At 71.1% G+C, this 47,632-nt stretch carries 47 protein-coding genes and 1 pseudogene; 13 read left to right on the top strand and 35 right to left on the bottom strand.

Features of this window, described 5'->3' with window-relative positions:
- Both AB0J39_RS14765 and AB0J39_RS14770 read left to right on the top strand, forming a co-directional pair.
- On the top strand, nt 1-1,597 hold a 1,597-nt coding region (locus AB0J39_RS14765; protein WP_363464368.1), incomplete at its 5' end, for an acyltransferase family protein.
- A 67-nt stretch (nt 1,598-1,664) separates the two neighbouring features.
- Entirely contained in the window at nt 1,665-2,801 is a 1,137-nt protein-coding gene (locus AB0J39_RS14770; RefSeq protein ID WP_363464370.1) for a glycosyltransferase family 4 protein, read from the top strand.
- Nucleotides 2,802-2,808: 7 nt separating this feature from the next.
- Here the strand turns inward: AB0J39_RS14770 and AB0J39_RS14775 are convergent, their stop codons facing one another.
- Both AB0J39_RS14775 and AB0J39_RS14780 read right to left on the bottom strand, forming a co-directional pair.
- Entirely contained in the window at nt 2,809-4,071 is a 1,263-nt protein-coding gene (locus tag AB0J39_RS14775; RefSeq protein WP_363464371.1) for a sigma-70 family RNA polymerase sigma factor, read from the bottom strand.
- Nucleotides 4,055-4,435, bottom strand: coding sequence for a YciI family protein (locus AB0J39_RS14780; RefSeq protein WP_363464372.1), 381 nt, complete (start codon nt 4,433-4,435; stop codon nt 4,055-4,057). The genes AB0J39_RS14775 and AB0J39_RS14780 overlap by 17 nt, the downstream gene beginning before the upstream one ends.
- Before the next feature lie 149 nt (nt 4,436-4,584).
- Between AB0J39_RS14780 and AB0J39_RS14785 the strand changes: the two genes are divergently transcribed.
- Nucleotides 4,585-5,334, top strand: a complete 750-nt coding sequence (locus AB0J39_RS14785) for an acetoacetate decarboxylase family protein (RefSeq protein WP_363464373.1) — start codon at nt 4,585-4,587, stop codon at nt 5,332-5,334.
- Nucleotides 5,335-5,353: 19 nt separating this feature from the next.
- Here the strand turns inward: AB0J39_RS14785 and AB0J39_RS14790 are convergent, their stop codons facing one another.
- The 7 genes from AB0J39_RS14790 to AB0J39_RS14820 all read right to left on the bottom strand — a co-directional run bounded on the left by AB0J39_RS14790 (nt 5,354) and on the right by AB0J39_RS14820 (nt 12,408).
- Entirely contained in the window at nt 5,354-6,289 is a 936-nt protein-coding gene (locus AB0J39_RS14790; protein ID WP_363464375.1) for an ion transporter, read from the bottom strand.
- 163 nt (nt 6,290-6,452) lie between these two features.
- A complete protein-coding gene (locus AB0J39_RS14795) occupies nt 6,453-7,334 on the bottom strand; it encodes a glycosyltransferase (RefSeq protein WP_363464377.1) in 882 nt (293 codons plus the stop codon).
- Nucleotides 7,335-7,514: 180 nt separating this feature from the next.
- Nucleotides 7,515-8,273: a CDP-alcohol phosphatidyltransferase family protein gene (locus AB0J39_RS14800; RefSeq protein WP_363464379.1), complete on the bottom strand. Its 759-nt coding sequence runs from the start codon at nt 8,271-8,273 to the stop codon at nt 7,515-7,517.
- Nucleotides 8,251-9,291 carry an iron-containing alcohol dehydrogenase family protein gene (locus AB0J39_RS14805; RefSeq protein ID WP_346230086.1) on the bottom strand — a complete coding sequence of 347 codons (1,041 nt, stop codon included), beginning with the start codon at nt 9,289-9,291 and terminating at the stop codon, nt 8,251-8,253. The genes AB0J39_RS14800 and AB0J39_RS14805 overlap by 23 nt, the downstream gene beginning before the upstream one ends.
- 44 nt (nt 9,292-9,335) lie before the next feature.
- Nucleotides 9,336-10,067: a phosphocholine cytidylyltransferase family protein gene (locus tag AB0J39_RS14810; protein ID WP_363464380.1), complete on the bottom strand. Its 732-nt coding sequence runs from the start codon at nt 10,065-10,067 to the stop codon at nt 9,336-9,338.
- Nucleotides 10,068-10,160: 93 nt separating this feature from the next.
- Nucleotides 10,161-10,826: a DUF5941 domain-containing protein gene (locus AB0J39_RS14815; protein ID WP_363464382.1), complete on the bottom strand. Its 666-nt coding sequence runs from the start codon at nt 10,824-10,826 to the stop codon at nt 10,161-10,163.
- 73 nt (nt 10,827-10,899) lie between these two features.
- Nucleotides 10,900-12,408, bottom strand: a complete 1,509-nt coding sequence (locus AB0J39_RS14820) for a CDP-alcohol phosphatidyltransferase family protein (protein ID WP_363464384.1) — start codon at nt 12,406-12,408, stop codon at nt 10,900-10,902.
- 170 nt (nt 12,409-12,578) lie between these two features.
- Here AB0J39_RS14820 and AB0J39_RS14825 point away from each other — a divergent pair, with 170 nt between their 5' ends.
- The 3 genes from AB0J39_RS14825 (at nt 12,579) to AB0J39_RS14835 (ending at nt 16,540) form a co-directional block, all read left to right on the top strand.
- Complete coding sequence (locus AB0J39_RS14825; protein WP_363464385.1) at nt 12,579-13,985, top strand: bifunctional cytidylyltransferase/SDR family oxidoreductase; 1,407 nt, start codon at nt 12,579-12,581, stop codon at nt 13,983-13,985.
- 109 nt (nt 13,986-14,094) lie between these two features.
- The gene (locus AB0J39_RS14830) at nt 14,095-15,870 is read left to right on the top strand and encodes a CDP-glycerol glycerophosphotransferase family protein (protein WP_363464386.1); all 1,776 of its coding nucleotides are present in this window, start codon (nt 14,095-14,097) and stop codon (nt 15,868-15,870) included.
- Nucleotides 15,871-15,925: 55 nt separating this feature from the next.
- The gene (locus AB0J39_RS14835) at nt 15,926-16,540 is read left to right on the top strand and encodes a Uma2 family endonuclease (RefSeq protein WP_363464388.1); all 615 of its coding nucleotides are present in this window, start codon (nt 15,926-15,928) and stop codon (nt 16,538-16,540) included.
- Here the strand turns inward: AB0J39_RS14835 and AB0J39_RS14840 are convergent.
- Nucleotides 16,517-17,575: an ExoA family glycosyltransferase gene (locus tag AB0J39_RS14840; RefSeq protein ID WP_363464390.1), complete on the bottom strand. Its 1,059-nt coding sequence runs from the start codon at nt 17,573-17,575 to the stop codon at nt 16,517-16,519. The genes AB0J39_RS14835 and AB0J39_RS14840 overlap by 24 nt on opposite strands.
- A 54-nt stretch (nt 17,576-17,629) precedes the next feature.
- Between AB0J39_RS14840 and AB0J39_RS14845 the strand changes: the two genes are divergently transcribed.
- Nucleotides 17,630-19,132, top strand: a complete 1,503-nt coding sequence (locus tag AB0J39_RS14845) for an LCP family protein (RefSeq protein WP_363464391.1) — start codon at nt 17,630-17,632, stop codon at nt 19,130-19,132.
- Nucleotides 19,133-19,220: 88 nt separating this feature from the next.
- On the opposite strand, the gene AB0J39_RS14850 is transcribed toward AB0J39_RS14845, so the two are convergent.
- The 5 genes from AB0J39_RS14850 to AB0J39_RS14870 all read right to left on the bottom strand — a co-directional run bounded on the left by AB0J39_RS14850 (nt 19,221) and on the right by AB0J39_RS14870 (nt 22,682).
- Entirely contained in the window at nt 19,221-19,523 is a 303-nt protein-coding gene (locus AB0J39_RS14850; protein WP_363464393.1) for a hypothetical protein, read from the bottom strand.
- A 469-nt stretch (nt 19,524-19,992) separates the two neighbouring features.
- The gene (locus AB0J39_RS14855; protein WP_363464395.1) at nt 19,993-20,478 is read right to left on the bottom strand and encodes a MerR family transcriptional regulator; all 486 of its coding nucleotides are present in this window, start codon (nt 20,476-20,478) and stop codon (nt 19,993-19,995) included.
- A gap of 9 nt (nt 20,479-20,487) precedes the next feature.
- Complete coding sequence (locus AB0J39_RS14860) at nt 20,488-21,363, bottom strand: SDR family NAD(P)-dependent oxidoreductase (RefSeq protein ID WP_363464397.1); 876 nt, start codon at nt 21,361-21,363, stop codon at nt 20,488-20,490.
- Nucleotides 21,364-21,755: 392 nt separating this feature from the next.
- Nucleotides 21,756-22,169: a nuclear transport factor 2 family protein gene (locus AB0J39_RS14865; protein ID WP_363464399.1), complete on the bottom strand. Its 414-nt coding sequence runs from the start codon at nt 22,167-22,169 to the stop codon at nt 21,756-21,758.
- Between the two features lie 72 nt (nt 22,170-22,241).
- Complete coding sequence (locus AB0J39_RS14870; RefSeq protein ID WP_363464401.1) at nt 22,242-22,682, bottom strand: hypothetical protein; 441 nt, start codon at nt 22,680-22,682, stop codon at nt 22,242-22,244.
- A 109-nt stretch (nt 22,683-22,791) separates the two neighbouring features.
- Here AB0J39_RS14870 and AB0J39_RS14875 point away from each other — a divergent pair, with 109 nt between their 5' ends.
- A complete protein-coding gene (locus tag AB0J39_RS14875) occupies nt 22,792-23,295 on the top strand; it encodes a MarR family transcriptional regulator (RefSeq protein ID WP_363464403.1) in 504 nt (167 codons plus the stop codon).
- A 173-nt stretch (nt 23,296-23,468) separates the two neighbouring features.
- Here the strand turns inward: AB0J39_RS14875 and AB0J39_RS14880 are convergent, their stop codons facing one another.
- Together AB0J39_RS14880 and AB0J39_RS14885 are read right to left on the bottom strand one after the other, a co-directional pair.
- A complete protein-coding gene (locus tag AB0J39_RS14880; RefSeq protein WP_363464405.1) occupies nt 23,469-23,846 on the bottom strand; it encodes a hypothetical protein in 378 nt (125 codons plus the stop codon).
- Nucleotides 23,847-23,947: 101 nt separating this feature from the next.
- Nucleotides 23,948-24,601 carry a TetR/AcrR family transcriptional regulator gene (locus AB0J39_RS14885; protein WP_363464407.1) on the bottom strand — a complete coding sequence of 218 codons (654 nt, stop codon included), beginning with the start codon at nt 24,599-24,601 and terminating at the stop codon, nt 23,948-23,950.
- Nucleotides 24,602-24,850: 249 nt separating this feature from the next.
- Between AB0J39_RS14885 and AB0J39_RS14890 the strand changes: the two genes are divergently transcribed.
- The gene (locus AB0J39_RS14890) at nt 24,851-26,644 is read left to right on the top strand and encodes a BTAD domain-containing putative transcriptional regulator (RefSeq protein ID WP_363464409.1); all 1,794 of its coding nucleotides are present in this window, start codon (nt 24,851-24,853) and stop codon (nt 26,642-26,644) included.
- 62 nt (nt 26,645-26,706) lie between these two features.
- Here the strand turns inward: AB0J39_RS14890 and AB0J39_RS14895 are convergent, their stop codons facing one another.
- From AB0J39_RS14895 to AB0J39_RS14920, 6 genes are all read right to left on the bottom strand, one after another.
- Nucleotides 26,707-26,883 carry a hypothetical protein gene (locus AB0J39_RS14895; RefSeq protein ID WP_363464411.1) on the bottom strand — a complete coding sequence of 59 codons (177 nt, stop codon included), beginning with the start codon at nt 26,881-26,883 and terminating at the stop codon, nt 26,707-26,709.
- A gap of 99 nt (nt 26,884-26,982) precedes the next feature.
- The gene (locus AB0J39_RS14900) at nt 26,983-27,447 is read right to left on the bottom strand and encodes a S26 family signal peptidase (protein ID WP_363464413.1); all 465 of its coding nucleotides are present in this window, start codon (nt 27,445-27,447) and stop codon (nt 26,983-26,985) included.
- Complete coding sequence (locus AB0J39_RS14905) at nt 27,444-29,339, bottom strand: ABC transporter ATP-binding protein (protein ID WP_363464415.1); 1,896 nt, start codon at nt 29,337-29,339, stop codon at nt 27,444-27,446. Before AB0J39_RS14905 ends, AB0J39_RS14900 begins: the two co-directional genes overlap by 4 nt.
- Before the next feature lie 35 nt (nt 29,340-29,374).
- Nucleotides 29,375-29,917, bottom strand: a complete 543-nt coding sequence (locus AB0J39_RS14910; RefSeq protein ID WP_363464417.1) for a hypothetical protein — start codon at nt 29,915-29,917, stop codon at nt 29,375-29,377.
- Between the two features lie 15 nt (nt 29,918-29,932).
- Nucleotides 29,933-30,496: a MauE/DoxX family redox-associated membrane protein gene (locus AB0J39_RS14915; RefSeq protein ID WP_363464418.1), complete on the bottom strand. Its 564-nt coding sequence runs from the start codon at nt 30,494-30,496 to the stop codon at nt 29,933-29,935.
- Nucleotides 30,497-30,654: 158 nt separating this feature from the next.
- Nucleotides 30,655-30,915 (bottom strand): hypothetical protein, encoded by a 261-nt coding sequence (locus AB0J39_RS14920; RefSeq protein ID WP_363464420.1) that lies wholly within the window; start codon nt 30,913-30,915, stop codon nt 30,655-30,657.
- 240 nt (nt 30,916-31,155) lie between these two features.
- Here AB0J39_RS14920 and AB0J39_RS14925 point away from each other — a divergent pair, with 240 nt between their 5' ends.
- A complete protein-coding gene (locus AB0J39_RS14925; RefSeq protein WP_363464421.1) occupies nt 31,156-32,547 on the top strand; it encodes a penicillin-binding transpeptidase domain-containing protein in 1,392 nt (463 codons plus the stop codon).
- Nucleotides 32,548-32,720: 173 nt separating this feature from the next.
- Here the strand turns inward: AB0J39_RS14925 and AB0J39_RS14930 are convergent, their stop codons facing one another.
- On the bottom strand, nt 32,721-33,794 hold the full coding sequence (locus AB0J39_RS14930) for an FUSC family protein (RefSeq protein ID WP_363464423.1): 1,074 nt from the start codon (nt 33,792-33,794) through the stop codon (nt 32,721-32,723).
- A 144-nt stretch (nt 33,795-33,938) separates the two neighbouring features.
- Nucleotides 33,939-35,330 carry a hypothetical protein gene (locus AB0J39_RS14935; RefSeq protein WP_363464424.1) on the bottom strand — a complete coding sequence of 464 codons (1,392 nt, stop codon included), beginning with the start codon at nt 35,328-35,330 and terminating at the stop codon, nt 33,939-33,941.
- Nucleotides 35,331-35,779: 449 nt separating this feature from the next.
- Between AB0J39_RS14935 and AB0J39_RS14940 the strand changes: the two genes are divergently transcribed.
- Nucleotides 35,780-36,982: a tetratricopeptide repeat protein gene (locus AB0J39_RS14940; protein WP_363464426.1), complete on the top strand. Its 1,203-nt coding sequence runs from the start codon at nt 35,780-35,782 to the stop codon at nt 36,980-36,982.
- A gap of 100 nt (nt 36,983-37,082) precedes the next feature.
- On the opposite strand, the gene AB0J39_RS14945 is transcribed toward AB0J39_RS14940, so the two are convergent.
- Nucleotides 37,083-38,246: an acyl-CoA dehydrogenase family protein gene (locus tag AB0J39_RS14945; protein ID WP_363464428.1), complete on the bottom strand. Its 1,164-nt coding sequence runs from the start codon at nt 38,244-38,246 to the stop codon at nt 37,083-37,085.
- 226 nt (nt 38,247-38,472) lie between these two features.
- On the opposite strand from AB0J39_RS14945, the gene AB0J39_RS14950 reads away from it, so the two are divergent.
- Nucleotides 38,473-39,786: a UDP-glucose/GDP-mannose dehydrogenase family protein gene (locus AB0J39_RS14950; protein ID WP_363464429.1), complete on the top strand. Its 1,314-nt coding sequence runs from the start codon at nt 38,473-38,475 to the stop codon at nt 39,784-39,786.
- Between the two features lie 41 nt (nt 39,787-39,827).
- Here AB0J39_RS14950 and purE read toward each other — a convergent pair whose 3' ends face one another.
- The 3 genes from purE to AB0J39_RS14965 all read right to left on the bottom strand — a co-directional run bounded on the left by purE (nt 39,828) and on the right by AB0J39_RS14965 (nt 42,515).
- Nucleotides 39,828-40,331 (bottom strand): 5-(carboxyamino)imidazole ribonucleotide mutase, encoded by a 504-nt coding sequence (purE, locus tag AB0J39_RS14955; RefSeq protein WP_363464431.1) that lies wholly within the window; start codon nt 40,329-40,331, stop codon nt 39,828-39,830.
- Nucleotides 40,324-41,436, bottom strand: coding sequence for a 5-(carboxyamino)imidazole ribonucleotide synthase (locus AB0J39_RS14960; RefSeq protein WP_363464439.1), 1,113 nt, complete (start codon nt 41,434-41,436; stop codon nt 40,324-40,326). Before AB0J39_RS14960 ends, purE begins: the two co-directional genes overlap by 8 nt.
- A gap of 89 nt (nt 41,437-41,525) precedes the next feature.
- A complete protein-coding gene (locus AB0J39_RS14965; protein WP_363464432.1) occupies nt 41,526-42,515 on the bottom strand; it encodes a hypothetical protein in 990 nt (329 codons plus the stop codon).
- A gap of 243 nt (nt 42,516-42,758) precedes the next feature.
- Here AB0J39_RS14965 and AB0J39_RS14970 point away from each other — a divergent pair, with 243 nt between their 5' ends.
- Entirely contained in the window at nt 42,759-43,277 is a 519-nt protein-coding gene (locus AB0J39_RS14970) for a GtrA family protein (RefSeq protein ID WP_363464434.1), read from the top strand.
- A gap of 7 nt (nt 43,278-43,284) precedes the next feature.
- Here AB0J39_RS14970 and AB0J39_RS14975 read toward each other — a convergent pair whose 3' ends face one another.
- The 6 genes and pseudogenes from AB0J39_RS14975 to AB0J39_RS15000 all read right to left on the bottom strand — a co-directional run.
- Nucleotides 43,285-44,553, bottom strand: a complete 1,269-nt coding sequence (locus AB0J39_RS14975; RefSeq protein WP_363464435.1) for an ATP-binding protein — start codon at nt 44,551-44,553, stop codon at nt 43,285-43,287.
- 35 nt (nt 44,554-44,588) lie between these two features.
- Nucleotides 44,589-45,257 carry a response regulator transcription factor gene (locus tag AB0J39_RS14980; RefSeq protein ID WP_030451323.1) on the bottom strand — a complete coding sequence of 223 codons (669 nt, stop codon included), beginning with the start codon at nt 45,255-45,257 and terminating at the stop codon, nt 44,589-44,591.
- A gap of 258 nt (nt 45,258-45,515) precedes the next feature.
- On the bottom strand, nt 45,516-45,998 hold the full coding sequence (gene bfr, locus AB0J39_RS14985) for a bacterioferritin (RefSeq protein ID WP_363464436.1): 483 nt from the start codon (nt 45,996-45,998) through the stop codon (nt 45,516-45,518).
- Between the two features lie 14 nt (nt 45,999-46,012).
- Nucleotides 46,013-46,192 carry a (2Fe-2S)-binding protein gene (locus tag AB0J39_RS14990; protein WP_142616586.1) on the bottom strand — a complete coding sequence of 60 codons (180 nt, stop codon included), beginning with the start codon at nt 46,190-46,192 and terminating at the stop codon, nt 46,013-46,015.
- A 153-nt stretch (nt 46,193-46,345) separates the two neighbouring features.
- The gene (locus tag AB0J39_RS14995) at nt 46,346-47,431 is read right to left on the bottom strand and encodes an S-(hydroxymethyl)mycothiol dehydrogenase (protein ID WP_363464437.1); all 1,086 of its coding nucleotides are present in this window, start codon (nt 47,429-47,431) and stop codon (nt 46,346-46,348) included.
- Between the two features lie 10 nt (nt 47,432-47,441).
- Nucleotides 47,442-47,632, bottom strand: a pseudogene (locus tag AB0J39_RS15000) (adenylate/guanylate cyclase domain-containing protein); the annotation flags it as partial.

The raw sequence follows: 47,632 nt of genomic DNA on the forward strand, positions 1-47,632 counted from the left end.
CCCGACGCCGCCCTTCGGCGACTCCCCGGCCTTCCCGACGCCGGCCTTCGGCGCCGCGCCGTCGTTCCCCGAGCCTCCGGGCTTCCCCGAGCCCCCGGGATTCCCGCAGCAGCCTGCCGCCGCCGCGGGCGGGACGGCCAACCCCTTCCTCGACACTCCCCCGTCCGGCGTGGGCCCGGCCTTCCCGCCGGACGACCCCTTCGGCGCCGCACCGCCGTTCCCCGAGACCACCCGCGGCCGGCGCGGCGGGCGGGACTTCCCGGACGCCTTCCCCGGGGCCGCTCCGAACGCGGCCTTCGGCCCCGCGTCCGCGCCGGAGGCGCCCGCTCCCGCATGGCCCGGGCAGGAGGCCGACCCCGCCCGGTTCGACCCCTGGCGGCGCTCCTCCCAGGACGACGCCGGCGACCTGGGCGACCCCCGCCAGACCGGCCCGCTCGGCGGGCCGCTGCGCGCCCCGCTGCCCGCCTGGGCCGAGGTGCCCCTCCGTCCGGACGACGCCTTCGCCCGCGGTGGGGGACGCGATGACGGCCCGGAGAACGAGCCCGAGCAGGAGCCCGCGCCCCGGGCCAAGAAGCCGCGCGACCCCTACCTGGACAACGTGAAGTTCGTCGGCATCGCCCTGGTGCCGATCGGGCACGCACTGGTCCCGACGCTCGCGGCCGACTCCGCACGGGCGACGTACCTGTTCATCTACGTCTTCCACATGCCGCTGTTCGTCATCATCAGCGGTTACCTGTCCAGGAACTTCTGGAACTCGAACGCGAAGACCAACAAGCTGGTCGACACGTTCCTGGTGCCGTACGTGATCGTCGAGGTGGGCTACGCCCTCCTGCGCACCGCCTTCGGGCACAAGTTCAGCCTCACGATCATGGATCCGGCGTGGTTGAACTGGTATCTGCTCGCACTGCTGTTCTGGCGGCTTTCCACACCCGTGTGGAAGCGGATGAAATACCCGTTCGTCATCTCGGTGGCCGTCTATCTCTTCGCCGGGTTCTCCCAGTTGTCCGGCGACTTCAGCATGGACCGGTTCTTCGGGCTGCTTCCGTTCTTCGTCCTCGGCCTCGTGCTCAAGCCGGAGGTCTTCGACTTCCTCAAGCAGCGCTGGGTGATGATGCTGTCGGTGGTCGTGCTGCTGGGCGCCGCGGGTGTGGCGATCTTCCTGGTGAAGAACTACTCGGTGAAGCTCGGCCCGATCTACTACAAGGACAGCTACAAGGACCTCCACCTGGTCTGGTGGAAGGGCATGCTGCTGCGCACCGGCCTGCTGGTGGCCGCGCTGGCCATGTCGGCGGCCGTGATGTCGCTCATCCCCCGGCGCCAGACGTGGTTCACCGACCTCGGCACCCGCACGCTCTACTGCTACCTGCTGCACGGCGTGCCGGTGATGATCGCCAAGGAGATGGGCTGGGTCAGCTTCCCCTGGCTGTACGGCCCGCTCGGGGTGGCGGCCATCGCGGCGTCGGGCTTCGCCCTGGCCATCGTGCTGTGCCTGCCGGTGACCCGTACGGCGTTCAAGTGGCTGCTCGAACCCCGGCTGACGTGGCTGTACCGGCGGCCGAGCGGACAGGCGGCGAAGCCGGTGAGCACCGGAAGTTAAGCCTCATTTCGGGAGGCATTCACCCGGCGCATCCGGTCATTTCGGACGGCACGGTCAGCCTCCCCGTATGAGGGTATGCGTCGGCACGACAGTCCATCACCCGGAGGACGCGCGGATCACCCACCGGCAGATCCGGGCGCTGCTCGACGCCGGGCACGAGGTGACCTTCGTCGCGCCCTTCACGCACTGCAACGTGACGCCGCGGCCGGGCATCCGGGCCGTCGACGTGCCGAGGGCGGTCGGCCTGCACCGCGGCAAGGCGCTGCGGGCCGCCGCCTCCGCCCTGCGCAGGGCCGTGCGGGACGCCGACCTGCTGCTCGTGCACGACATCGAGCTGCTGCTCGCGCTGCCGCGCAGACGGCCGCCCACGGTCTGGGACGTCCACGAGGACACGATCGGCGCGCTGCGGGCGAAGGCCTACCTGCCGGGGCCGCTGCGGAGCGTCCTGCCGCCCCTGATCCGCGCGGTCGAGGGCCGTGCCGAGCGGCGTCTCCATCTGATCCTCGCCGAGGAGTCCTACCGTGAGCGCTTCCCCGGCCCGCACCCCGTGGTGCCCAACCACACGTACGTGCCTCCGGCGCCGCCCGTGCCGCCCGGGGACTCCCGGGTCGTCTACGTGGGACACATCTCCCTCGCCCGCGGCGCTGCCGAGATGGTGGAGATCGCCCACCGGCTCCGGCCGTACGGCATCCGCCTGGACCTGATCGGACCGGCGGACGCGGCGGTGCGTCCCATGCTGCGCGACGCGCAGCGCGCGGGGCTGCTCGACTGGTTCGGGTACGTCCCCAACAACCACGCGCTGCGGATGGCCGAGGGCGCCCTTGCCGGGCTGTCCCTGTTGCAGGACGTGCCGAACTACCGCGAGTCGACGCCCACGAAGATCGTCGAGTACATGGCCCGCGGCATCCCCGTCGTCACGACCCCGCTGCCGAGGGCGGCGTCGCTGGTCGGGCGGGTCGACTGCGGGACGATCGTCCCGTTCGGCGACGTCGGCGCGGTGGCCGGCGCCGTCGTGCAGGCCGTGCTCCGCCTGCGCGAGGACGCCGAACGACGGGCCGCGATGGGCACCCGGGGCTATGTCGAGGCGCTGAACCACCATCACTGGCCCGCCGTGGCCGGCGAATTCGTCGCCCTGCTGGAGCAGTGGGCCCAGGCCGCGAACACGGTGCCGGCCCTGAGCCCCGGCCGTACGGTCCCGGCCTGACCCCCGCTCAGGGCTCCCGGACCTGACGCAGGCGGCGGCCCAGGAAGGCCCGCTCGGAGGCGTTCCGGGTGCGGGCGATCGCCGCCTCGTACGCCCGCGCGGCCTCCTCGGCGCGGCCGAGCCGCCGCAGCAGGTCGGCCCGGACGGCGTGGAACAGGTGATAGCCGTTCAGGTCGAGAGCGTCCAGGAGCGCGAGCGCGGCGTCCGGCCCGTCGACCTCGGCCACCACGACCGCGCGGTTCAGTGCGGCCACCGGGCTCGGGGCGAGGGCGAGCAGGTGGTCGTACAGGCTCAGGATCTGCCGCCAGTCCGTGGCGGCCGCCGTCGGCGCGTCGGCGTGGACGGCGTTGATCGCCGCCTGGATCTGGTACGGCCCCGGCCGGCCGCGGCGCAGGCATGCCCGCACGATGTCCTGGCCCTCGGCGGTGAGGGCGCGGTCCCACCGGCCGCGGTCCTGATCGGGCAGCGGCACGAGGTCGCCGTCCGGGGTGGTGCGGGCGCCACGCCGCGCGTGGAGGAGCAGCATGAGCGCGAGCAGCCCCATGACCTCCGGCTCGCCGGGCATCAGCGCGGCCAGCAGGCGGCCGAGCCGTACGGCCTCCGCGCACAGGTCCTCGCGGACCAGCCGGTCGCCCGCGCTCGCCGTGTACCCCTCGTTGAAAATCAGGTACACGACGGCGAGCACGGCCCTGAGCCGCTCCGGCAGATCGGCCTCGCGTGGCACGCGGTACGGGATGCCGGCGTCGCGGATCTTGGCCTTGGCCCGGACCAGCCGCTGGGCCATGGTCGGCTCCGGAACCAGGAACGCCCGTGCGATCTCGGCCGTGGTGAGGCCGCCCAGCAGGCGCAGCGTCAGCGCGACCCGGGCGGCGGGGGCGAGCGCCGGATGACAGCAGGTGAAGATCAGGCGGAGCCGGTCGTCGTGCACGGGCCCCTCCTCGTCCGGCCCCTCCTCGTCCGGCCCCGCGTCCGCTTCGTCCTCGGCGGCGTGCAGCCGGACCGCCCGCGCGTGCCGGTCCTCCCGCAGGGACTCCCGCCGGTGGCGGTCGATCATCCGGTTGCGGGCGGTGGTGATGATCCAGCCGGCCGGACTGGGCGGCATCCCGTCGCGGGGCCAGCGCCGCACCGCCTCGGCGAACGCGTCCTGGACCGCCTCCTCGGCGACGTCGATGTCGCCGAAGTGGCGGACCAGGACCGCGACGGCGCGGCCGTACTCCTCGCGGAACACCCGCTCGACGTCCGGGGACGCCGCACTACGCGAGGTCGTCATCGCCTTCCACGACCCCGGCGAACGGGCGCACCTCCACCGGGAGCGTGGTCGCACGGGCGAGCTTGCGGCCCCACTCCAGCGCCGCGTCGAGATCGGGCGCCTTGATGATGGTCAGCCCGCCGACGTGCTCCTTGCCCTCGGTGTACGGCCCGTCGGTGACGAGTTCCTCGCCGTCGCGCGCCCGCACGACCGTGGCCGTGGCCGGATCGTGCAGCCCTCCGGAGAAGACCCACGCGCCCGCGGCCCGCAGCTCTCCGTTGAGGGCCGCGAGGTCCCGCATGATCGGCTCCAGGACCTCCGGCGGGGGCGTCCCGCCGTCGGGCTGCTGGATGCTGAGCAGGTAGTGCCTCACCGTCTCGTCCACCTCCTCCGTGGGGCCCACCGGACGCGGGCCCGTTCACCCTCTACACGAACGGCCGCCCCTGGTTTCGACATCCGCCGAAAAATCAGGTCTGGGACAACCTTGCCGCCGTACGGCTGTCGCCGGGCCGCCGGTCTTGCTGTACTGGAACCATGGCAAGCCATGTCGTCCAGGGGCGCGGGGTCGAGACGCCGGTGGAGGTGCGCGACGCCTCGGTGTGCCTCGCCGCCTACCTGGTGCGGGCCGACGCCGCCCGCGCGGTCCTCGCCTACTCCAGGATGGACGTCACCGAGGTCCTGCCGGGCAAGGCCCTGTGCTCGCTGGTGTTCGTCCACTATCACGACGCCGACCTGGGCTCCTACAACGAGTTCGGGGTGACCTTCCTCGTACGGCCCGCCGACGCGGGCCCCCCGCCGAGTCGCGGGCCGCTGGCCGGGCTGAAGGACCTGCGCGGGGCGGGCACGGGCGCCTTCGTCCACTGGCTGCCGGTCGACCAGACGTTCACGTTGGAGGCCGGAAGGACCATCTGGGGCTTCCCCAAGGAACTCGCCGACGTCGACCTGCGGCTCGGCTCGCCGTACAAGCGGTGCCTGCTGCGCAAGGACGGGCGGATGGTCGTCGATCTGCTGCTCAGGCCCGGCGTTCCGGCGACGCCCGTGCCGCTGCTCGGCGAGACCCTTTCCGTGCCGGACGCCTACGCCCACCTCGACGGGGTCACCCGCCGCATCCCCTGGACGGCCCGCGCCCGGGGCGTCCGCTGGCGGCCGGGCGGCGCGCTCATCCGCCTCGGCAACCATCCGATCGCCAAGGAGCTGAGCGAGCTCGGCCTGCCCCGGCGGGCACTGATGACCGCCACCGCCGAGCACGTGGCGATGACCTTCGAGGAGCCCGGGCGCGCGTGACGCCATGCTCCCGGTGCCCTCACCCGCCCCGGTGCCGGTCGTCCGCCTCGGCCTGTCGTACCTCACCGCCGTGTGACGGATCATGGCCGCAGGCGCAGCGGTCCCTCTCCGGGGAGGCGCCTGCTTGCGTGGGACTGTCGCCCGCGGACGCCGGCAGGGCGGCCGCCAGCCGGTCGACCTTCTCGCTCAGCGCCCTGATCTCGTTCATGACCACGATGTGCTGCTCCAGTTCCAGCTCCTGATCCTCCTTCCACCGCTGGGCGTTGACCTCGGCCTCCATCGCGGAGACGATCACACCGATGAGCAGGTTGAGCACGAAGAACGCCGTGATCACGATGAACGTGGCGAAGAAGATCCACGCCAGCGGCTCCTTCGCCATCACGTCCTCGGCCACCTGCGGCCAGTTCTCGACCGTGAGCACCGTGAACATGGTGAACAGCGACCGCCCGAGGTCCCCGAAATACTGCGGGGCCGCCTCGTGGAAGAGCTGCTCGCCGATCACGGACGCCGTGTAGAGCGACAGCAACAGAAGGACCACGGCCGAGGCCAGCCCCGGAAGCGCGGCGAACAGCGCCGAGACCACCCGCCGCATGCCCGGCACCACGGAGATCAGCCGCAGCACGCGCAGGAACCGGAAGAGCCTCAGGATCGACACCGACTCCGAGGCCGGCACGAGGGCCATGCCGACGATGACCAGGTCGAACCAGCTCCACGGATCACGGAAGAACGCCTTGCCGTGGACGACGATCCGCAGGACGATCTCGACGACGAAAACGGCGAGGATGACCCGGTCGATCACGAGGAAGGTCGTGCCGTGACGGTCGGCCAGCTCGTTCGACGTCTCCAGCCCGAGCGCGATCCCGTTCAGCGCGATGACGGCGATGACCGCACGGTGGAAGACCGGAGAGTCGACGATGACGCGGAGCCGTTCGCGGTGGAAAACGGGCAAGCCCACACCCCTGAAGATCAGGCAGCACAAACGCCCGAAATCTTACAGTTTGGGGTTAACTATGGTTCCCGCAGGGCGTCGACCGCCTGCCGCTTCACGCATCGCGCCCAAGGCCGCGCCGAGGCGGAGCTTACGCCCCAGCCGCCGGCGACGTCCGCGGCCGGCACACCTAGACGATGGGCGGGCGCCCGAGGCGGAGCATGCGCCAGGCAGTGCGCCAGGCCATCGGGCGGCGCTCGCCCGCCGGCTCGCGCAGCCCTTCGAAGAAGCCGCGGAACCAGGCCTTGATCGCGGGCATCGAGCGCTCGCGCACCAGCGTGAGCACGACCCAGTTCAGCAGGTAGAGCAGCGCGAGCGGCCACGGCAGGTTGCGCCGGGCCAGCCACACCCGGTTGCGGGCGTTCAGCCGGTAGAAGTCCGTGTGCCGGGACGGCAGCACCAGCGGGTGGTACATCACCGTCTCGGCGTCGTACTCGATCCGGTATCCCTCGCCCAGCAGCCGCCAGGCGAGGTCGGTCTCCTCGTGGGCGTAGAAGAACTTCTCCGGCAACCCGCCGACCTGCAGGAACGCCGACTTGCGAATGGCGCACGCGCCGCCGAGGAAGGTCGTCACCGGGGAGGACCGCTCGGGGTCGCCGGCCCGCAGCCGGGGCACGTGCCGCCGCTGCACCGAACCGCCCTCGGGGTCCATCACCCGGAAGCTGATCACCGCGAGGTCGGGCTCGTGCGTGAACCGCTCGCGGACGTGCGCGGCGACCTTGGCGTTGGCGTACCAGCCGTCGTCGTCGAGGAACAGGACGATGTCGCCCGAGCACTCCTGCACGCCGCGGTTGCGTCCCTCGGGGATGCCCGCGTTGTGCGCCAGCCGTACGGTCTTGATCGTGGCGGCGGAGCCGGGGAGCGGCTGGACGGTCAGCCGCGGCACGTCCGCGCCGTTGCCGACGATGACCACCTCGATGTCGCCGTCGGTCTGGGTGAGCGCGGACTCCACCGCACGGTCGAGCTCGGCGATCCTGTTGCCCATGGTGAGGATGACACAGGAGATTTTCACCGCGTCACTGCCTCGACATGGGGCGCACTACACACGACTTCATGATCACCGAGTCTGTATGGCCGGGCAATCCGGAATCTGCCTGGTTTACCGTGGGACAAGGGTATCGGAACTGCCACCAAACCCCTACCCAACCGCGAATGTACGACCGATCGGCATGCCACGCCGGGACCGGCGCGCTCATGACAGCCGCCGGGACGCGAGGATGCTCACCAGATGCAGCAGGAGCTGGACTCCCGCGATGACGACGCAGGCGACCACGAGGATCCGTGTGGCGGAGAACCAGTTGTCGAGCACCGCCGCGACCACGACGATCAGCGACAGCTCGACGGCCTGGATCACCCGGTGGAACCGCAGCGCCGCGGCGAACCTGCGGGCCAGCGCGAGCCGGGGCGAGGTGAACTGCTGCGCCGCCGCCTCGGTGGTCGCGACCAGGCCCGACCGGGCGCGGGCGACGTCGACCAGGTCGGTCTCCGACTTGATCAGGATCGCGCCGAGCGCCGCCGCCACGCCCATGACCGTGTACCAGTCGGGCAGCGTCTCGGAGGCGCGGAAGCCCAGCCCGATCAGCAGCGCCGCCTCGGCGAAGTAGTGCCCGACCCGGTCGAGGTAGACCCCGGTGATCGAGGTGCGGCCGGTCCACCGGGCCAGCTCCCCGTCGGAGCAGTCGAGCAGCAGGTAGACCTGGATGAGCAGGGCCGCGCCCAGCGCCGCCCAGAAACCCGGGAGGGCCAGCACGGCGCCCGCCGCCACCCCGCACACGATCATCAGGCCGGTGACCTGGTTCGGCGAGATGGGGGTCTTGGCCAGCAGCCAGGTGGCATAGATGGACAGCCGCCGCATGTACAGCAGGCCGGCCCAGTGCTCGCCGCTGCGGCGGTCCATGGTGGTCTGCGGCTGCGCGACCGCGCGAAGCTCAGCGACCGACGGCGCGGACATAGTCCTCAACTCTCCCCCGGACCTCGTGCTCCGACAGCCTGAGGTGCTCAAGGATGGTGTAGCGGCCGGGCCGGGTGCTGGGGGCCAGCATCACCGCGGCCGTGAACTGGTCGGTCGTGAGGCCGACGTCGCCGGGCGCGACGGGCAGGCCGTGCCGCCTGAGGCAGCCGGTCACCTGGCCGAGCCGGTGCGCGTCCTCGCGGAGGAAGTAGCAGAACGCCGCGCCGATGCCGGCCAGCTCACCGTGATTGGAAGTGCCGGGGAAAAGCTGATCCACGGCATGAAGGATCTCATGGTCGCCACCACTCGCCGGACGGCTTGACCCCGCGATGACCATCGACATCCCCGACAGGATCAGCGCCTCGGCGAGCACGGTCAGGAACGCGTCCGACTCGATCGTGTCCTGCCGGCCGAGCACGGCCTCGGCGGCCGTGCGCGACATGGAGATCGCCAGCCCGTCTATGGGCTCGCCCCGCTCGCTGTTGCCGAGCTGCCAGTCCTCGATAGCCGACAGGTTGCTGAGCACGTCGCCGATCCCGGACCGTACGAGCGCGGGCGGGGCGTCGTGGACGAACTCGAGGTCCACCATGATCGCCAGCGGCATGGGCACGCCGAACGAGCCCTTGCCGCCCTCGTACACGAGCGAGGCCACCGGCGAGCAGATGCCGTCGTGCGAGAGGTTGGTGGCCACGGCGACCATGGGGATGCCGGCGAGCGACGCGGCGTACTTGGTGGCGTCGATCGTCCGGCCGCCGCCGACGCCGACCACCGCCTCGTAGTTGCCCTTGCGCAGGTCCGCGCCGAGGGACACGGCCGCGTCCACGGTGCCGTCCGCCACCCGGAGCACCTTGGCCTCACCCAGCGACGGCGCGATGACCTCCGCGATGCGGTCGCCCTGCCCGACGCCGACCGCGACCGCGACCCGGCCGGAGGTGGCCACCCTGCTGTCGGCGAGCAGGGTGCCGAGCTGCGCGATCGCGCCCCGCCGCACCTCCATCGTGAGAGGCGCGGGGAGCATCCTTGCCAGAATCGGCATGCGAACTCCTCAGAAGACCGCGGAAATCAGTAACGGCACGCGATCTCACGGGCCTTCGCGAGGTCGTCGTGGTTGTCCACCTCGACCCACTCGACCTTGCCGATCGGAGCGACGGCGATCTTCTCGCCGCGCTCGACCATCTCCTGGTAGCCGTCCTCGTAGTAGAGCTGCGGGTCGCGCTCGAAGGTGGCCTTCAGCGCGTCGGCCAGCCGCTCGGCGGCGCCCGGCCGGATCAGGGTGGCGCCGATGTACTCGCCGTACGCCTCGGCGGGATCCATCAGCTTGGTGATCCGCTTCAGCCGGCCGTCCTCCAGCGTGACCTTCATCTCCTCGTCCGCCAGCGACTTCACGTCGTCCACGGCGAGCAGGATGTCGGAGGTGTTCTCGGCGGCCAGCAGGGTCCGCTCCACCGACACGGGGTGGACGGTGTCGCCGTTCACCAGCAGCGCGCCCTGCGAGAAGTAGTCGCGGGCGCACCACAGCGAATAGGCGTTGTTCCACTCCTCGGCCTTGTCGTTGTGGACGAGCGTCAGCTTCACCCCGTGGCGCCGCTCCAGGTCGGCCTGCCGCTCCCGGACGGCCTGGGCCTGGTAGCCGACGATCACCACGACCTCGCGGAGGTCCACGGCCGCCAGGTTACGCAGGGCGATGTCGAGGATCGTCGTCTCACCGTCGACCGGCACCAGCGCCTTCGGCAGCGTGTCGGTGTACGGCCGCAGGCGACGTCCGGCTCCGGCGGCCAGCACCATTCCGAGCAATTTTCCGCACTCCTTGAGGTCGAGCGTCAGACAGTAACCCCAAAGGTTAGTTGGCTCGGCACCCCGCTTGGGTAATCCACCGTTGGTCTGACGTCAATCCTGGGGCGCCGGTTCCACGGCCTCGTCCGGTGTCCGGGGGGCGGCGAGCCAGCATGTCAGGCTCTCCCAGCCGAACAGGCCCCAGAGATAGAGCGCGAGCAGCGCGAACACGGCGGTCATCACGTCGAGCAGGCCGCCGAGGGCGACGACGAGCATCCGGCCGTCCCAGCCCAGCCCGGCCGTGGCCAGCCACGGCGGCGGATACACGTGCTGGCGCACCCGATAGACGGTGTCGTAGTGATGAAAGGCCATCGCGCCGAGCAGCGCGACGACGAGCACGGGCGGAACGGAACGGGCGAATCCGGCCGAGGCGATGAAGCCGTATTCGGTCAGCCGCAGGATCGGGGGCGCCAGCCAGTCGAGCCGGCCGTCGTGCCGGTGCGCGCTGCCCGCCCCGGCCAGCAGCAGGGCCACCGCCGGAGCGAAGACCGCGAAGTCGTCGGCCCCGGCGATGCCCAGCACCAGCAGCACGGCGGTCACGAAGGCCCCCGCGATCGCGGGCGGCAGCGGCGGGAGCTGCCCGGCGACGAGCAGCCCCATCGCCTTCGACAGCGGGCCGTCGTCCCGGTAGGCCACCACGACGCTGCGCGGCACCGGGATCATGTGCACGGCGATCGCGCCGCGGCCCTTCCCTCCGGCCTCACGGGGGCGGCGACTCATGCCACCTCCTCGCCTTCGGCTCGGAGAGGCATGCGCCAGACGCTGTGCTTATTGATTCGCTCGCTACGCTCGCTCATGCGAGGGACCTCGCCATCCGCCCGGCGGCCGTGTAGGCCAGCGCCGGCACTCCCCAGCCCAGCAGCGCGAGGAACGTCACCCGCGCGTCGAACAGCGCGGCCGTGACCGAGATCAGCGCCATCCGCTCTCCGATCGGCAGCACGATCATCTTCTTCGCCCAGTACGCCACGCCCCTCACGCCGCTCAGCGCGTCGAGCCGCCGCGACAGCGCCAGCACCGAACCGGTGCCCTTGGCGGCCGCCGCCGCGGGCGCCTCGTCCCACGGCACGGCCATCGAACGCGGGGCGGCCGCCCGCAGGCCCGCCGCCCTGGCCCGGTCGGCCACCGCTCCCGCGTAGGAGAAGTCGACCATGTGGCGGACCGTCTGCAGGACCATCGCTGCCACGGCCAGGCCCCAGATCTCCCACGCCCTGTCCGGCACGGTCACGTATCCGGCCGCCAGCCCCACGTACACCAGGTACTCCTTGAGCCGGTCGCAGATCGCGTCGAGCCAGCCCCCGAGCGGGGAGAACCGGCGCGTGTACCGGGCGAGCTGGCCGTCCAGGCAGTCGAGCACGAACGACAGGTAGAGCGCGACGGCGCCGACCACGAGCCCCGCCCGGTTGCCGTCGGAGAACCAGATCGCGGCGATGGCGGCGAACCCGACCGAGATGCCGGTGACCGTGTTCGGGGTCAAACCGAGGCGGGCGGCCGGACGGATGAGGTGACGCGACCACGAGCTGACGCAGTGGGTGGTGAAGAAGCCGTCGCCGCTCTTCACTGCGGCGTCGAGCCTGGCCTGTGCCTCGTCGACGTCGGCGAGCTCGCGCACCGCGCGCTCGGCGGCCGGGCGGGTGCCGGCCCGCCCGCAGTGCACGGTGCCCAGGGTGACGGCGTGCACCTGGACGCCGGCCCGCACCAGGCCGGTGAGCAGCAGCTCGGCCACCTCACCGTCGCCGACCCGCCCGAGATGACGGCGCTGGGCCAGGTCGGCCAAATCCTCGGCGATGTCGGCCAGCCCGGCGAGGTGGGACTCCCCCACCTGCAGGACGCCGCGGAAGGTGCCGTTGGCCCACTCGACCTCGTGGAAGGACGTGCCCGCCGACACGACGCGGCCCCACTCGGTCCGTACGGGCGGCCGCAGCGGGGCCGGGTCGCCGCTGGCGACGATCGCGCCGGTCGGGCGCGCGGGATGGTCGAGCAGCAGCGACAGCGCCTCGGTGTGCGCGACCACGTCGGCCGCCAGCACGGCGACCGGGGAGGTCGAGGCCCGGGCCGTCTTGGCCACGATCCGCAGGTCCTCGGCGAGCCCGTCGCTGACGCAGATCTGGTGCCGCGGGCCGCTCTCCGCGCTCTTCTCCCACCCTCCTGCCTGCGCGTCCTGGCTCCGCACCACGACCAGCACCTCGCGGACCGGAAGCGTGCGGAGCTGGGCGGTGAGCCGCTCCAGGAGGCTGCCCTCGGACCGGGCGCCGTCGGACCAGGGCAGCCCGGCGGCCGGGGAGGTCGCGAGGACGACCGCCACCGTCTCTGTGTCCCGTGACGTACCGGGCTTGCTCGGATCCGCCCCCATATGGAAACCCGCTTCACGTTGACCCGCACGTGCTCACCTCGCAAAGTAACCGAGTGATCACTAGGTGGCAATCACCTTCTCCGGCTTCCGGCACGGGTATGGTCTCCTCCGGGGAGGACATCATGATCGCCGAATCGCGTCTGCGCAGGGTGGGGGTGGTGCTGGCCGGCGGCGTCGGTCAGCGCGTGGGCCTCAACACCCCGAAACAGCTTCTGAAGATCGCCGGGAAGACGATCCTGGAGCACACCCTCGACGTGTTCGACGGCCATCCGGAGATCGACGAGGTCGTCGTCCTGATGGCCCCCGGTTTCGTCGCCGAGGCCGAGGAACTCGTCAGGAGGAACGGTTACACCAAGGTCGGCCGGGTGCTCGAAGGAGGCGCGAGCCGTACCGAGACGACCTGGCGGGCGCTGTGCGCGCTGGGCGAGCAGGAGTGCGACGTGCTGCTGCACGACGCGGTGCGGCCGCTGATCGAGCCGCGCATCATCGGCGAGTGCGTGGCCGCCCTCGAACGCTACGAGGCGGTCGAGGTGGCGATCCCGTCCTCCGACACGATCGTGGTGGCCGCGCCGGGCCCGCGTGGCGACATCATCCGCGACATCCCCGACCGCTCGCGCCTGCGCCGCGGGCAGACCCCGCAGTGCTTCCGGCTGTCGGTGATCCGGGCGGCGTACGAGCGCGCCCTGGCCGACCCCGAGTTCCCCTCGCTGCCCACGACGGACGACTGCGGCGTCGTGCTGCGGTACCTGCCCGACGTGCCGATCTACATCGTGCCCGGCAGCGAGCACAACATGAAGGTCACCCACCCGGTCGACGTCTTCATCGCCGACAAGCTCTTCCAGCTCGCCGAGAACACGGCGCCCGCTCTGGACGAGGAGGCCTACCGGGCCGGGCTCGCGGGCCGCACGCTCGTGGTCTTCGGCGGCAGCTACGGCATCGGGGCGGACATCGTCGCGCTGGCCAGGGGCTACGGCGCGAGCGTCCACTCGTTCTCCCGGAGCCAGAACGGCGTGCGCGTCGAGGACGTCGCCGCCGTGGAGGACGCGCTGGCCCGCGTGTACGCCGAGACCGGCCGGATCGACTACGTCGTCAACACCGCGGGCGTGCTGCACATGGGCAAACTCGGCGAGTCCGGGCAGCACACGATCGAGGAGACCATCGGGGTGAACTACCTCGGGCCGGTCAACATCGCCCGCGCGTCCGTGAAATACCTGATGGAGACCCGCGGCCACCTCCTGCTCTACACCTCCTCGTCCTACACCCGGGGCCGAGCCGACTACAGCCTCTACTCCTCCACGAAGGCCGCCGTCGTCAACCTCACCCAGGCGCTCGCCGACGAGTGGGCCTGCCAGGGTGTCCGCGTCAACTGCGTCAACCCCGAGCGCACCGCCACCCCCATGCGGCTGCGCGCGTTCGGCGACGAACCCGCCGGAACGCTTCTCTCCCCCGCCGCCGTCGCCCGCACCAGCCTCGACGTGCTGCTGTCCCGCCTCACGGGACAGGTCGTGGACGTACGGCTCAGCCGATGACCGCAACCATCTACGGAGGGACGGGCGCCCGCCCATGGGGGGAAACATCAGGGGGCGCAGGGCCCCGAACGCACTGGTCAGGCTGGTCCGTCGACCGGCCCTGAGAGGCATGACCGGTGGGCGCAGGGGCGCGTTCACCGCGCTCACGCTCGCGTCGTACCCGGCCATGCTCGCGGCCGCCGTGTGGCCGCTGCCCGCGACCTTCGCGGTGCTCGTGCCGCTGTCGTACGCCGCGGAGATCGCGCTGCCCGGCAGGGCGGCGGGGACGCTCAGCCGGGCCCATCTCGGGGCCACGGTCCGCTTCCTGTCGCGTGAGACGGCCGTCGTCGTGCTGCTGGCGCGGCTGGCCCCGGGGCGGCCGTGGTGGTTCGCGGCGTTCGCGGCCGGGCTGTTCCTGTTCCACGGCCTGCGGGCGGTGCAGACGTGGCTCGCCGAGCACGTCGACCGCCGGCACAACCAGATGCCGGTGATGACCCGCAACATCGACCTGCCCGCGCTGCGGATCCCGCCCGCGCCGCCCCGCGCGCTGCTCACCTGGCGGGGCGCCAAGCTGCTCTACCTCGACGCGCTCGCGGTCGTGCCGGCCGCGGCCGGGGCGTCGGCGGGGCTGGGCTGGACGGGCGCGGCGGGCGCCGCCGTGGCCCTGGCGCTGGAGGTCGTCGCGATGGCCGCGCTGCTGGCGCACGCGCGGCGGGCCAGGCACCTGGGCGACCGGCGACGGGTCCTCGCGGTCGTGGACGAGTGGGTCGCCGCCTACCGGCCCGAGGTCGTCATGTACTTCTCCGGGCCCGTCACGGCGGCCTACCAGGCCACGATGTGGCTCGGGACGCTGGAGCGGATCACGCCGAGGACGCTGGTGGTGCTGCGCGAGCGGGCGCTGGTCACGGCCCTCGGGTCGACGACGCTGCCGGTGGTGTGCGTCCCCGCCTCCGTCGACCTCATGAACTTCCGCGCGCTCGACGGCGTGCGGGTCGCGCTGTTCCCCGCCAACGTCGGCAACAACATCCACATGCTCCGGGTGCCGGGCGTGCGGAGCGTGTTCATCGGCCACGGCGACAGCGACAAGGAGGCGTCCTTCAACCCGTACACCAAGGTGTACGACGAGGTCTGGGTGGCCGGGCCCGCCGGGCGGGACCGCTACCTGCGCGCCCAGGTGGGCGTGCGGGACGAGGCCGTCGAGGAGGTCGGCCGCCCCCAGCTCGCCGGGGTGCGGCGCACCAGCCCGTACGCCGAGGGGGCGGCGCCGTACCGGACCGTCCTGTACGCGCCCACGTGGGAGGGCTGGAGCGACGACCTGTTCCACAGCTCGCTCGTCGCCATGGGCCCCGCGATCGTGCGCGCCCTGCTGAACCGGCCGGTGCGGGTGATCTACAAGCCGCACCCGCTGACCGGCCACCGCTCGCCGGCCGCCCGCCTGGCGCACCGGAAGATCATGACTCTGCTGCACGAGAGCACCGGCATGCCGCATCTCGTCGTGACCGGCCGCGAGCCGTCGCTGTACGAGTGCTTCAACGAGGCGGACGTGCTGATCTCCGACATCTCCAGCGTGGTGTCGGACTTCGTGGCCAGCGGCAAGCCGTACGTCGTGGCGAACGTGGCGGGCCTGCCGGAGGACCGGTTCCGCGAGCGCTACCCGGCCGCGGGCGCGGCGTACCTGCTCGGCGCCGACCTGGCCGAGCTGCCGGACATCCTGCGCCGTCTCGACGCCCCGGGGGACGACGACATGGCCGCCGCCCGGCGCGCCCTGCGCGCCTACCTGCTCGGCGCCGACCATCCGGACCCGCTGGCCCGCTTCGAGGAGGCCGTACGGCGTGCCTCCGCACGGGCCGAGGCGCGCGCCCGTTCCCTCGGCCCCGAGGCCCTCGCCCCTGTCGCCCGCGACTGAAATACTGGGCCTGTCAACTCAGCGTATCGACGCGGACACGAAGGGATGCGTTCCCATGGTCGCAATCTCGCGCAAACCCCACGGTCCCGCTCTGGCACCCGTACCCGAGCGGCCACTGCCTAGCACTCCTCGCGAGCTGTTCGATTCGCTGCCCCCACTTCCGGGTCTGCGGACCGAGATCATCGACGGGAGACTGATAGTGAGCCCCGTGGGCACCCCCGAGCACGGCCAAGCCGCCATGCACCTGTTCCGCGCGTTCATCCCTCTCCTGGACGAGCGCGGCTGGCGGGCCTGGGCAGGCAACGTCGATGTGTGCATCGACGGCAGCCGGGATCCGGTCGAGCCGGACTTCGTCCTCGCCCCCAAGGACTGCCCGCGCTGGGGGGAACGCGAACTGCTCTCATCCGGTCTGATGCTGGTGGCCGAGGTGGTTTCGAAGGGCAGCACGGAGGACGACCGCGTCAAGAAGCCGGCGATCTACGCCGGGGGCGGGGTCCCGGCGATGCTCCTCGTGGACCCGCTGACGAGGCCCGCGTCGGTCACGGTCTACAGCGACCCCAAGGAGGGGCAGTATCAGGTGACCTCGACGGTGCCGTTCGGGCGGGAGATCCACGTCCCCCACCCGATCGGCTTCACGCTGGACACCTCAGTCTTCGAAGAGGTCCTCTAGGCTCGCCCGTTCGGGCTTGGGACGGGGCTTGCTGAGCTTCGGGGGGCTGGTCAGGAAGCCCGTCCCCCACGAGACGTGCATGGTGGCGTACACCAGCGGCAGGCGCAGGAGCGCGGCGCCGGACAGTCCGCGGCCGGTGAGCACCGAGCCCGCGAGGATCGCCGCGAGGTAGCCGCCGGGGATGATCAGGCCGGGCCAGAAGAACGGCGAGACCACCAGGCCCAGCGCCATCGCCGCCACCGCCGCGGGCGGGGCCAGGTAGCGCAGGTTGATCGTGCCCTGGTGGGTGCGGGAGACGACCCGCCGCCAGCGGCCGTAGTGGAAGTACTGCTTGGCCAGGGCGCGCACGTTGGGCCGGGGACGGTAGGTGACTCGCATCCTCGGCTGGAACCACACCAGCCCGCCGGTCTCCCGGATGCGGTGGTTCATCTCCCAGTCCTGCGCGCGCAGGAAGTGCTCGTCGTAGCCGCCCACCCGGTCGAGGGCGCTGCGGCGGAAGACGCCCAGGTAGACGGTGTCGGCCGGGCCGGCCTCCCCGCCCGTGTGGAACCGCGCGTTGCCCACGCCGATCTTCGAGGTCATGGCGCAGGCCACCGCCTGCTCGAAGGGCGTGATCCCCTCGGCGGCCATGATGCCGCCGACGTTGTCGGCCCCGGTCTGCTCCAGCGTCTCCACGGCCGTACGCAGGTAGTCGCGGGGCAGGATGGCGTGCCCGTCGACCCGCGCGATGATGGGGTTGCGGGACGCGGCGATGGCGGCGTTCAGGGCGTTGGGGGTGCGGCCGGTGGGATTCGGCACGACGACGACGCGGGGATCCGCGGCCGCGATCGCGTCGGCCACCTCCTGCGTGCGGTCGTGGGAGGGGCCCACGCTGATGACGACCTCGAGCGGGCCCTCGTAGTCCTGTTCGAGAACCTGCCGCACGGCGTCGCGCAGGTGCCGTTCCTCGTTGAGCACCGGCATGATCACCGAGATCGGGGGCCAGTTCCGCGCGGGATTCTGGCTCGCCTGTCGCGAGTCGGGAAAGGGCTTCATGGCGGCGCTCACGCTACTGTACGGGGGGGTGGAGAAGGCAACCGGAGGACGGGAATGCCCGGCGACGATGGGGAGGACTCCGGCGTCCGCATAGGGGGCGACGGGTACGGCGGGGTGAAGCTGACGGCGCAACGCGCCCGCCAGCGGAGGTCGAACCTCCGATCGCTGGTCATTTCGGGCTCGCTGTCCGGAGTCGTGCTGATCGGTTCCGGCGTCGCCTGGCTGGTGCCGAACTACGCGCTCAACCGGATCGAGTCGGTGGACGCGGGCACGAGCGACGCCGGGTCCCGGGGCGCGATGAACATCCTGCTCGTGGGCGTGGACCGGCGCGACAACCTGAGCAGGCGCCAGCAGAACCAGCTCCACCTCGGCCGCGACGTCGGCGAACGCACCGACACCATGATGGTGATCCACCTGTCGGAGGACCACGGCAAGGTCACCGTCGTCAGCCTGCCGCGGGACACCTGGACGACGGTTCCCGGCAAGGGCGAGCACAAGATCAACGCCGCGTACCAGTTCGGCGGCGCCAAGCTGGCGGTCAAGACGGTGGAGCAGGCGACGGGGCTGCGCATCAACCACTACGTCGAGGTCAACGTGCTCGGGTTCATCGGCGTGGTGGAGTCGCTGGGCGGGGTGACCGTCTGCACGCCGGTGACCATCGACGACCCGAAGACCAAGCTGAACCTGCAGCCGGGGACGTACACGCTGGACGGCGTCAACGCGCTCGCCTACGCCCGCACGAGGGCCACCGCGCGCTCCGATCTCGACCGCATCGACCGGCAGCAGCAGGTCATCTCCGCGCTGCTCAACAAGGCGCTCAGCGGCGGCACGCTGGCCAACCCGATCAGGCTCAAGGGGTTCCTCGACTCCACCTTCAGGACGATCAAGGTGGACCCGGGCCTGCAGAAGAACCTGCTCGGCATGATCGACCAGTTCAAGGCCGTCTCGACCGACGACGTGTCGTTCGCGACCGTGCCGCTGTCCGACGTGAACTACCAGGCGCCGACCGGCGAGTCGGCGGTGCTGTGGGACAAGGCCGCCGCCCGCGACCTGTTCCGGCGGATCGACGCCGACCAGCCCCTCGTCAAGCCGTCGGCGAAGGCCTCGGCGTCTCCTTCGGGCAGCCCCCCGGCCTCGGCGACCCCCACGACCTCGCCGACGGCGCTCACGATCCCGCCCGGCCGGATCTCGGTCAAGGTGCTCAACGGGACGTCCGTCAACGGCCTCGGCGCGACCACGAAGGCCCGCCTCGTCGAAGCGGGCTTCATGGTGCCCTCGACTCCCGGCAACACGGCCCGGCGCGACTTCGCCACCACCGTCGTCCGCTACCCGCCCGGGCGTGCGGACTCGGCGCGTACGGTGGCCGCCGCCATCCCGGGCGCGGAGTTGCGCGAGCAAGCGGACGTGACCGGCATCGAGGTCGTCGTGGGCCAGCAGAACCACGACGTGAAGAAGGTGACCGTGGCCGCGCCGGAGGGCTCCGCGACGCCGGCGGCGCCCTCGCCGCAGGCGACCCCCACCGCCCGCACCGCCACGCAGAACATCTGCAAGAGCTGACCGTCCGGGCGACCCTACGCCCGCCGGGCGCAGGGCGTGCGGAACCGCCGCAGGGCGGGGGTGCGGCCGAGGCCGGCCTGAGCGGTCGTCAGCCGCCGTGAATCTCGTCGAGGCCGATGAGACGCAGGCGGTCGTCCGAGGCGGCCGCGGCCCGCAACTCGGCGGTGAAACCCGCACCGCCGTAGCAGGCGAGGATCGTGTCGCGGGTGTCGTAGCCCTTGGCGGCGAGGAGGTTGCGGGCCCGGGCCAGCCGCCCCACGTGGTGCTGGCTCATCGTCTCCCCCCACTTCGCCTCCCCCAGGGACAACAGCGTGCCCGCCCGGCCTCCGTCAGGAGGAGAGAAGACCGCCACGTCGATGTCTATCTGGGTGCGGTTCTCCGGGTCGTTCACGGTGCCCGCGCCCACCGTGGCGGGGAAACCCCCCGGACACGTCTTCGCGGGCGCCCATGGCGTAGTCGCGGCACAGAGCCTCGAAGTGCGGACCCACGATCTGGGCCAGGAAGGTCTCACGTAACGACCCCCACACCGTCTCGCCGCGGTACGCCTCCAGCTCCGGCCAGCGGTGGTCGAACATCCGATCGAGGAATCCGATCCCGCCTTTGGCTGCCCTCCGCAAAAAGTATGGGGGGAGGAGCCGTACGACCAGTCGGGCCAGGCCGTTCGTCGCCGCCCCATGATGCCCAGGTACCGGACCTTCGGTGCGTCCGGGTCGATGCTCTGCCGGGTCCGCTAGTGGATGCCGTCGGCGCCGATCATGCCGTCCGCGTCGAACCGATGTCTTCGCCCAAGTCATGAGGACGAGGGTGACTGTGCCGACTGGGCGCGGTGCACCCATTCGGCGCGGTTCGGTGCCGACGGGTCAGGCCTTCCCCGCTGACGACGGGCCGGTGTGGCCGCCGTAGGTGGCGATCTTGTATTCGGTCGCCGCCAGCGACAGGGTCAGCTCCTTAAGCTGCCGGCGGATCGTGTCGCGGTGTTCGAGCAGCAGGTCAAGGCGCTCGGGGACGGTGCCGTCGCCTTCGTCGGCCAGCCGCATGTAATGCTGAAGGTCGCGCATGGCCATCCCAGACAGGCGCATGCGGGTCAGGAACACCAGTCTCCGTACCGCCTCCGCATCGTAGCTGCGGTGGCCGCTGGCGTCGCGGGCCACCTCGACCAGCCCGATCCGCTCGTAGTAGCGCAGCGTGTGCGGCGACATGTCAAGCAGGTCGGCGACCTCCGTGATGGTCATGGGGTCGGTGACGGCGCTGACATCGACGAGGCGGTGGATTACCTCGACCGACATCGGGCCGTCGACCTCGTCGAGGGCGGCGAGCGCCCTCGACATCAAGTCGTCCGTGGCCATGGCGACACTCTAGATCGGCCGGGCGGACGCGGTGGCGCCGGGGAAGTCGGCCGCACGCGCGGCAGGGGCCCAGCGTTCGAGCTCATCCAGGTTCTGCCGGTAGGACCTTCCGATGCGCTCGACCGCCTCACGCCCGAGCGGAAGGCGCAGCGGCAGCTCGTCACCGGCGACCAGGTTCACGATGATCTCCGCGGCCCGTACCGGATCGCCCTCCTGAATCCCGTCGGCGCTCGCCATGTCGTTGCGGACGGCCCCCAGCAGCCCGGCGTACGCGGCGCTGGCGTCGGCGACCCCGAGCACGCCGGGCGCGTTGAACGAGGTGCGGAACCGGCTCGGCTCGACGATCATCACCCGGACTCCGAATGGCGCGACCTCGCCGGCCAGCGCCTCCGACCAGCCTTCGAGCGCGAACTTGCCGGCCGAGTACGCGCCGACACCGGGGAAGGAGATGCGCCCGCCCTGGCTGCTCATCTGCACGATCGTGCCCGACCTCTGCTCGCGAAAGTACGGCAGGACGGCCCGCACGAGCGCCGCCGGACCCAGCAGATGCAGTTCCAAAGACGCGCGAAGCTCCTCCTCGCTGACCTCCTCGGCCGCGCCGATGACCCCGCGGCCGGCGTTGTTCACCAGTACGTCCACCCGATCGAATCGGTCGGTCGCTGACCGTACGACGTCCCCGGCGCGTCCGGTGTCACGCACGTCGAGCTCGGCGACCAGCACCTGGTCGCGGTGGGCGTCTGCGAGGTCGGCCACCGACCCGGGCCGCCGCACGGCCAGCACCACGTTGTCGCCCCGCCCGAGCGCGCACTCGGCGATGGCACGGCCGAAGCCCGCCGACGCGCCAGTGATGATCCATGTTCGCTGAGTCCCTGGTTGAGATGTCATGCCAGCGACGCTAGGAGTTCGAGCGCGCTCGAACTCAAGCGCGGCGTCCGCCGCTGCTCGTCGACGGTCTGTCTGTCGATGCGGTCGAGGTTCTGCCCGCCGGTCGGCACCCGCGCGTAGCCGATCTTGATTCAGGTCGAGACGGCGGGTTCGGTGGCGAGCAGGTCCTGCGATGGCTGGGCGGGCGGCTTCGGAGGCGCGGTCGCCCTCTCGATAGTGTCAAAAACGGCTTCCGAGGGTTGTTGAACTCCCGAGATGACGCCCGCCGACGTCGCCTTCATCGACCCGGGCCGCGGCCCGGCTGATCGATCAGGGCTTGCCGTCCACCTCGCCACGTTGCCCTGGCTGGGTCCGTGCCGGATGAGGTGCGTGTGTCCCCGGACTCGCGGAGGTCAGCTCTCGCGTGTCCAGGCGGGCGTGATCCGCACCTCACGCAACCGCCAGCCTGCCGGCGTGCGGGCCGCGGTGAAGTGCTGTCGCAGGCCGCCGGTGAAGTGGGGCGCCTGGCCGGGGCGGTAGTAGTACACGAGCGAGTTCGCCGAGACGGCCGCCTGGTCGCCGTCGACGTCCACCAGGAGATCGGTGGTCGTGTGCTGGGCCTCCTGCCCTTCGACCTCGCTCTGCCGCATGAAGTCGACGACCTTGCCGATGCCGCGGAGTTCGCCCCCGCGGGGCGAGTGCACGGCCACATCGTCGGTGAAGACGGTGCCCGCGTCTTGCCATCGCTTCTCGTCGAGCAGGAGCGCGAAGCGGGTGAGCAGGTCGGCGATCTCGATACGGTCGGCGATCAGAGTGTGCGTGGACATGACTTCCTCTTTCGTGCTGCAGGGCAGAGATGTTGTCCTCGCGCCGGGGGTGGCGGCTCGGGGAGTCAGGGTTCAGGGGGTGGCCAGCACCGCGTTGGCCCTGCCCAGGACGGTGCTCAGGACGCGGCCCGCGGTGGCCAGGTCCTCGGCCGGCAGGTCGCCCCACAGCCCCTGGGTGATCGGGCCGATCGCGGCGCGGACCTGCGTCCAGCGCTCGCGCCCTTCGTCGGTGACCTGGACGCGGCCCTCGCCGCCGTCGCGCAGGAATCCCGCGGCGGTCAGTTCGGCGATGCGTTCGGCCACCGACGCCTGGCTGAACTGGGTGGCGCCGCCGACCCGCTGGATGAGCTCGGCCCGGTCGATGGTCCCGCCGCTGACCACGGTCAACGTGAGGGTCACCCACTGGGGTTCGGTGATGCCGGTCCCGGTGAGCTGCCGGTCCAGGATCGCGTTGAGCGCCTTCTCGGTCTGGCCGATGAGCGCGGTGCCGAAGGTCTGGGCTGCGGTCGTCACGATGACCTTCCAATCCGTTTCAGTCACTAACGTTTATAGCGCTAACGTTTGCGCTACGAACGAACCTACATCGTTAGTCCGACTAACGCAACAGGGTAGGATCAGCGTCATGAGCAGCGGAGCCGAAGCCAGCGACATGCCGCACGACGGCGAGACGAGAACGCCGGACAGACTGCGCCGACGGGCCAGCCGCCTGCTGTCGGGCATGACCGCGCAGTCGGACCGGCTGATCAACGAGGGGCTGGCCCAGGCCGACGCCCGCAAGTGGCACTACGCCGTGCTGGCCTCGCTGCATGAGCACGGCCCAGGCAGCCAGGCGACGCTGAGCCGGCGCACCGGCATCTACCGCAGCGACATGGTCGGCGTCCTCAACGAACTGGCCGAGCGCGGCCTCGTCGGCCGGGCACCGGACCCCGACGACCGCCGCCGCAACGTCATCACGATCACCGCCCAAGGCCGCCGGCACCTGCGCCGCCTGGACAAGGTCCTGGACGACCTCCACGACGAACTGCTCGCCCCGCTGACCCCCGCCGAACGCGACCAGTTCGTGCACCTGCTCACCCGCCTGCTGGACCACCACACCCGGCAGGCGCCGCACCCCCCAATCTCCTGACACGAAACCAGCCACGCGCCCGTCGCCGCGACGCTCGCGCAGCAGGGTGGCGGGCCTGCCGCAGCACCAGGTGCGAGATCAGTCCGGCCGTTCCCATCGGCCGCCGCCACGTGCGGCCTCTCGGCTGCGGCTCATGATCGGCGCCCTGACCGACCTGGTGCGCGGGGGGCGTGTCAGCGCCGCCAGTGCCCGATGAGCCAGGCGCAGATCTCCGGCTCGGTCATCTCGGGAAACTCCTCGGCGAGCGTGGCGAGCGCGCGCAGCGCCTCGTCCCGGTCCATGCCCCGCGCGGCCGCCTCCTTGAGGTATTCCTGGCGCGCGGCGGTGGGACGTCCGCCGCCGGTACCCCGGCCCGGCAGGCCGTTGCGCCACTCGGTGATCTCCGTCAGCCGGTCGGGGCGCCAGCCGGGAGTCCCGTCGATCTCGACATCGGGCTCGGGGAAGGGGTGCGCCGATTCGGCGGGATAGCGCGAGCGCCACTTGTGCACCGCGTGCCGGCTCACGCCCAGCGCCTCGCCGATGCCGAGAACGCCGAGGTACCGCTCGGTCATGGTTGCACCAACTCTGTCTTCGTGGCTCTGTCTGTACGGCCTCCTCCGCGGGTCCCATTACTACCACGCCCGTCCCGGATCGATGTCCGGCACGTGGGGCCTCACTCGCGGGACGGACGCTCGACCGGCGGGGGCTCTCCCGGCAGGAGGAGGGTGCGGTGGACCATTCGATGCAGGTGCCTGCGGAAGTGCCACAGCGCTCCCGGATGGTCGTGGCCGTAACGCCGGCCCGACCGGTCGTACACGCCGCTCTGCACGAAGCTGTGGACGCACCAGATGACCGAGTTGATCATGTAGTCCACGTCCACGTCCCGGGCGGTCACCAGGGGAGCGATGCTGTCGCTCACGAACTGCGCCGCCGGCGCGGCGTACATCGGCTCCGGCTCGGGGACGTCGCTGGCGTCGGAGAGCCATCTGAAGGTGTAGAGCGCCGGATACTCCGGATACCGGCAGCAGAAGTCGACGTACAGGTCGAGGAGCGCGTGCAGGGCGGCGATCTTGCGTTCGGGCGGTGCGCTGACGAGGTCCTTGACGCCCTTCTCCAGGACGGCGTTGTGGTAGCGGTTCATCCGATCCATGACCGCGAGGTAGAGCGTCCGTTTGTCGCCGAACTGCCGCTTGAGCATCGTCACGTCGACGCCCGCGGCGTCGGCGATCTGTCGCATGTCCGTACCGTCGTAGCCCAGCCCGGCGAACAGGCGGGTCGCCACCTGGATGATGAGGTCGGACAGGGCCTCGTCGCCCGTACCCGTCATGCGGTAGTCGGTTCCCGCCCGGCCCTCCGCTAATCACGCACGACCTTCGCGATGACGAAACCCGCCCTCCTCCCTGCGGTGTCCGGGACTGTTCCGGACGCTCACGCACCTTGTGGGAGCCCACACGGACGGCGATCTTCGTTGTGCTTTCCTCAGACGTTCCTCCCGAGACGCCTACGGAGGTCCTTTCGTGCATCGATCACCCGGCTGGGAACCGCCGTCCGCCTCCTCGGGCCCGCGGAGGGCGGGATGAACCTCCGGTTCCGGTTGCTGGGCCCGATCGAGGTCAGGAGGGACGACAGGCCGGTCCCGCTCGGCTCACCCAAGCAGCGCGCCCTGCTGACCGCGCTGCTGCTCGAACCCAACCGGGTCGTGTCGATCGACCGGCTGGTCATGGCTGTCTGGGACGAGGAGCCGCCCCGCTCCGCCGTCGCCAACGTCCGCACCTACGTCAACCGGCTGCGTCGCGCGCTCGAAGACGGCGATCGGCTGACGGCCCGGCCGCCCGGCTACGTCCTCGCCGTGCGGGCCGGCGAGCTCGACGTGACCGAGTTCGCCGATGCCCTGCGCCAGGGCAAGAAGGCGCTGTCCGCCGGGCAGCCGGAGGCGGCGCTGCGGCACCTGTCGGCGGCCCTCACGTGCTGGCGGGGCGCGCCGGCCGAGGACGTGCCCAGGACGGCGGCGCTCGGCCCGCGCCTGGACGCGCTCGCCGAGCAGCGCTGCCTGGCCCTGGAAGCGCGGGCCGAGGCCCGTCTCACGCTGGGCGAACACGCCGACGCCGTGCCGGAGCTCCGCGAGATGGTGGCAGCCCATCCCACCAGGGAGCGGCTGTGGGGCACCCTCATGCTCGCGCTGTACCGCACCGGGGACTCCGCGGCGGCGTTGTCCGCCTACGGACAGGCGCGCACGTTCCTGGCGGAGGAGCTGGGCGTCGAGCCCGGGCCGGAGCTGGCCGGGCTGCACCGGAGCGTACTCAACCGGGACCCCGCGCTCTTGGCGGTCCCCGTGGTTCCCGCCCGCGATCCGTCCCAGCCCGTGCCCGTGCCCAAGGCGGCGCCGGCCTCGGGTCCGGGATGTCTCGTGGGCCGGGACCCGGAGCTGGAGGATCTCGTGGCCGCGATCGCCGCCTCTCCCCCGCGGCCCGTCGCCGTACACGGCCCCGCGGGAGTGGGGAAGTCGGCCCTGGCCCTGCACGCCGTCCGGGCGGCGGCGCCGGACTTCCCCGGCGGCGTGCTCCACGTCGACCTGCGATCCCTGCCCAGGCCCGGCGCGTACGAGACGCTGGCGCGGCTGCTGAGCCTGCTGGGACTGCCGGGCGACCGGATCGCCCCGGACCTCGACGACGCGGTGCTCCAGTTCAGGACCGCCACGGAGGTCAAGCGCGTGCTGGTCCTCATCGACAACGCGACCGGCGAAGGGCAGCTGCGCCCTTTGATCGGCGCGTGTCCGGGGTGCCAGTTCGTGGTCACCAGCAGGGCCGTGCTCGCGGCGCTCGACGATGTCGTCCACCTGCCCCTCGCTCCCCTCACCGACGACGCGGCGTACGAGCTGCTGTCCGGGCTCTGCGGCCGGGACCGGGTCGACCCCGAGCAGGTGCGGAGAGTGGCCCGGCTCTGCGACAACCTGCCGCTCGCGCTGCGGATCGCGGGCAAGCGACTGGCCGTGCGGCGGGAGTGGACGCTGGCGGCGTTCGCCGACATGCTGGCCGACGAGGAGCACCGGCTCGACCTGCTGACCTGCGGTGACCTCTCCGTGCGGGGCGCCCTCGACCTCGACTACCAGGCCCTGCGGCAGTGCGAGGGGACGGCGGACGGCAGCGCGCTCGCCCTGTTCCACCGGCTCGGCGAGCGAGGCGTGGCCGACTGCCGGTCGGCGATCGCGGCGGAGTTGCTCGGGTGCGACCGGCGTACGGCGTGGGCGGCGCTCGGCAGACTGGCCGATCTCCGCCTGATGAAGCCGGTGGCCCCCGACCACTACCGGATGAACGACCTCACCCGCCTGTACGCCATGGAGATCGCCCGAACCACCGCGGCCTCCATTTGAGGAGATGGATTGATGCGAGGGCGGAGCGCCCCGCGTGCGATGGGGCGCTCCGCCGTGCTCGTCTAACAGAGGTACTGCCACGTAGTGCAGTAGCGGCCGCCGGGAATCTCCGACCCGGTGCAGCAGTAGCGCCGGACGCAGGTCGAACCCTCGTACCAGCAGTTGATCGCCTCAGCGCGGGTGGCCGGGACCAGCCGGGCGACCATCCGGTCCGCCAGCCGCTGAATCGTCCGTGTCATTCAGTTCCTCCTTCTTGAAGAACTCCGTTGCCCGGCCGACATTAGGAGCGGCTCCGATCACGGACATACCACCGCGATACATGGGGTCCTGTATCCGCTTCATCTGAATCCCGTGTGCAGCCGCCTGATCACGACACCCGTGATTCTGCTTTCGGGGAGGAGACCCCACTGCCGGGAATCGGTGCTGCGCGACGGGTTGTCCCCGAGGACGAGCAGCCGTCCCGGCGGCACGCGGGCCTCTCCCGATCCCTCGAACTCCGGCGGAACCGGGTCCCCGGCCACGGCCGCGGCCCGCTTGATCACCAGATTCGTGCCGCCGTCGAGCGTGAAGCCCTCTCCCGGGCCCACCCGGGAGATGACGACGACGTCCCCGCGCCGGACGCGCCGGACGCGCCGTCCGGGCCGTCCGGGTCGCAGCCTCCGTACGAGGACCCGGTCACCGGACCGCAGGGCCGGTTCCATGCTCTCCCCGTGCACCTCGACGACGTGCAGGGTCCGCCGGATCGCCGTCACGGCGGCGGCCGGGAGCGCCGCCGCGAGAAGGACGAGCAGGACCGGTGTCATCGCGCCCCCGAGAGCCGGTCGTGCGGGGCGCCCACGTCCCGGTCCTCCGGCTGCCGGTATCCCTCCGCCTGCAGGGTGAACAGGTGGGCGTATATTCCGCCACGCCCCAGCAGCTCGGCGTGCGCGCCCTGCTCCGCGACCTGTCCGCCGTCGAGGACCACGATGTGGTCCGCGTCGCGCACCGCGCCGAGACGATGACTGATCAGCACGCTCGTGCGCCCGCGGCGGTGCTCCCTCAGGCCCTGGTGGATCTCGTGCTCCGCCTCGGCGTCGAGGCCCGAGCTGGGCTCGTCCAGGATCAGCAGGTCCCGCTCGCCCCGCAGGTAGGCACGGGCGAGGGCGAGCCGCTGCCACTGCCCGCCCGACAGGTGGACGCCCGTCGCGGCGCCGCCGTCCTCCGCACCGCCGTCCTCCGCACCGCCGACTTCTGCGTCGGCGTCTTCTGGGTCGGCGTCTTTGGGGGGAACGGCGAAGACCCGCGACAGCATGGTGTCGTACCCCCGGGGCAGGCCGCTCACGGCGCCGTGCGCGCCCGCCCGCCGCGCGGCCGCCTCGATCCTCCCCCGATCGTCGAGCGCGGCGAGATCGCCGAGGCCGATGTTCTCGGCCGCGGTCATGTCGTACTCCATGTAGTCCTGGAACACCGCCCCGATCCGGGCGCGAAGCTCAACCGGGTCCATCTCCCTGAGATCGACCCCGTCCCAGCGAATCGAGCCACGTTCGGGGTCGTACATCCGGCACAGGAGCTTGACCACGGTGCTCTTGCCCGCGCCGTTCCTCCCGACGAGCGCCACCGCCGTGCCGTACGGGATGGCCAGGTTCACGCCGCGCAGGGCCCAGGGGTGGCCGGGCGAGTAGCGGAACCACACGTCGTCCAGCTCGATCCCCCGGCGCAGCGGGCCGGCCCGCCGGGGCCGGGCCGGGACCGGCAGGTCCGGCTCGGCGTCCAGGACGGCGAGGTAGTGGCCGAACAGCAGCACCTGCTGGTGCGCGGTGACGAGTTCGACGACGAGACCGCTCACCGCCGCCTGGACTCCGGCGACGGCCGCGACGAACAATGCCACGTCGCCGACCCCGCCCGTGCCGTTCGCGGCGGAGACGAGAATCCACAGCAGGCCGCCCCCGGCCGCCAGCGCCGCCGTGGTCCCGGTGACGGCCTGGACGCCGAGCTCGCGCCGGTCGGTACGGCTCCGCTCGGCGTTCGCGGCCCGCCTCTGGGCGTTCATCAGCCCGCGCAGGTGCGCCCCGATGCCGAAGAGCCTAAGCTCCTTGGCCGCCCGGACGTTGACGAGAAGCTCGCCGAAGAAGAACTCGCGGCGCTCGACCGGGCCGATGCCCCACAGCATCGCGGCACGCCGCCGGGACAGCCAGAGCTCCGCGGCCAGGGACGGCGCCGCCGCCCCCACCACCAGGACGGCCATCCACGGATTTATCGTCACAAGGGAGACGAGGAACCCGGCACCGGTCAGCACCGTCCTGGCGCCGCCCAGGGCGGCGGAGACCACCATGCCCGGGGTCGCTCCGCCGTACTGCTGCGCCATCCGAATCCGGTCGAGGAACGCGGGGTCCTCGAACCTGGCGAGGCCGACGAACCGCTCGGTGGATCGGAAGAGTCGGTCCTGGGCGACGAGGCCGACCCTGCGCCCGCTCTCGTCCCTGACGTACTGGACGACCTGCGGCCCGAGCGCCGTCAGCACCCCGCACCCGGCGAGCGCGGCGCCCAGGGCCGCGGTCACGCCGGCCTCGGCCCGGCCGCCGGCGATCTCGTCGAGCACCAGCTTGGTGCACCAGGCGATCGTCACCGGCAGGGCGGCCATGAGCATGCTGAGGACGGCGAAGGCGCTGGTCAGTCCCCTGCTCGCCCGCCAGGCCATGCCGAGAGCGGTGACCACCGCCCGCGCTCCGGCATGGCCCCGCGCCCGCGCCTTCACGCGTGCGCGGGAATCTTGCCGAGGTCGTCGATAGTGGTCCCGCTCGCTACGACCCTCTTACGCTCGTCGACCAGGGCGAGGGACGGGAAGCCCTTCACCTGCAACGCCCCGGTCAGGCCGGTGCCGTACTCCTCGATCAGCACCAGGGCGACCGGCTCCAGCGTCTGCCGCTGGTCCGCCACCTCCTCCTCCGTGCCGACGAGCACGGCGAGCACGTTGCCGCGTCCTCCCGGGTAGGTCCGCGCGTGCTCGGCGAACTGCGGCAGGCGGTCGTGGCAGGCGGAGCAGTCGGGTGAGAAGACGCCGACGAGGACCGGCTCGGTCAGCGTCCCGTCGGAGACGTGGACGCCGTCGGTGCTCACGGCGGAGAAGCCGCCGATCGTCGCACCGGGCGGGAGCACGATCGGCGGGGACGCCACCGGCCGCGCCGACAGCATCGCCTGGTGCTCCCGCAACCGCCGGATCACCCCGACCGTCAGCACCAGGTCGATCAGGCACAGGACGCCGACGCCCAGCACGAGCGCTGTCAGGAACGGCATGAGGGGGTACCTCCGTCAGGGTGTACTGGTGAACAGACCGGCGATCTCACCGGTCGCCGACAGCAGGACCGCCGTGGCTCCGGCCGCGAGCGCGACCGCGGCGAGCCCCGCCGGCCCGAGGTCCGTGAGGACGGCTCCGCTCCCGCCCACGACCGCCTCGGTCGCGGACAGGACCGCTCCGGCCGCGGCCGCGACGACGAGCACGGCGTTGCGTGCGAGATGACCGGGACCGACCGGAACGGCGGAGGCGCCGAAGCAGCGGCAGGGGACCCGTCGGCCGCGCCGCAGCGCGACGAGGATGGCCACGCTGAAGGCCGCGAGCAGCCCCAGTGCGACGCAGAAGCCGGCGAGCACGGTGGGCCCCCAGGCCAGCAGCGGCGCGACGGCGGCCTCGGCGGCGGCGACGAGCGCCGCGACGGGCCTGACGCGCCGGGCCGGGAGGAGCGTGAGCGCGCGGGTGGCCGCCGTGAACTCCTCGTACGCCGTCCGCCCACGCAACTTGCTTACGGCGGACATGAGGAAGACGATCCCCGTGAGCAGCCGGCAGAAGGCGAAGAGATAGGCCACGGACGTCCTCATCCCCGGTCGGTCGGGCGGGTCGCCCTCCACGCTAGGAACCGCCGCCGGACGTGGGATATACGACGGCTACACGCCGCGATGTATCGGCCCGCGCGGACTGCCGTTGTCTCCTGCGTGCTTGTGGCCTGGAGCGTTGCGCCGGGCGGAGGGGACGGTGGTCATGGCGTCCACCCCAGGAACGCCTCGCCGGCCGAGAGGCCGCCCACCCATGCGCCGACACCGAGGAGGGGCACCGCCAGGCCCCAGGCGGAGCGCCTGCGCACGGCCCACACGGCCACGCCCAGCAGCCCCGCCCACACCACGAGAAGAACGACGATCGCCCAAAGGGGCGCGACCAGCCCGCTCGACAAGTAGAACGGCAACAGGAACAGCTGACCGACCAGTCCCAGCCAGCTGACCACTCGGGATACCAACGCCACCTCCGGCAGTCGGACGCCGTCGCGACTCACCCACCGTACCGATGATCCGCGTGGCAACCGGCGCCACAGCGGAAACGGCGACCAGCGTGATCCGGCGGGCGAAATTCACCGGCAGGGCACGCGCATGCCGATTTCCGGCGATACCCCCATCCGGAAGGCCGCGCGATTCCTGGCGGTTGTCCGCGCTTCGTCGTTTCGACGATGATTCAGAATCGCATCAGGTGTTTTGAGGGGGCAACGATGAAGGGGATTCTGGTTTTCCTGGGCATCGCGGCGGTGGGCGCGTTCGCCGCGGTTCTGCTGTTGTTACGTCCGGACGGCGCAGGCGAGCAACCCGTGGCCGCCGGTGCCACCGTCGCGGCCTCGGGTGCCACCCCCGCGACGTCGGGTGCCACCCCCGCGGCGTCGGGTGCCACCCCCGCGGCCTCCGCTTCCACCGTGGCCGGCGAAAGTGTGTTGCTGGACGCCGAGGGCGTCGTCATCGAGGAGTTGTCCGGCGACTGCGCGGACAGCGGGTATCCCTACCTCTGCCGGTACGTCAGACAGCGGCTTCTCGCCGAGGATCCGCGACTGCTCGCCCGCGACGGCCTGACGATCCGGACGACGATCGACCGGCGGCTCCAGCGGGCCGCGCAGCGGGCCGTGGACGCCCACGTTCACCGCGAGGACGCACAGATCGCCACCCAAGTCATGATCGCGCCGGGTGAAGGCGCCATCAGGGCCATGGCCGCCAGCCGCGACCCTGCCGACGGGCCGGGCTTCCAACAGGGCACGACGGCGATGCCCTACACCCTGGCCGCCGCGCTCGCCGCCGGCTTCCGATTCGACGACGGCTTCCACGTCGGCGACGAATACCGCGCCCAGGGCCTTTCGAGGTTCAAAGACTGTGCGGGCAACGCTGTCGGCGATACGCATGTCGCCGTCCATAACCGGAAGAAGGGCGGAGACCGGCTCGTCACCCTGCGATCCGGCACCCGAGACGCGGTGAACACCTTCTACATGAAATTGGAGGAGCAGGTCGGCCTGTGTGAGACCGTCAAGATGGCCCAGCGGCTCGGGTTGCGGAGCGCCGATGGGAAGCCATTTCGTGAGTTCGAGACGTTCACGATCGGCATCACCGAGGCCGATCCCGTCTCGGTGGCCAACTCCTACGCGAGCCTCGCCGCCCGCGGCCGCTTCTGCGAGCCAAGGGTGATCACGGAGATCCGGGACGGCTCGGGCGTCCTGCGCACCTTCCCATCGCACTGCGCGCAGGTCCTCGACCCGGCGGTCGCCGACGCGGTCACCGCAGTGCTGTCGGACGTCCTGGCGAAGAGCACGCTCAAGGGCATCGGCCGCGACGCGGCGGGCATGCCCGGCGAGGGGGACGCCCACCGAACCGCCTGGTACGCCGGTTACACCCCTGACCTGGCCTCGGCCGTCAGTCTCGGCGACACGCGCGGCGCGCTCCGGCACCCGATGATCGACGTCACCATCGGCGGCCGTCACTACGCCCGCGTGGGAGGAACGTCGATTCCCGGGCTCATCTGGAAGAAGGCGATGACCGAGGCGGTGCGGGGGACGCAGGAGAGCCGCTTCACCCCACCGGACACCGGGCGCTTCGGCGGCTGCCACAACGCCTGCCCGAACTGACCGCGTCCCAGACATCGCGGAAATACCGCCGCTGGCGTCTCGGCCGTTGAAGCCCACGAGTCACGGCGGTGCCCGTCCAGCTGGTCGTCGACGACGATCTGCGGCAGCGGGTCGCCCGCTGGTCCCCGCACTGGCGGCGCGACGGATGGACGCCGCCGGAGGAGGCGCCGGCCTCAGCCGCGCATGCTCTCGTCGCTCAGCTCGTTCAGCGGGGTCAGCGCGGCCGAGGCTTCGTCGTGACCCATCCCGGTCGCCTCCAGGAGGTCGACGGCGATGGAGCGCAGCTGCGCGAGGATGACGTTCGCCGAGAAGCCCAGGTTCTTGGGCCGCTCCCGCGCGGCGACGGCGAGCAGCGCCTGCCTGGCCAGCATCGGTTCGCGTCCGGCCCCCAGTTCGAGCTGGAGCAGCAGCGCCGCCTCCGAGACTTCGCGCAGCACCTCGGCCAGCGCGACCGGCGGCGGGCTGGGCTCCCCCATCGCCGCGAGCGTACGGCGGACCAGCACCCGTGCGTTGCGCAGCGCCAGGTCCACCGGTACTGCGGCGGTCTGATACCCGGCCAGCCTGACCCGGTGATGCCACCGCAGCGGCGAGATCCTGATGATCTCCTTGCTGTTCTCCAGCGCCGCCGCGAACTCCTCGACCGCGGTCTGGGTTCTGCGTCCGCACTCCAGTGCCTCGGCGGCCAGGTCCGCATCGCCCTTCTCGATCGCCTCAGCCGCCTGTTCCAGCACGGTGGAGAACGCGTCCAGCACGCCGGACAGGTGTTTGCCCGCGATGGTGAGCGGGCTGGCGGGCAACAGGGCGACCGCGACGATGCCGACGATGCCGCCGGTGAGCGCGTCGGCCATCCGGTCGAGGCCGCCGACGTCCGCGCCCGGCACCAGCATGGCGACCAGCACCGCGGACGATCCGACCTGCGACACGAACAGCTCGCTGCTGTTCAACAGCCACGCGACCGTCATCGCCAGCGCGATCACGAGCGCCAGCTGCCAGGGGCCCGAGCCGATCCAGGACACCAGCAGGTCGCCGACGCCCACGCCCAGGCTGACGCCGATCACCAGCTCGGCCAGCCTGCGCAGCCGCTGACCGAGCCCTATGCCGACACAGATCATCACGGAGATGGGCGCGAAGAGAGGGTGAGCGTGGCCGAGCAGATGAACGGCGACGAGCCAGGCCAGCGCGGCGCCCACGGCGCACTGCGCGATGGAGGGCCCGATCAGATTGAACGTGCCCAGCCGTTTCCTCACCTGATCACCGAGCCACGTTCGCACTCCTCCCACGATGGCGGATCTTTATGACATTGGGATCACATTTGCCCCGAATTCTTCTGATTCGGCCCGGTTCGGCCGAGATCGAGCACCGACCCTCACAGGCGCCCGCGAGCCGATCGATCAGGAGTGCCGGCCGACGACGAGGCGGCCGGGCTTGTAGCGGACGAAGGCGGCCCCGCCGAGGTTCAGCGACAGAGCGGAGCGCTGCAGGACGGCGGGCTCGGCGACGTCGCCCCAGCGGCCGGTCGTGACCCGCCTGTCGATCGCCCGCACACCCGCGACGATCTCCGCGGTGGTGAAGGCGCAGTGGCCCTGGCGCGCGACGTACGCCTGCCGGAGCAGCCGATCGTCACCTGCCGCCCGGACCCGTTCGGCGAACGCCGCCTCCTGCTGCACCGGGACGAGCTCGTCGGCGATGGTGTGCAGGTTGAGCAGCGGCACCGCGAGGCTCTGACCGGCGGTGGAGGACGCCTGCAGCCTGCGCCGCGCCCCCGGGTCGGCGCGCAGGCGGGCGCCGCGGGTCAGGATGGCCAGGTCGGCGCGCAGGTCGAGGCCGGCCTTGCGATACAGCGCCCGCACCTGGCCGGCGTGCTCGGAGTCGCGCAGCAGCGCCGCGTAGTCGAGCCCGGCGTTCCAGGACGTGTTGCCCCCGGCGGACTGCTCGATGGACCAGCGGCCGTGCTCGATGAACCCCAGCACCCCTTGGGAGAGCCAGGCGAACTGCTGGGCTTCCTGCCCCTCGGGATCGCCGGCCGCCGGCGGGTCCTGGCCGGGCGCCCAGTCGCTCTGGTTGAGATAGGCGGCGGCGAGCGCGATCCTGGCCCGTCCCTGCGGGGTGGCCTGCGCGGCGATCACGGCGTCGGTCAGCCGCTGCGCCGTCGCGGCGGCGTCCGCGGCGTCGGCGAACCCGGTGAGCCGTACGTCCTGGCCGGGCAGCAGCAGCGAGGCGATCGTGTACTCGGCGTCGTACTGGTAGTCGTCCAGGTCGACGCCCCCCGCGACAAGGCCGCACAGCCCGAGGGCCCCGTCGACGCGGCCGGCTCCGTCGCGGGCGATCTGGGCGTTGACCAGGCCGCCCATGGACAGCCCGACCGACAGGGTGCGGGACGGCCGGCGGACCGTACGGGCGAAGGCGTCGAGGGTGGCGAACTGGTCGCGTTCGGCGCTGTTCAGCGCCCACCACGAGCCCTGCGGGTCGAACGAGGAACCGGCGAGCGCGTAACCCTCCGCGAGGAGGGCCGTACGGGCCTCGTCGGAGGGCGCGTTCTGCGCGACGAGCGGACCATAGCCGTGGCTGAACAGCAGGAGCGTGCCGTTCCAGTCGGCGGGCACGTCGGCGATCCAGGTGGCGCCGTCCGCGAGGGTGCCGGACAGGTGCGAGGGGGTGGCGGCCGCAGCGGTGGTGCCGGTCCGAGTGTCCGTCGCGGCCCCGGCGGGTCCGGTCAATGTGGCCGCAACGAGGGCGAGAGAGCCGGCGACGGCGGCGGGAATGCGAAGGAGGCGTCGAGGCACGAAGGCGCTCCGTTCCCGGGAAAGGAGGGTGTCCCTGTGAGTGCGGAACCCCCTGAAACTAGGGCAATATTTTGACCACCGTCAAGAGCATGCCGAACGTTCGTCGAAGTTGAGCGGGGCTGGGTGAACCGCACCAGGTTACGGCCGCCCCGGCGAATACGGACGGCACCGACCTACCCGATCGGAAGGACCGTTTCCTATTGAAAGGTCCGTGGCCGATGGGGATGAGCGGTGGGTGCGCAGCCGCGCGCACACCCATGCCAGGCGTCGGCGATTCGGCCAGTGAATTGGGGCTCTTCTCGCTCACCGATTTCCCACTTCTCCGCGCCTCGCCGCGCAAGCACACAAGGGACTGCCACTGGAAATAGTGACCATATTGGCAGCAGCACTGTTTATGCGATTAATGTGGCATTAGCGTCCCTCTTCGGTATGCGAATCAGGAGAGGCCTATGACAGAGCGGGAAGATCTCCTGCAAGCGCTACAGGAGCGGCTGCAACGGGTCACCGCCGGACGGAGCCTGTCTCCGGTGCTGGAAAAGGCCGCTGTCGCGCAAGCCGAGCAACTCGTCGCGACCCTCCGCGGCGACGCGACCGATCTGCAGGTGATGCATCTGCTCGGCTGGCTGAACTGGTATCGCTACCTGGCCCTGCCCAAAGGACGGGACCGTGCGGCTCTGGAGGCCTCGATCGATCTGTTCACCCCTTGCTTCATGAACGGTATCGAGGCGTTCGCTCCCCGATTCAGGCACGGCAGCGAACTCCTGCCCGAACCGCTGCTGCCCATCCTGGCCGAACAAGCGGTTCCCACCGCGACAGAACTCCTCGGGTGGGTGCGCGGCACGGCTGATCCGGAAATGCTGTCGGCCACGATTCAGCTGTGGCGGCGCATCCTGAGCGCCACTCCCGCCGATCACTCCAATCGTGCCGTGCGCGTATCCAATCTGGGGATCGCGCTGCAGACCCGGTTCGAGTGCACCGGAGCCATCACGGACCTGGACGAGGCGATTCAGTATCTCCAGCAGGCGGTCCGAAGCACCCCCGTCGACCATCCCGTCCGCGCCATGTACCTGTTCAACCTGGGGACCATGCTGCAGACCCGGTTCGAGCGCACCGGAGCGATGACGGACCTGGACGAGGCGATCCGACGACTCCAGCAGGCCGAGCAGGCCATCCCCGCCGACCACCCCGACCGCGCCATGTACCTGCACGCCCTGGGAAGCCTGCTGCAGACCCGGTTCGAGCGCACCGAAGCGATGACGGACCTGGACGAGGCGATCCGATGGGGGCGCCAAGCCGTTCAGACCGCCCCCGCCGACCACCCCGCCCGTGCCGCGATACTCAACGATCTGGGGATCGCGCTGCGATACCGGTTTGACCGCACCGGCGTGATGGCGGATCTGGACGAGGTGATCCGACAACTCCGGCAGGCGGTCCGGACCATCCCCGCCGACCACCCCAGCAGCGCCATGTACCTGTCCAATCTGGGGGGCGCGCTGCAGAGTCGGTTCGAACGCACCGGAACGACGGCGGACCTGGACGAGGCGATCCAACTACTCCAGCAGGCGGTCCGGATCACCGCCGCCGACCACCCCAACCGCCGCATTTATCTAAACAATCTGGACACCGTGCTGCAGATCCGGCGGGAAATCTGAATCCGCTGGTGCTGACGCGCCTTCCGCGCCCGCAGACCACTCAGTCCGCCGAGAACCCCGCCCGCCGAATCGGTCAGGCGAGGTTCTCGCACGTCAGGGGTTACTTGAGGAGCTGGCGGGCCATGACCATGCGCTGGATCTGGTTGGTGCCCTCGTAGATCTGGGTGATCTTGGCGTCGCGCATCATGCGCTCGACCGGGAACTCGCGCGTGTACCCGTACCCGCCGAGGAGCTGGACGGCGTCGACGGTGATCTCCATGGCGGCGTCGGAGGCGGCGCACTTGGCGGCGCTGGAGAAGAACGTGAGGTCCTTGACCGGGGTGCCGTTCATGGCCAGCTCCGACTTGGCCGCGGCGGCGTAGGTGAGCTGCCGGGCGGCCTCCAGCTTCATGGCCATGTCGGCGAGCATGAACTGCAGGCCCTGGAAGTCGGCGATCGGCTTGCCGAACTGCTTGCGCTCCTTGACGTACCCGACCGCGTAGTCGAGCGCGCCCTGGGCGATGCCGAGCGCCTGCGCGGCGATCGTGACGCGGGTGTGGTCGAGCGTGGCCAGCGCGGTCTTGAACCCGGTGCCCGGCTCGCCGATCATCCGCGAGGCCGGGATGCGGACGTTCTCCAGGATGACCTGACGGGTCGGCGAGCCCTTGATGCCCAGCTTCTTCTCCTTGGGTCCGAACGACACGCCCTCGTCGTCCTTCTCCACCACGAACGCGGAGATGCCCCGGGCGCCGGCCGAGGGGTCGGTCACGGCCATGACCGTGTAGTACTCCGACACGCCGGCGTTGGTGATCCACATCTTGGTGCCGTTGAGCACGTAGTGGTCGCCGTCGCGCTGGGCCCTGGTCTTCATCGAGGCGGCGTCCGAGCCCGCCTCCGGCTCGCTCAGGGCGTAGGAGAACATGGCCTCCCCGCGCGCGACCGGCGTCAGGTAGCGCTGCTTGAGCTCCTCGGACGCCGACAGCAGCAGGGGGACGGTGCCCAGCTTGTTGACGGCCGGGATCAACGACGACGAGGCGCACGCGCGGGCGACCTCCTCGATCACGATCACGGTCGCGAGCGCGTCCGCACCCGCCCCGCCGTACGCCTCGGGGATGTGGACGGCATGCAGGTCGGCGGCGACGAGGTCCTTGTAGACCTCCCAGGGGAACTCCTCGTTCTCGTCGGCCGCCGCGGCACGCGGGGCGATCTTCTCGTCGGCGAGGGCCCGGACCGTCTCGCGGAGCATGTCGTGCTCCTCAGCGGGCGCGTAGAGAGGGAAGCTCATAGCGCGATACTAGGACGTCCGACTAGAAAGTTACCAGTCAGTACGGCAGCCTTCCTGACAGAACTCCCTGACAGGGGCGGGGAACCGGATCGCCCGGCGTCGACCGGGCGGGCCGAGAGCCGTACCGTGGGGGCCAGGGCGCCGGTTTGCCCAGGTGGCTCACAGGGCAGTTGACTGGGCCGGTACCATGCCAGATCACAAAGAGTCGGTAAGAGGGGAGCATGCCGTGCCGTACCGCCTCACTGTGCTGGGGACCGGATACCTGGGTGCTACGCACGCGGCGTGCATGGCCGAACTGGGCTTCGAAGTGCTCGGTCTGGATGTGGACCAGAGCAAGGTCGAACGGCTGCAGCGCGGTGAGCTGCCGATCCACGAGCCCGGCCTTGAGGAGCTGCTCCGCCGCAACCTCGACTCGGGCAGGCTGCGCTTCACAAACTCGTACGAGGAGGCGGCGAGGTTCGGCGACGTCCACTTCATCTGTGTGGGCACTCCCCAGAAGAAGGGCGAGTACGCCGCCGACGTCTCCTACCTCGACGCGGTGGTCGAGTCGCTGGCCCCCTACCTCGACCGCGAGTGCCTGGTCGTGGGCAAGTCCACCGTGCCCGTCGGCACCGCCGAGCGCCTCGCGGACAAGCTCGTACGGCTCTCGCCCGCCGGCATGCAGGTGGAGCTGGCCTGGAACCCCGAGTTCCTGCGTGAGGGCTTCGCGGTGCAGGACACGCTCCGCCCCGACCGGATCGTCCTCGGGGTCGCCTCCGAGCGGGCCGAGAAGGTGCTGCGGGACGTCTACGCGCCCCTGGGCGAGGTCCCGATCGTGGTGACCGACTTCGCCACGGCCGAGCTGGTGAAGTCGGCCGCCAACGCGTTCCTGGCCACGAAGATCTCGTTCATCAACGCCATGGCCGAGGTCTGCGAGGCCGCCGGCGGCGACGTCACGCAGCTGGCGCAGGCGCTGTCGTACGACGAGCGGATCGGTGGCAGGTACCTCGCCCCCGGCCTCGGCTTCGGCGGCGGCTGCCTGCCGAAGGACATCAGGGCGTTCACGGCCAGAGCCGACGAGCTGGGCGCCGCGCAGGCGCTCGCCTTCCTCCGCGAGGTCGACGAGATCAACTTGCGGCGCCGCACCCGGACGGTCGAGCTCACCCGGGAGGTCCTGGGCGGGGCGTTCGACGGTCGCAGGGTCGCGGTGCTGGGAGCGGCGTTCAAGCCCAACTCCGACGACATCCGCGACTCGCCGGCGCTCGACGTGGCCGTGAAGATCGCCGAGCAGGGCGGGCAGGTCACGGTCTACGACCCGGTGGCACTGCCGAACGCGCGGGCGGCCCATCCCCACCTCGGGTACACCGAATCGGCCATGGAGGCCGCCCGGGGGGCCGAGGTCGTGCTGCTGCTCACCGAGTGGCAGGAGTTCGTCGGCCTCGACCCCGAGGAGCTGGGAGCGATCGTCGCGGCACGCGTCGTGGTCGACGGCCGCAACGCGCTCGACGCGGAGACCTGGCGGGACGCCGGCTGGGACTACCGCGCCCTCGGCCGCCCCTGACCGAGTCCCCCTACTGACCCCGGGCTGCCTACCGGCGCCGCCTACCGACCGAGCTGGGCCGCCTCGGCGCGCAGCCGCTCGCCCTTGGCGTGCGCCTGGTCCCGGAGGGCGGCCTGGAACTCCTCCATCCGCCGCCGCAGCCCCTCGTCCGACGCCGCCAGGATCCGTACGGCGAGCAGTCCCGCGTTGCGGGCCCCGCCGACGGCGACGGTGGCCACGGGCACCCCGGCCGGCATCTGGACGATCGACAGCAGCGAGTCCATGCCGTCCAGGTATTTGAGCGGCACCGGGACGCCGATCACGGGCAGCGGGGTGACCGAGGCCAGCATGCCCGGCAGGTGGGCCGCGCCGCCCGCGCCCGCGATGACCACCTTCAGTCCGCGCCCGGCCGCACGGGAGCCGTACTCGATCATCTCGGCCGGCATCCGGTGCGCGGAGACCACGTCGGCCTCGAAGGACACGCCGAACTCGGCGACCGCCTCGGCGGCCTGGCGCATCACCGGCCAGTCCGAGTCGCTCCCCATGACGATCCCGACGTCAGGCATCCTCAGGTCCTCTCAGGCAGGTGACGGCGTGGTGAGCGCGGGCCCGCACCTCGTCGAGGTCGGTCCCGAGGGCGGTGACGTGCCCGATCTTGCGGCCGGGCCGGACGTCCTTGCCGTAGAAATGGATCTTGATGCCCGGGTCGTTGGCCAGCACGTGCTCGTACCGGGAGTACACATCGGGGTCGGGTCCGCCGAGCAGGTTGGCCATGACGACGACCGGCGCGGCCATCGACGGCGACCCGAGCGGCAGGTTGAGCACGGCCCGCAGGTGCTGCTCGAACTGCGAGGTGCGGGCGCCCTCGATCGTCCAGTGGCCGCTGTTGTGCGGGCGCATGGCCAGCTCGTTGACGACGAGCCCGGTTTTCGTGACGAACATCTCGACCGCGAGCAGCCCGGTCACGCCGAGGTCGCGGGCGATCGTGAGCGCGACGCGCTGGGCGTCGCCCGCCTCCTCCTCGCTCATGTCCGGCGCGGGCGCGATGACCTCGACGCAGATGCCGTCCTTCTGGACGGTCTCGACCACGGGATAGCTGACGCCCTGACCGTGCGGGGACCGGGCGACCAGCACGGCGACCTCCCGCTCGAACGGGACGAACGCCTCGGCCAGCATCTCGACACCGGTGGCGAGCGCCTCGCGCGCCTCCTCGGGCGAGGCGCAGACCCACACGCCCCGGCCGTCGTAGCCGCCGCGTACGGCCTTCAGCACCACCGGCCAGCCATGCTCCGCGGCGAACGCTTCGACGCCGGCCACGTCGCTCACCCGGGCCCAGGCCGGGCACGGCGCGCCGATCGCGGTGAGCCGCTCCCGCATGACCGCCTTGTCCTGCGCGTGGACCAGGGCGTCGGCCCCGGGGTGCACGGCGTACCCGTCGGCGGCCAGGGCCCGGATGTGCTCGGTCGGCACGTGCTCGTGGTCGAAGGTGACGGCGTCGCACCCCTTGGCGAACTCCCGGAGGTCGGCCAGGTCGCGGTAGTCGCCGAGCCGGGTGTCCACGATCACCTTGGCGGCGCTCTCGTCACGGGTGTTCGCGAGCACGCGCAGGTCGACGCCGAGCGCGATGGCCGCCTGCTGCGTCATCCTCGCGAGCTGGCCCGCGCCGACCATGCCCACCACGGGCGCGGTCACGGGCTTCGAAGGGGGAACGTTCGGGCTGTTCACGACACGTCAGCCTACCTATTGCGCGCGAAGAACCGTCAGCCGGAGCCCTCGTCGGAATCCGCCGTGAGATCGGCGAGGACCCGCCGCATGCCGACCGTCGTCATCGTGTTGTCCTTCGCCACCTTGGTGGCCAGCACGAGGATCTCACTGCCGGTGACGGACGTGGACGTGCCGCCCGTGAAGGCGCGTACGTCGGCGCTCCGGTAGCGGGGATGGGCCAGGGAGGAACGGCCGGAGCCGGGCTTCTGTGTGAAGACGACACGCAACGCGTGGAACACCAGCGACCCGCCGCCGGGCAGCGCGAGCGCGCGGGCCGGTCCCTCGATGCGCACGTCCGTGGACAGGTGATCGGGGCGGACCCTGCCGGGGGCCCGGACCAGTTCCGCGAGCAGGCCGCGCATGGGGTCGCCGGAGGCGAAGCGCACCCCGCTGACCCCTTTTCCGTTCACCCCCGCGGGGTCGGTCAGGAACGCCACGTGCCGGGTGGGCGCGAGCCGCGCGCCGACGGCCGCGGCCGGGTCGGCCATGGCGTCGGTCACCTCGCCCTCGACACCGCCCTCCACCACCCGGGGAGTTTTCCCCACGACCGGGATCGGCCCGGCGCCGAGCCGCCATCGGCCGTCCGCCCGGACGAAGACCAGGTAGACGGGCTCGGGCTTCCTGGCGAGCACGGCGAACCAGGCGCCGTCCTCGCCGTCCTGCCGGGCGGGCAGCAGGAACTCCGGATCCCGGTAGCCGGGCGGACCGGGCACGGCGAGTCCCTCGCGCGCGGCCGCGCAGACACGGCCGCCGATGGTGCTCTCCACGCCGGTCGTCAGGTGCTCGATCTTGGCGCAGTCCTCGTCCCTCCAGGCCTCGGACAGGTCGCCGAGGCCGTCGAAGGCCGCCTGCGCCTCGGCCGTGGTGACCTCGACGGTCGCCGGGGACGTGTCACCGGGCTCGGCCGGGGTCTCGCGCACGCCCTCGGTCCCACACCCCGCGAGCAGGACGAGGCCGAGACCGAGGGTCGTGATTGTCCGCAACACGATGAAAGGCCACCCCTCCAGAACGCGCGCGCCCCCGAACGAAGTGATCCTGGTCGGGCGAGAGCGTAGTGCGAAGAGCGCCCAGTCATCCCAGATAGCAGGATTTTTCTTGAAATGTTCTTTGGTGACCTGGGACGAAGCGGGCCAAGGTTGCGGCAAGACCCCGATTTGTGCCTCCTACCGGTAGCCTGAGAAGACCTCGCCGCCGACCATGGCCGCTGAACAGGAAGGACCGTACGGGACGTGCAGTTTCTTCGAAGCGCCTACGAGCGGTTCTCCACGCTCATCCACGAGTTGATCAAGTTCGGCTTGGTGGGCGCGATCGCGTTCGTCATCGACTTCGGCGGTTCCAACCTGCTGACGTTCGGCGTCGGCCTGGGCCCGATCAAATCGAAGGTCATCTCGACAATCGTCGCCGCCACGTTCGCCTACGTGGGCAACCGTTTCTGGACCTACCGCCACCGCCAGCAGAGCGGCCTGGCGCGCGAGTACGTCCTGTTCTTCGTGCTCAACGGCATCGCGCTCATACCGCCGATGATCACCATTGGGTTCAGGACCTACTCACTGGGCATGCACGACCTCCTGAGCTACAACATCGCCCAGGCCGTCGGCGTGGCGATCGGCACGCTGTTCCGCCTCTGGTCGTACAAGAAGTGGGTGTTCCTGGCGGCCCCCGAACTGACCGAGCAGAGCGCGGATGGGGCCGGCGTACGGCCCCACCCCGAGGTGAAGGCACAGGCCGACCCCCTCACCACCCGCTGAAACCCCGTCACGCGGGGCCGCTCACCACCCGGTGACGGTCGTTGTCGCGGGTGTGCCGTAAGAAGATGGCGAAGGTCGCCGGGCGGCGCTTGACGAGCTCCAGCCGCCCGCCGTCGGCCGCGACCAGCGCGCGGGCGAGGGTGAGCCCCAGGCCCGTGCCGCCTCCTCCGCTCACGCTCCGCTCGAACACCCGGTGGCCGAGGGCCTCCGGGATGCCCGGGCCCTCGTCGGCCACCTCGATCACCACAGACCTGCCCGTACTCGATGTGTTGATCGTCAGTACGCCGTCGCCGTGCTTGAGGGAGTTCTCCAGCAGGGTGGACAGCACCTGGCTGAGCCCGCCGGTCGTGCCGAGGGCGCGCAGGCCGCGGTCGCCCGCGAGCACCAGCGACCGATGGGCCCGGCGGAACGCGGGCTCCCACTCGACGATCTGCTGCCCCACCACGTCGTCCACGTCGATCGGCTCCGCCTGGGCGTGCCGCTGCCTGCGGGCGGCGGCCAGCAGTTCGTCGATCACCGCCGTCAGCCGCTCGACCTGCACCACGGCCGCCTCGCCCTCCTCGCGGACCACCTCGGGCTGGTCGGCCGCCGCGACGATCTCCTCCAGGCGCATGCTCAGCCCGGTCAGCGGCGTACGCAGCTGGTGGGAGGCGTCGGTCGCGAACTCGCGCTCCCGCGCGAGCAGGTCGGAGATCCGCAGCGCACTGCGGTCCAGCACCTCGGCCACGAGATCCAGCTCCGGGATGCCGTAGCGGTGCCTGCTCGGCCTGGCGTCGCCCGAGCCCAGCCGCTCCGCGATCCTGGTGAGATCTTGGAGCGGCAGGCTCAGGCGACGCGAGGTGACGGTGGCCAGACCGATCGCGGCCCCGAGGGCCACGACGGCGAGCGCCATGATGAGCACCAGCCGCGCCTGGGTGTCCTGTTGGATCTGGGCCGCGTCACGGCTGACGCGTACGTATCCGTTCTCGGAACGCGCCTCCTCGGTCAGGTCGCGGCCCACCGGAGGAGGCGCACCCACGACGATCGGCGGGTTCCCGCGGACGAACACCTGGAGGTATCGGTCCGGGTAGTTCCGCGCGAGCTGGTCGGGACTGATCTCCTGCCGCTGGCTGACGGAGTACTCCACTCCGAGCAGCAGCCGGTTCGCGTCCGTCCTGAGCTCCTGGGCGACCTCGTCGTTGATCAAACGCACGACGACCACGCCCAGGGGCACGCCTAACAGCAGTACCGCGATGACCGCGACGAGCAGCATGGAGGAAAGCAGGCGCCGGCGCACGTGCTAGCCCCTCCCCCGCAACCGCCCCACGGCGGCTACTCGCGCTCGAAACGGAAGCCGACCCCTCGGACTGTCGTTATGTACCGCGGCTTCGCCGCGTCGTCGCCGAGCTTGCGGCGCAGCCACGAGATGTGCATGTCCAGTGTCTTGGTCGACCCCCACCAGTTCGTGTCCCACACCTCACGCATGATCTGCTCACGGGTGACGACCTTGCCGGCGTCCCGTACGAGCACGCGCAGCAGGTCGAACTCCTTGGTGGTCAGGTGCAGTTCCTTGTCTCCCATCCAGGCCCGGCGCGAGTCGGCGTCGATGCGGACGCCTTGCACCACCGGGGTCTCCGAGGTTCCGCGCCGGAGCAGGGCCCGCACGCGGGCGAGCAACTCCGCCAGGCGGAACGGCTTGGTCACGTAGTCGTCGGCCCCGGCATCGAGACCGACGACGGTGTCGACTTCGTCGACGCGGGCGGTGAGGATCAGGACCGGAGTCCCGTGCCCCTCCGCGCGAATGCGGCGCGCGACCTCGAGCCCGTCCATCTCTGGAAGGCCGAGGTCGAGAACAATCAGGTCGACGCCCCCCGACAAGGCCCTCTCCAGGGCCTGCGGGCCATCCGGGCTCACCTCCACCTGATAGCCCTCCCGGCGCAGGGCACGCGCCAGCGGCTCGGATATCGAGGTGTCATCCTCGGCGAGAAGTACGCAGGTCATGGTGCGATCGTAGGACCTTAAGCGATCGTTTCCCGGCTACAGCGCGCCTTTTGACTTGTCGTTGACCCATCAATTGACCTGGGCAAACACTGATAAATCCGGGATAGTCAGCACGCAAGCGACGCGATCTTCTACCCTATTCTCGACCATTTAGAACATCGTCGCAGGAAATCGGATGAGGGCATGAAAAACGCCCGCCGAAACGATGACGGCGGGCGTTGTCCATCTGAATTCCCGTGCAGCCCCGGGTATGACGGCTCAGGAGGACGACGGCGGCTCGGCGTACCGCTGAAGGTACAGCTGCTCGCCCAGGCTCTCCAGGAGGCCGAGCTCGGTCTCCAGATAGTCGATGTGGTGCTCCTCGTCGGCCAGGATGCGCTCGAAGAGCGTCGCCGAGGTGATGTCTCCCCGCTCCCGCATGAGGGCGATCCCCGGCCGCAGACGCTTGACCACGCCCAGCTCCAGCTCGAGGTCCGCCTCAAGCTGCTCCCTGACCGTCTGGCCGATGTGCAGGGTGTTGAGCTTCTGGTAGTTCGGCAGACCCTCCAGGAACAGGATCCGGTCGGTGAGTTCCTCCGCGTGTCGCATCTCGTCGATGGACTCCGCCCGCGTGATGGCGGCGAGCTTCGTATATCCCCAGGTCTCCTGCAGCTTCGCGTGCAGGAAGTACTGGTTGATGGCCGTCAGCTCGGAGGTGAGCTGCTCGTTGAGCAGCGCGATGATCTCTTTGTCGCCCTGCATGTAGCTTCCTCGATCTATGCGCTGGTTACCAGGTCCTCTGACCGTTTCAGGATCGCACAGATCTTCCGGACACAAGACGCGCAGTCCCCCCCTGCCCCTGTGGCATCCCGCACCTGGCGGGCCGTCCTCGCCCCGTCGGCGATGCAGTCGTGCACCTCGCTCTCGGTGACGGCGCGGCAGATGCAGACGTACATGGGTCGCCTCTCAGAGGATCATTAGGAAGGTTAGGCATACCTAAGATAACTCACTTTGGTAAGGCTTGCCTATGTGACCCGAAGCACGAAAAAGAGGACGGTGCCGCTCCACACGGCACCGCCCCCTTCCAGGACCGGCTCCCCGGAACCCGATCAGAACACCACGACCGACCGCAGCACCTCCCCGCGGTGCATCTTGCCGAAGGCCTCCTCGACCTGGTCGAGGCCGATGGTCTCGGTGACGAACCCGTCGAGGTCGAGCCGGCCCTGCAGATAGAGGTCGATCAGCATGGGGAAGTCCCGGCTGGGCAGGCAGTCGCCGTACCAGGAGGACTTGAGCGCTCCGCCGCGGCCGAAGACGTCGAGCAACGGCAGTTCGAGCTGCATCTCCGGGGTCGGCACGCCGACCAGCACGACCGTCCCGGCGAGGTCGCGGGCGTAGAAGGCCTGCTTGTAGGTCTCGGGGCGGCCCACCGCCTCGATCACGACGTCCGCGCCGAACCCGCCGGTCAGGTCGCGGATCGCCTCCACCGGGTCGGTGTCCCGCGAGTTGACGGTGTGCGTGGCGCCGAAGCCGCGGGCCCAGTCGAGCTTGCGTTCGTCCACGTCCACGGCGATGATCGTCCGCGCTCCGGCGAGGTGCGCGCCCGCGATGGCCGCGTTGCCGACGCCGCCGCAGCCGATCACCGCGACCGTGTCGCCCCGTGTGACGCCGCCGGTGTTGATCGCGGCCCCGAGGCCGGCCATCACGCCGCAGCCGAGCAGGCCGGCGACGGCCGGCTTGGCCGCCGGGTTGACCTTCGTGCACTGCCCGGCCGCCACGAGGGTCTTCTCCAGGAAGGCCCCGATGCCGAGCGCCGGGCTGAGCGCGGTGCCGTCGGCCAGGGTCATCTTCTGCGCGGCGTTGTGGGTGTTGAAGCAGTACCACGGCCGGCCACGCAGGCAGGCGCGGCACTGCCCGCACACCGCCCGCCAGTTCAGGATCACGTAGTCGCCGGGCTCGACCTCGGTCACGCCCTCGCCGACCGCCTCGACGACTCCCGCGGCCTCGTGGCCGAGCAGGAACGGGAAATCGTCGTTGATGCCGCCCTCCCGGTAGTGGAGGTCGGTGTGGCAGACGCCGCAGGCCTGCACGTTGACGACCGCCTCGCCGGGTCCGGGGTCCGGCACGACGACCGTCTCCAGCGTCACCGCCTCTCCCTTGCCGCGCGCCACCACGCCCTGGACTTCGTACGGCATGTCCCGCACCTCAACTTTCTCGGCTGGATCTCCTCAGAACATACGGCTCCACCACGCCGAGCCCGCGCGCGGGACGGCGGCGGAGTTTGACCAGGTCGACGCCGGACGCCCCGGCGAGGCCCGCGGCCAGCTCGCTGTCGGCCAGGATCGTGCCCGGCCGCGCGATGGCCGTCAGCCGCGCCGCCAGGTTGACCGTCGTGC

This window comes from Microbispora sp. NPDC049633, assembly GCF_040675265.1.
GTDB lineage: Bacteria > Actinomycetota > Actinomycetes > Streptosporangiales > Streptosporangiaceae > Microbispora > Microbispora maris.

Excerpts from the sequence above, each read along its gene's own strand:
- AB0J39_RS14770 (WP_363464370.1), top strand. The coding sequence starts at position 1,665 with ATGAGGGTATGCGTCGGCACGACAGTCCATCACCCGGAGGACGCGCGG.
- AB0J39_RS14775 (WP_363464371.1), bottom strand. The coding sequence starts at position 4,071 with ATGACGACCTCGCGTAGTGCGGCGTCCCCGGACGTCGAGCGGGTGTTC.
- AB0J39_RS14785 (WP_363464373.1), top strand. The coding sequence starts at position 4,585 with ATGGCAAGCCATGTCGTCCAGGGGCGCGGGGTCGAGACGCCGGTGGAG.
- AB0J39_RS14800 (WP_363464379.1), bottom strand. The coding sequence starts at position 8,273 with ATGTCCGCGCCGTCGGTCGCTGAGCTTCGCGCGGTCGCGCAGCCGCAG.
- AB0J39_RS14805 (WP_346230086.1), bottom strand. The coding sequence starts at position 9,291 with ATGCTCCCCGCGCCTCTCACGATGGAGGTGCGGCGGGGCGCGATCGCG.
- AB0J39_RS14815 (WP_363464382.1), bottom strand. The coding sequence starts at position 10,826 with ATGAGTCGCCGCCCCCGTGAGGCCGGAGGGAAGGGCCGCGGCGCGATC.
- AB0J39_RS14825 (WP_363464385.1), top strand. The coding sequence starts at position 12,579 with ATGATCGCCGAATCGCGTCTGCGCAGGGTGGGGGTGGTGCTGGCCGGC.
- AB0J39_RS14830 (WP_363464386.1), top strand. The coding sequence starts at position 14,095 with ATGACCGGTGGGCGCAGGGGCGCGTTCACCGCGCTCACGCTCGCGTCG.
- AB0J39_RS14835 (WP_363464388.1), top strand. The coding sequence starts at position 15,926 with ATGGTCGCAATCTCGCGCAAACCCCACGGTCCCGCTCTGGCACCCGTA.
- AB0J39_RS14840 (WP_363464390.1), bottom strand. The coding sequence starts at position 17,575 with ATGAAGCCCTTTCCCGACTCGCGACAGGCGAGCCAGAATCCCGCGCGG.
- AB0J39_RS14845 (WP_363464391.1), top strand. The coding sequence starts at position 17,630 with ATGCCCGGCGACGATGGGGAGGACTCCGGCGTCCGCATAGGGGGCGAC.
- AB0J39_RS14855 (WP_363464395.1), bottom strand. The coding sequence starts at position 20,478 with ATGGCCACGGACGACTTGATGTCGAGGGCGCTCGCCGCCCTCGACGAG.
- AB0J39_RS14860 (WP_363464397.1), bottom strand. The coding sequence starts at position 21,363 with ATGACATCTCAACCAGGGACTCAGCGAACATGGATCATCACTGGCGCG.
- AB0J39_RS14865 (WP_363464399.1), bottom strand. The coding sequence starts at position 22,169 with ATGTCCACGCACACTCTGATCGCCGACCGTATCGAGATCGCCGACCTG.
- AB0J39_RS14875 (WP_363464403.1), top strand. The coding sequence starts at position 22,792 with ATGAGCAGCGGAGCCGAAGCCAGCGACATGCCGCACGACGGCGAGACG.
- AB0J39_RS14880 (WP_363464405.1), bottom strand. The coding sequence starts at position 23,846 with ATGACCGAGCGGTACCTCGGCGTTCTCGGCATCGGCGAGGCGCTGGGC.
- AB0J39_RS14885 (WP_363464407.1), bottom strand. The coding sequence starts at position 24,601 with ATGACGGGTACGGGCGACGAGGCCCTGTCCGACCTCATCATCCAGGTG.
- AB0J39_RS14890 (WP_363464409.1), top strand. The coding sequence starts at position 24,851 with ATGAACCTCCGGTTCCGGTTGCTGGGCCCGATCGAGGTCAGGAGGGAC.
- AB0J39_RS14895 (WP_363464411.1), bottom strand. The coding sequence starts at position 26,883 with ATGACACGGACGATTCAGCGGCTGGCGGACCGGATGGTCGCCCGGCTG.
- AB0J39_RS14900 (WP_363464413.1), bottom strand. The coding sequence starts at position 27,447 with ATGACACCGGTCCTGCTCGTCCTTCTCGCGGCGGCGCTCCCGGCCGCC.
- AB0J39_RS14910 (WP_363464417.1), bottom strand. The coding sequence starts at position 29,917 with ATGCCGTTCCTGACAGCGCTCGTGCTGGGCGTCGGCGTCCTGTGCCTG.
- AB0J39_RS14915 (WP_363464418.1), bottom strand. The coding sequence starts at position 30,496 with ATGAGGACGTCCGTGGCCTATCTCTTCGCCTTCTGCCGGCTGCTCACG.
- AB0J39_RS14925 (WP_363464421.1), top strand. The coding sequence starts at position 31,156 with ATGAAGGGGATTCTGGTTTTCCTGGGCATCGCGGCGGTGGGCGCGTTC.
- AB0J39_RS14940 (WP_363464426.1), top strand. The coding sequence starts at position 35,780 with ATGACAGAGCGGGAAGATCTCCTGCAAGCGCTACAGGAGCGGCTGCAA.
- AB0J39_RS14945 (WP_363464428.1), bottom strand. The coding sequence starts at position 38,246 with ATGAGCTTCCCTCTCTACGCGCCCGCTGAGGAGCACGACATGCTCCGC.
- purE (WP_363464431.1), bottom strand. The coding sequence starts at position 40,331 with ATGCCTGACGTCGGGATCGTCATGGGGAGCGACTCGGACTGGCCGGTG.
- AB0J39_RS14960 (WP_363464439.1), bottom strand. The coding sequence starts at position 41,436 with ATGGTCGGCGCGGGCCAGCTCGCGAGGATGACGCAGCAGGCGGCCATC.
- AB0J39_RS14980 (WP_030451323.1), bottom strand. The coding sequence starts at position 45,257 with ATGACCTGCGTACTTCTCGCCGAGGATGACACCTCGATATCCGAGCCG.
- bfr (WP_363464436.1), bottom strand. The coding sequence starts at position 45,998 with ATGCAGGGCGACAAAGAGATCATCGCGCTGCTCAACGAGCAGCTCACC.
- AB0J39_RS14990 (WP_142616586.1), bottom strand. The coding sequence starts at position 46,192 with ATGTACGTCTGCATCTGCCGCGCCGTCACCGAGAGCGAGGTGCACGAC.
- AB0J39_RS14995 (WP_363464437.1), bottom strand. The coding sequence starts at position 47,431 with ATGCCGTACGAAGTCCAGGGCGTGGTGGCGCGCGGCAAGGGAGAGGCG.